The 57,671-nt window shown below is 34.5% G+C and carries 50 protein-coding genes (2 of these 50 cut by a window edge); 13 read left to right on the forward strand and 37 right to left on the reverse strand.

The features are described from left to right. The 3 genes from ACWGOQ_RS13310 to secA all read left to right on the forward strand — a co-directional run. Window positions 1-164 carry the 3' portion of a cob(I)yrinic acid a,c-diamide adenosyltransferase gene (locus tag ACWGOQ_RS13310; protein ID WP_452058641.1) on the forward strand. The gene continues 412 nt to the left of window position 1, outside the view, so the window shows 164 of its 576 coding nt (coding positions 413-576); its start codon lies off the left edge, out of view; it ends in the stop codon at window positions 162-164. A gap of 140 nt (window positions 165-304) precedes the next feature. Beyond that, window positions 305-526, forward strand: a complete 222-nt coding sequence (locus ACWGOQ_RS13315) for a DUF2795 domain-containing protein (RefSeq protein WP_006989959.1) — start codon at window positions 305-307, stop codon at window positions 524-526. A 233-nt stretch (window positions 527-759) separates the two neighbouring features. Beyond that, entirely contained in the window at window positions 760-4,116 is a 3,357-nt protein-coding gene (secA, locus tag ACWGOQ_RS13320; RefSeq protein WP_452058642.1) for a preprotein translocase subunit SecA, read from the forward strand. Window positions 4,117-4,197: 81 nt separating this feature from the next. On the opposite strand, the gene ACWGOQ_RS13325 is transcribed toward secA, so the two are convergent. Next, on the reverse strand, window positions 4,198-4,806 hold the full coding sequence (locus tag ACWGOQ_RS13325; protein ID WP_452058643.1) for a hypothetical protein: 609 nt from the start codon (window positions 4,804-4,806) through the stop codon (window positions 4,198-4,200). Further along, window positions 4,803-5,141: a PadR family transcriptional regulator gene (locus tag ACWGOQ_RS13330; protein WP_452058644.1), complete on the reverse strand. Its 339-nt coding sequence runs from the start codon at window positions 5,139-5,141 to the stop codon at window positions 4,803-4,805. The genes ACWGOQ_RS13325 and ACWGOQ_RS13330 overlap by 4 nt, the downstream gene beginning before the upstream one ends. Window positions 5,142-5,257: 116 nt before the next feature. On the opposite strand from ACWGOQ_RS13330, the gene ACWGOQ_RS13335 reads away from it, so the two are divergent. Continuing rightward, complete coding sequence (locus ACWGOQ_RS13335; protein WP_452058645.1) at window positions 5,258-5,824, forward strand: DUF4377 domain-containing protein; 567 nt, start codon at window positions 5,258-5,260, stop codon at window positions 5,822-5,824. A 73-nt stretch (window positions 5,825-5,897) separates the two neighbouring features. On the opposite strand, the gene ACWGOQ_RS13340 is transcribed toward ACWGOQ_RS13335, so the two are convergent. The 7 genes from ACWGOQ_RS13340 to ACWGOQ_RS13370 all read right to left on the reverse strand — a co-directional run bounded on the left by ACWGOQ_RS13340 (window position 5,898) and on the right by ACWGOQ_RS13370 (window position 9,923). Beyond that, the gene (locus tag ACWGOQ_RS13340) at window positions 5,898-6,539 is read right to left on the reverse strand and encodes a hypothetical protein (protein ID WP_452058646.1); all 642 of its coding nucleotides are present in this window, start codon (window positions 6,537-6,539) and stop codon (window positions 5,898-5,900) included. 313 nt (window positions 6,540-6,852) lie between these two features. Beyond that, on the reverse strand, window positions 6,853-7,542 hold the full coding sequence (locus ACWGOQ_RS13345) for a peptidoglycan DD-metalloendopeptidase family protein (RefSeq protein WP_452058647.1): 690 nt from the start codon (window positions 7,540-7,542) through the stop codon (window positions 6,853-6,855). Further along, window positions 7,539-7,940: a hypothetical protein gene (locus ACWGOQ_RS13350; protein WP_452058648.1), complete on the reverse strand. Its 402-nt coding sequence runs from the start codon at window positions 7,938-7,940 to the stop codon at window positions 7,539-7,541. Before ACWGOQ_RS13350 ends, ACWGOQ_RS13345 begins: the two co-directional genes overlap by 4 nt. Then, complete coding sequence (locus ACWGOQ_RS13355) at window positions 7,937-8,128, reverse strand: hypothetical protein (RefSeq protein ID WP_452058649.1); 192 nt, start codon at window positions 8,126-8,128, stop codon at window positions 7,937-7,939. The genes ACWGOQ_RS13350 and ACWGOQ_RS13355 overlap by 4 nt, the downstream gene beginning before the upstream one ends. Next, complete coding sequence (locus ACWGOQ_RS13360) at window positions 8,125-8,868, reverse strand: flavin-containing monooxygenase (RefSeq protein WP_452058650.1); 744 nt, start codon at window positions 8,866-8,868, stop codon at window positions 8,125-8,127. Before ACWGOQ_RS13360 ends, ACWGOQ_RS13355 begins: the two co-directional genes overlap by 4 nt. A gap of 91 nt (window positions 8,869-8,959) precedes the next feature. Then, complete coding sequence (locus ACWGOQ_RS13365) at window positions 8,960-9,352, reverse strand: hypothetical protein (protein ID WP_452058651.1); 393 nt, start codon at window positions 9,350-9,352, stop codon at window positions 8,960-8,962. Beyond that, window positions 9,336-9,923, reverse strand: coding sequence for an RNA polymerase sigma factor (locus ACWGOQ_RS13370; protein WP_452058652.1), 588 nt, complete (start codon window positions 9,921-9,923; stop codon window positions 9,336-9,338). The genes ACWGOQ_RS13365 and ACWGOQ_RS13370 overlap by 17 nt, the downstream gene beginning before the upstream one ends. Before the next feature lie 148 nt (window positions 9,924-10,071). Here ACWGOQ_RS13370 and ACWGOQ_RS13375 point away from each other — a divergent pair, with 148 nt between their 5' ends. Beyond that, window positions 10,072-10,422, forward strand: a complete 351-nt coding sequence (locus ACWGOQ_RS13375) for a DUF6249 domain-containing protein (RefSeq protein WP_452058653.1) — start codon at window positions 10,072-10,074, stop codon at window positions 10,420-10,422. A gap of 85 nt (window positions 10,423-10,507) precedes the next feature. Here ACWGOQ_RS13375 and ACWGOQ_RS13380 read toward each other — a convergent pair whose 3' ends face one another. From ACWGOQ_RS13380 to ACWGOQ_RS13395, 4 genes are all read right to left on the reverse strand, one after another. Continuing rightward, on the reverse strand, window positions 10,508-11,146 hold the full coding sequence (locus tag ACWGOQ_RS13380; protein ID WP_452058654.1) for a hypothetical protein: 639 nt from the start codon (window positions 11,144-11,146) through the stop codon (window positions 10,508-10,510). A 989-nt stretch (window positions 11,147-12,135) separates the two neighbouring features. Then, on the reverse strand, window positions 12,136-13,515 hold the full coding sequence (locus ACWGOQ_RS13385; protein WP_452058655.1) for a hypothetical protein: 1,380 nt from the start codon (window positions 13,513-13,515) through the stop codon (window positions 12,136-12,138). Continuing rightward, window positions 13,487-14,098 (reverse strand): hypothetical protein, encoded by a 612-nt coding sequence (locus tag ACWGOQ_RS13390; protein WP_452058656.1) that lies wholly within the window; start codon window positions 14,096-14,098, stop codon window positions 13,487-13,489. Before ACWGOQ_RS13390 ends, ACWGOQ_RS13385 begins: the two co-directional genes overlap by 29 nt. Then, window positions 14,082-14,573: an RNA polymerase sigma factor gene (locus tag ACWGOQ_RS13395; RefSeq protein ID WP_452058657.1), complete on the reverse strand. Its 492-nt coding sequence runs from the start codon at window positions 14,571-14,573 to the stop codon at window positions 14,082-14,084. Before ACWGOQ_RS13395 ends, ACWGOQ_RS13390 begins: the two co-directional genes overlap by 17 nt. A 370-nt stretch (window positions 14,574-14,943) precedes the next feature. Here ACWGOQ_RS13395 and ACWGOQ_RS13400 point away from each other — a divergent pair, with 370 nt between their 5' ends. Together ACWGOQ_RS13400 and ACWGOQ_RS13405 are read left to right on the forward strand one after the other, a co-directional pair. Beyond that, window positions 14,944-15,129 (forward strand): hypothetical protein, encoded by a 186-nt coding sequence (locus ACWGOQ_RS13400; RefSeq protein WP_452058658.1) that lies wholly within the window; start codon window positions 14,944-14,946, stop codon window positions 15,127-15,129. A gap of 114 nt (window positions 15,130-15,243) precedes the next feature. Then, window positions 15,244-15,453, forward strand: coding sequence for a hypothetical protein (locus tag ACWGOQ_RS13405; RefSeq protein WP_452058659.1), 210 nt, complete (start codon window positions 15,244-15,246; stop codon window positions 15,451-15,453). 28 nt (window positions 15,454-15,481) lie between these two features. On the opposite strand, the gene ACWGOQ_RS13410 is transcribed toward ACWGOQ_RS13405, so the two are convergent. Further along, window positions 15,482-17,080 (reverse strand): phytoene desaturase family protein, encoded by a 1,599-nt coding sequence (locus ACWGOQ_RS13410; protein WP_452058660.1) that lies wholly within the window; start codon window positions 17,078-17,080, stop codon window positions 15,482-15,484. Between the two features lie 85 nt (window positions 17,081-17,165). Here ACWGOQ_RS13410 and ACWGOQ_RS13415 point away from each other — a divergent pair, with 85 nt between their 5' ends. Beyond that, window positions 17,166-17,726: a DUF2911 domain-containing protein gene (locus ACWGOQ_RS13415; RefSeq protein WP_452058661.1), complete on the forward strand. Its 561-nt coding sequence runs from the start codon at window positions 17,166-17,168 to the stop codon at window positions 17,724-17,726. A gap of 94 nt (window positions 17,727-17,820) precedes the next feature. Continuing rightward, entirely contained in the window at window positions 17,821-18,882 is a 1,062-nt protein-coding gene (meaB, locus tag ACWGOQ_RS13420; RefSeq protein WP_452058662.1) for a methylmalonyl Co-A mutase-associated GTPase MeaB, read from the forward strand. 60 nt (window positions 18,883-18,942) lie between these two features. Here meaB and ACWGOQ_RS13425 read toward each other — a convergent pair whose 3' ends face one another. Beyond that, on the reverse strand, window positions 18,943-19,233 hold the full coding sequence (locus ACWGOQ_RS13425) for a hypothetical protein (RefSeq protein ID WP_452058663.1): 291 nt from the start codon (window positions 19,231-19,233) through the stop codon (window positions 18,943-18,945). A 298-nt stretch (window positions 19,234-19,531) separates the two neighbouring features. Between ACWGOQ_RS13425 and ACWGOQ_RS13430 the strand changes: the two genes are divergently transcribed. Then, window positions 19,532-21,775, forward strand: a complete 2,244-nt coding sequence (locus ACWGOQ_RS13430) for a transglycosylase domain-containing protein (protein ID WP_452058664.1) — start codon at window positions 19,532-19,534, stop codon at window positions 21,773-21,775. Window positions 21,776-21,855: 80 nt separating this feature from the next. Then, window positions 21,856-22,782 carry an expansin EXLX1 family cellulose-binding protein gene (locus tag ACWGOQ_RS13435; protein ID WP_452058665.1) on the forward strand — a complete coding sequence of 309 codons (927 nt, stop codon included), beginning with the start codon at window positions 21,856-21,858 and terminating at the stop codon, window positions 22,780-22,782. A 10-nt stretch (window positions 22,783-22,792) separates the two neighbouring features. Here ACWGOQ_RS13435 and ACWGOQ_RS13440 read toward each other — a convergent pair whose 3' ends face one another. From ACWGOQ_RS13440 to ACWGOQ_RS13530, 19 genes are all read right to left on the reverse strand, one after another. Beyond that, on the reverse strand, window positions 22,793-23,368 hold the full coding sequence (locus tag ACWGOQ_RS13440) for a phosphatase PAP2 family protein (protein ID WP_452058666.1): 576 nt from the start codon (window positions 23,366-23,368) through the stop codon (window positions 22,793-22,795). A 50-nt stretch (window positions 23,369-23,418) separates the two neighbouring features. Next, a complete protein-coding gene (locus ACWGOQ_RS13445) occupies window positions 23,419-23,646 on the reverse strand; it encodes a DUF8828 family protein (RefSeq protein WP_452058667.1) in 228 nt (75 codons plus the stop codon). A gap of 111 nt (window positions 23,647-23,757) precedes the next feature. Next, complete coding sequence (locus ACWGOQ_RS13450) at window positions 23,758-24,831, reverse strand: OmpA family protein (RefSeq protein ID WP_452058668.1); 1,074 nt, start codon at window positions 24,829-24,831, stop codon at window positions 23,758-23,760. A 151-nt stretch (window positions 24,832-24,982) separates the two neighbouring features. After that, window positions 24,983-26,365, reverse strand: a complete 1,383-nt coding sequence (locus tag ACWGOQ_RS13455) for an MATE family efflux transporter (RefSeq protein ID WP_452058742.1) — start codon at window positions 26,363-26,365, stop codon at window positions 24,983-24,985. A 125-nt stretch (window positions 26,366-26,490) separates the two neighbouring features. After that, complete coding sequence (locus ACWGOQ_RS13460; RefSeq protein WP_452058669.1) at window positions 26,491-28,659, reverse strand: glycoside hydrolase family 9 protein; 2,169 nt, start codon at window positions 28,657-28,659, stop codon at window positions 26,491-26,493. A gap of 267 nt (window positions 28,660-28,926) precedes the next feature. After that, window positions 28,927-32,811, reverse strand: a complete 3,885-nt coding sequence (locus tag ACWGOQ_RS13465) for a carbohydrate-binding protein (protein WP_452058670.1) — start codon at window positions 32,809-32,811, stop codon at window positions 28,927-28,929. Between the two features lie 430 nt (window positions 32,812-33,241). Continuing rightward, window positions 33,242-35,623: a cellulase family glycosylhydrolase gene (locus ACWGOQ_RS13470; RefSeq protein ID WP_452058671.1), complete on the reverse strand. Its 2,382-nt coding sequence runs from the start codon at window positions 35,621-35,623 to the stop codon at window positions 33,242-33,244. Between the two features lie 203 nt (window positions 35,624-35,826). Beyond that, window positions 35,827-42,114 carry a glycoside hydrolase family 48 protein gene (locus ACWGOQ_RS13475; protein WP_458202820.1) on the reverse strand — a complete coding sequence of 2,096 codons (6,288 nt, stop codon included), beginning with the start codon at window positions 42,112-42,114 and terminating at the stop codon, window positions 35,827-35,829. 1,142 nt (window positions 42,115-43,256) lie between these two features. Next, a complete protein-coding gene (locus tag ACWGOQ_RS13480; protein WP_452058673.1) occupies window positions 43,257-44,645 on the reverse strand; it encodes a M20/M25/M40 family metallo-hydrolase in 1,389 nt (462 codons plus the stop codon). A 46-nt stretch (window positions 44,646-44,691) separates the two neighbouring features. Continuing rightward, entirely contained in the window at window positions 44,692-45,570 is an 879-nt protein-coding gene (locus ACWGOQ_RS13485; protein ID WP_452058674.1) for a PPK2 family polyphosphate kinase, read from the reverse strand. Between the two features lie 73 nt (window positions 45,571-45,643). Next, a complete protein-coding gene (locus ACWGOQ_RS13490) occupies window positions 45,644-46,168 on the reverse strand; it encodes a hypothetical protein (RefSeq protein WP_452058675.1) in 525 nt (174 codons plus the stop codon). Window positions 46,169-46,180: 12 nt separating this feature from the next. Beyond that, window positions 46,181-46,699 (reverse strand): hypothetical protein, encoded by a 519-nt coding sequence (locus ACWGOQ_RS13495; RefSeq protein WP_452058676.1) that lies wholly within the window; start codon window positions 46,697-46,699, stop codon window positions 46,181-46,183. Between the two features lie 48 nt (window positions 46,700-46,747). Beyond that, entirely contained in the window at window positions 46,748-47,911 is a 1,164-nt protein-coding gene (locus tag ACWGOQ_RS13500) for a sigma-54-dependent transcriptional regulator (RefSeq protein ID WP_452058677.1), read from the reverse strand. Continuing rightward, the gene (locus ACWGOQ_RS13505) at window positions 47,911-48,816 is read right to left on the reverse strand and encodes a DUF6268 family outer membrane beta-barrel protein (protein WP_452058678.1); all 906 of its coding nucleotides are present in this window, start codon (window positions 48,814-48,816) and stop codon (window positions 47,911-47,913) included. The genes ACWGOQ_RS13500 and ACWGOQ_RS13505 overlap by 1 nt, the downstream gene beginning before the upstream one ends. A 29-nt stretch (window positions 48,817-48,845) precedes the next feature. Beyond that, complete coding sequence (locus ACWGOQ_RS13510) at window positions 48,846-49,760, reverse strand: mechanosensitive ion channel family protein (RefSeq protein ID WP_452058679.1); 915 nt, start codon at window positions 49,758-49,760, stop codon at window positions 48,846-48,848. A 1-nt stretch (window position 49,761) separates the two neighbouring features. Further along, a complete protein-coding gene (locus ACWGOQ_RS13515) occupies window positions 49,762-51,063 on the reverse strand; it encodes an ABC transporter permease (protein WP_452058680.1) in 1,302 nt (433 codons plus the stop codon). Beyond that, window positions 51,056-51,985, reverse strand: a complete 930-nt coding sequence (locus tag ACWGOQ_RS13520; protein ID WP_452058681.1) for an ABC transporter ATP-binding protein — start codon at window positions 51,983-51,985, stop codon at window positions 51,056-51,058. The genes ACWGOQ_RS13515 and ACWGOQ_RS13520 overlap by 8 nt, the downstream gene beginning before the upstream one ends. Before the next feature lie 347 nt (window positions 51,986-52,332). Beyond that, on the reverse strand, window positions 52,333-53,448 hold the full coding sequence (gene dnaJ / locus ACWGOQ_RS13525; protein WP_452058682.1) for a molecular chaperone DnaJ: 1,116 nt from the start codon (window positions 53,446-53,448) through the stop codon (window positions 52,333-52,335). Between the two features lie 10 nt (window positions 53,449-53,458). Beyond that, entirely contained in the window at window positions 53,459-54,001 is a 543-nt protein-coding gene (locus ACWGOQ_RS13530; protein WP_452058683.1) for a nucleotide exchange factor GrpE, read from the reverse strand. Window positions 54,002-54,162: 161 nt separating this feature from the next. On the opposite strand from ACWGOQ_RS13530, the gene ACWGOQ_RS13535 reads away from it, so the two are divergent. Beyond that, window positions 54,163-54,834: a YceI family protein gene (locus tag ACWGOQ_RS13535; protein WP_452058684.1), complete on the forward strand. Its 672-nt coding sequence runs from the start codon at window positions 54,163-54,165 to the stop codon at window positions 54,832-54,834. A gap of 80 nt (window positions 54,835-54,914) precedes the next feature. Here ACWGOQ_RS13535 and ACWGOQ_RS13540 read toward each other — a convergent pair whose 3' ends face one another. The 3 genes from ACWGOQ_RS13540 to ACWGOQ_RS13550 form a co-directional block, all read right to left on the reverse strand. Then, complete coding sequence (locus ACWGOQ_RS13540) at window positions 54,915-55,817, reverse strand: TIGR01777 family oxidoreductase (RefSeq protein WP_452058685.1); 903 nt, start codon at window positions 55,815-55,817, stop codon at window positions 54,915-54,917. Between the two features lie 108 nt (window positions 55,818-55,925). Further along, window positions 55,926-56,612 (reverse strand): tRNA (5-methylaminomethyl-2-thiouridine)(34)-methyltransferase MnmC2, encoded by a 687-nt coding sequence (gene mnmC2, locus ACWGOQ_RS13545; RefSeq protein ID WP_452058686.1) that lies wholly within the window; start codon window positions 56,610-56,612, stop codon window positions 55,926-55,928. After that, window positions 56,612-57,112 (reverse strand): DUF4920 domain-containing protein, encoded by a 501-nt coding sequence (locus tag ACWGOQ_RS13550; protein ID WP_452058687.1) that lies wholly within the window; start codon window positions 57,110-57,112, stop codon window positions 56,612-56,614. Before ACWGOQ_RS13550 ends, mnmC2 begins: the two co-directional genes overlap by 1 nt. A 182-nt stretch (window positions 57,113-57,294) precedes the next feature. Between ACWGOQ_RS13550 and ACWGOQ_RS13555 the strand changes: the two genes are divergently transcribed. Then, window positions 57,295-57,671: the 5' portion of a branched-chain amino acid aminotransferase gene (locus ACWGOQ_RS13555; protein ID WP_452058688.1), read on the forward strand. 691 nt of this gene lie beyond the right edge of the window; 377 of the gene's 1,068 nt are visible here — the first part of the coding sequence; its start codon is at window positions 57,295-57,297; its stop codon lies beyond the right edge, outside the window.

Here is a 57,671-nt window from a genome sequence, read left to right on the forward strand (position 1 = left end):
GAGCCGAGCGTTTGGCCACAGCCTTATACGAATTAGAGCCTTTTGAAGAAACTACTTTGCAGTACTTAAACAGACTATCTGACTATCTATTTGTACTGGCACGAAAATTGTCCTACGAATTGCAGGCAGAAGAGATACCTTGGATTCCTCAGAAAAATTCTTAGGCCTTCTGAAAGCCTAAAATACGTTAAGGGTACTACCCGAAAATTCACGTTCTTAAAATTATTGTTTAAATAATTAATTTTTTACTTGACTTTTTAAACTAAAAAATTATTTTTGCAAAAAATATTAAACCAGTAAGCATATGTATTGGACTTTAGAATTAGCATCTTATTTAAGTGATGCACCTTGGCCAGCAACCAAAGATGAGTTAATTGACTATGCAATTCGTACGGGAGCACCGCTAGAGGTTGTGGAAAACCTTCAATCCATTGAGGACGAAGGGGACTCGTATGATTCTATAGAAGAAATATGGCCAGATTATCCTACTGACGAAGATTATCTTTGGAATGAGGATGAATATTAAAAAATATTTAAATAGTATTAAAAGTCTCGCAAGAGGCTTTTTTTTTGCGTAAATTACGCCACTTTTTCAAGCTATTCAACAGCTTATTAAGTATTGTATAATATTGCCAGGAGGCATTGAGATTACAATAGGTTCCTAGAATTGAGGCTTAACCTAATACCACCTTTTTTAGGTTTTATAAGTTAGTTTCATTTTAAAATTAAAATCTCATTAAAAACATATAACCATTAATTATGGGAGTTTTAGATTCTGTATTAAAAGTATTCGTTGGAGATAAATCCAAAAAAGATATAAAAGAAATTCAACCAAGGGTTGACTTGATCAAAAAACAAGAACAAGCTATTACAGCGCTTTCTGATAACGAGCTCCGAGCTAAAACTATAGAATTCAAAAGTTTTATTAATGAAGCTCGTGCCGATATTAATGCCCAAATAGACGAACTTACAAAGGAAGCGGATGCCATAGAAGATATAGACAGAAAAGAAGACATCTATGGAGAGATTGATAAATTAAAGAAGGATGCTTATGAAGCAACAGAAAAGGCTTTAAATGAAATTCTTCCTCAAGCTTTTGCAGTAGTAAAAGAAACTGCTAAAAGATTTGCTGAAAATGATACAATTACGGTAGAAGCTACCAAATATGATCGTGAGCTTTCTGCTAATAGAGAACATATCACTCTTGATGGAGATCAGTCTATATGGTCTACAAGCTGGGATGCTGCAGGAAAAGAAGTGAAATGGGATATGGTTCACTATGATGTGCAGCTGATTGGTGGTATCGCATTACACGAGGGAAAAGTCGCGGAGATGCAAACAGGAGAAGGTAAAACTTTGGTGGCTACTCTTCCGGTATATTTAAATGCACTATCCGGTAATGGTGTGCACCTTGTTACCGTTAATGATTATCTAGCACGTCGGGATAGCGAGTGGATGGCACCTATTTTCCAGTTTCACGGCTTGACGGTAGATTGTATCGATAATCATAGACCTAACTCTGCAGAACGAAGAGCAGCCTACAATGCTGATATTACTTATGGAACTAATAACGAATTTGGTTTTGATTACCTTAGAGACAACATGTCTCACGCTCCAGAAGATTTAGTACAACGCCCGCATAATTATGCTATTATCGATGAGGTAGATTCTGTACTAATTGATGATGCTCGTACACCATTAATCATTTCAGGACCTATTCCAAAAGGAGATATTCATGAGTTTGATGAATTAAAACCGAAAATTGCTGATATCGTATCGGTACAGCAAAAATACTTAACTACGGTCCTTGCTGAAGCAAAAAAACTTATTAAAGAAGGAAATACCAAAGACGGCGGTTTTAAATTACTGCAAGTATACAGAGGTATTCCTAAAAACAAGGCACTCATTAAATTCTTAAGTGAAGAAGGAGTAAAAATGCTTCTTCAGAAGACAGAGAATTTTTATATGCAGGATAATAATCGTGAAATGCATAAGATTGATGCGGATCTTTATTATGTAATAGAAGAAAAAAACAATCAAATTGATCTTACTGATAAGGGTGTAGATTATCTTTCGGGTAAGGATGATCCAGATTTCTTCGTGTTACCGCAAATCGGCATGGAAATAGCCAAAATCGAAGATCTTGGTTTGTCTAAAGAGGAAGAAGCTGAAAAGAAAGAGGATTTATTTAGAGAATATAGTGTAAAAAGCGAGCGTATTCATACACTACGTCAATTATTAAAAGCATATTCATTATTCGAAAAAGACGTAGAATATGTAGTGATGGATAACAAAGTAAAAATTGTTGATGAACAGACCGGACGTATTATGGATGGTCGTCGTTATAGTGATGGTTTACACCAGGCTATTGAGGCAAAAGAAAATGTAAAGATTGAAGATGCTACACAAACCTTTGCTACCGTAACACTACAGAATTACTTCAGAATGTATGGTAAACTATCAGGGATGACCGGTACTGCGGTTACTGAAGCAGGAGAACTTTGGGAAATCTATAAATTAGATGTAGTTGAAATCCCTACAAATCGACCGATTGCCAGAAAAGACATGGAAGATTTGGTTTACAAAACCAAACGAGAAAAATACAACGCTGTTATCGAACAGGTTACCGAACTATCCAGAGCTGGAAGACCAGTACTGATCGGTACAACTTCTGTAGAAATTTCAGAATTACTAGGTAGAATGCTAACTATACGTAAAGTACCTCATAACGTACTGAACGCAAAGTTGCACAAAAAGGAAGCAGATATTGTTGCAGAAGCTGGTAATCCAGGAGTCGTTACGATTGCTACCAACATGGCTGGTCGGGGAACAGACATTAAATTATCAGATGAAGTGAAAGTAGCAGGTGGTTTAGCCATCATAGGTACAGAACGCCATGATTCTCGTCGTGTAGACCGACAGTTACGTGGTCGTGCTGGTCGTCAGGGAGATCCCGGAAGCTCTCAATTCTACGTATCTCTGGAGGACAATCTAATGCGTTTATTTGGATCAGAGCGTATTGCTAAGATGATGGATAGAATGGGTCTTAAAGAAGGGGAAGTAATTCAGCATTCGATGATTTCCAAATCTATCGAGAGAGCTCAGAAAAAAGTAGAAGAAAATAATTTTGGAGTTCGTAAAAGACTATTAGAGTATGATGATGTGATGAATGCACAGCGTGAGGTAGTTTACAAACGTCGTTACCATGCGTTATTTGGAGAACGCCTGCGTGTGGATCTTGCCAACATGATTTATGATACTGCAGAGGTTATTACAGAATCCAATAAGAATGCCCAAGACTTTAAAAATTTTGAGTTTGAATTGATTCGTTATTTCTCTATGAGTAGCCCTATTAGCGCCGAGGAATTCGAAAAAATGGATGCTCAGAAAATTGCCGGAGAAGTTTATAAAGCTGCTTATGAGCATTATCAGGATAAAATGAAGCGTAATGCAGAAGCTGCATACCCTGTTATCAAACAAGTATACGAAGATCCTTCTAGTAAATATGAACGTATTCTTGTTCCTTTTACAGATGGAGTAAAAAGTCTGAATGTTGCCACAAACCTAAAGAAAGCATATGAAAGTGAAGGGAAGCAGCTAATTACTGATTTTGAGAAAAACATAACTTTAGCAATTATTGACGATGCCTGGAAAACGCATTTGCGTAAGATGGATGAATTAAAGCAAAGCGTACAGCTTGCTGTCCATGAACAAAAAGATCCGTTGTTAATCTATAAATTTGAAGCTTTTGAATTGTTTAAAGCAATGATCGAGGAAGTCAATAAAGATGTTATCTCCTTTTTATTTAAGGGAGAGTTGCCAACAGGTAATACTCAGGATATCTCGGAAGCACGCCAAATAAGAAGAAAAGAAAATTTGGAAACTTCAAAAGAAGAAATCCCTAATATGGATGAGCGTGCTGCGCAAAGCCGAGCTGCTGGGCAAACACAGCAGCGGCAACAAGTAACAGAAACTATTGTTCGGGAACAACCAAAAATAGGACGGAATGATAGAGTTACTATCAAGCACGTGATGAGCGGAGAAAATAAAACCGTTAAATATAAACAGGCGATTCCTCTCATCGAAAAAGGTGAATGGGTATTGGTGAATGAATAGATCTTTTAAAACATCCTATATAAAATCAAAAGCCCTAAAGTGATACTTTAGGGCTTTTGATTTTACTTTTGTATGACCACACTAAATGACCGATCGTTTGTACATCGTAAAGAACAGGAAAGGCAAATAACCGATTGCGAAAATTAGAGATCCAGCCAACAATAATACTTCTGCTCCCATCCAATGCAGTACCTTAAACAATCCAGATAAACCTATTATGACGCCAGAGATGCATCCTAAAACAATTTTCAACCGTTCTGAAAGTGTTTTAGCAATTGCAACTTTATACCTGTCAAAAGCAAACATTGGAACAAACACTAATAGCAGTAGCAAAAAACCAGTTATAAAAAGCTTGTTAGCTCCAGGATACCAGAGTATCTTGAAAGTAATCCCTGTAGTTAAAATTAATGCGCCAATAAATCCAATAAAATACATTAGTTTCTTCATTATAATTATTCGTTTTGAGTTTAATAAAAAAAATGTTTTATGATCTAAATCAATCAAACCGTTAGGAGCTAATTCTAATATCGCGTCCTGGAATGATTGATCAAATTTTTTTCCTGATTTTAAATCGCTTTCTACAACACAACATAAATGATCTAAAATATCATCTCGTAAGGCTGGCAGCTTTAGTCCCTGCTTATCTACAAAACTCTTAATCTTTTCTTCTTGTTCAACACTTAATTTCATATGACGTCTAGCTTTGGAAAAATCACATTATTAAGCGTTATCATAAAGTCTTTAAGCTCCTCTAGATAATTCACCTTCTCTTGCTCTCCTTTTGATGTTAATAGGTAATATTTCCTGACTCTTTTACCTATATACATCTCTTCACAAGTCAACAGACCTTCTTTTTTCATTTTTTGCAACGATGGATATAACGAGCCATCTTTTAATAAAATTTTGCCGTCGGAGCGTTCTTTTACTTGTTGAAAAATCTCATAGCCATACATTCGACCTTTTTCGGATAATAAATTAAGAATAATAACAGATAAAGTTCCTTTAAGCAGTTCTTTTGAATACATAGATCAAATATACATAAAAATACAATACATCATAATTCTATGTATTTATTTTTTACATTATTTAGCAAAGCCTTAAGCAACCCTTCAGTTTTTTTTGATCTTATACTAAAAACACCATGAAAAAAGTATTTTTCTTACTCGTTGTATCACTCATTTTAAATTCTTGTAGTGATGATGATAACTCCCGAATTGAGTCGTGGAGAATTAATCACTATCAAAATACAGTGATATTTTTAGATTATACTACAGCAATACAATACCAAATAGCTAATGACACCGGTACTGAAGACTATAGAGCCCTATATGGAGGAATCAACGGTTTTGAATTTGAAAATGGCTTTATACAAGATATTGTAGTTAAACTAAAACCCAACAACTTATCAATAGCAGACATCCCTCCATATGAAATAACATTAATTAAAACATTAGCAAAAATCCAGATTTCACCTAATACAACCTTTAAAATTAGATTAACCAGAAACATCATTCCCGACAGTTTTGAAAATTGGATAACAGTAGATCAGGAAAACAACTATTCTTTAATCAACTCTTCAATATCTATTGATTGTCAAAATCTATGCTCCGAGTTATCGCATAAAATTAATAATCAAGAACAGCTGACAGGTATATTTACTCACGGATCTGAAAATGAATACGTGTTAATGGAAATTATCAACGAATGACCTATAGATAAAAGTAAAGCGAGCTCAAACTGAGCTCGCTTTACTTTCTATTCCCCTTTGATTCAATATAATACTATAAATCAGTTACACTGTTTTGAGACTCTGTATACTTTTCAACGATTACAGAATCACCTCTATTGTTCTCAAGAAGATATACACCAACAGGTAATTGAGCTAAGTCAATAACATTTGTTGTTTTTGACAAAACGTGTACCGTGTCCTTTACTTCAAATAACTTTAGTTTATCTCCTTCTTCAAAATCTAACACCACGACAATACTGCCTTCTCTCTGAATAGCTAATTGATTATCTTTAGGAGTGATATACTCTTCCGCGGGTACTTCTTCCGTATGTACTTCTTCATTATTCTCCAAAACTATGTCATCAGTCTCATCAATAACAAACTCTTTTTCTTGTGCAATAGCAGCATCATCGATTATTAGCTCTTCTTCTAAACGATCAATAACTATAGAAGCTCCTTTATTATTTTCTAATAAGTATGATCCTAAAGGTAATTGACTTAAATCTACACGTGAATAGGACTTGGATAGTATGTGAACACCAGTTTCAAGTTCAAATAATTTTAATTCATCTCCGTCTTCAAAATCAGCTACTTCCACAATAAGACCATCTTGATAAACCGAAAGCTCATCATCGTTATTAGCGAAAATTGAAAGAGATAAAAATAAACTACATACTAGTGCTGTAACTTTCATAATTTTGGGGGCTTTGAAGTTAAAGTATTACGGCTTTACCTTACAAGTATAGAGTAAATTACCTTTGCCACCAATTAATAATCAGACTTTTAGATAAAATCGCCAAATTTTTCGTCGAACTACTAAAAGTACGTCAATAAAACATTTAATTGATTGTAAATCAATGTTTTAAAAAAATAAATAGAAAAAAATCTGATGAAAAAACAGATTTTATCGGTAACGAACATAAAAATTGGTTTTATATATCATATTTCCTCGACAAAAACATAGATCAGGGCATGGAAAATTATTTGATTTAAAAAATAATAGGATACTATATTTTTAATAAAAGATTAGGATTAGGACAATTATGAAGATAGAAACTTAGTTCTTTTTTATTAGACACCCCAGGATAATCCCCTGTACTCCCTTGCATATCTTTTATGATTTGAAAATGCAAATGTGGCGCATAATCCCCATTTACAGAAGCTCTTCCTAATGTTGCCAATACATCTCCCCTAGAGAAATATTGCCCAACCCTCAATTCTTGAATAGATTTTAAACTTAAATGACCATACAAGGTATAAAAAAACACATCCTGAACTAGATGCTGAAGAATTATAGTTGGACCATAGTCGCCAAAGTTGTTGTTATTTTTAAAACTATGAACTGTTCCTTCTAACGGAACTAATACGTCGGTTCCGGCATCACACCACACATCTAATCCCAAGTGGATATTACGTTCGGATTCTGGATTCTGTTTATTAAAATGTGTGCTTCTTCTATAAATGCCGCGAGTTTCATTATAACCTCCATAAGCTACCTTTGCCTTATTGGTAATTATATAATGGTTTATATACGTTTCGAAAGCTTTAGACGAAGATACATCAATAGTTTCCAATCTTTTATTGTCTAATGATAAATCAATAAACGTGTAATCTTCTTTCGAAAACTCAGCATCAACCACCGGAATAAAGTCGTGAGATAAACTTTCTATAAATTTAGAGAATGAGAAATCTATCATTGGGCGTTTTTTGAAATTTTAAAATGTTTTTTAGAAATCCAATTTTTTGGTAATTGCTTTAGCAATGTTTTTCTAAACTTATCAGAATCTACTGCTATCTTGTGTCTTGGTGTATTAATCTGGTTGTAATGGGGATGTGTAATTTCTTTTTCACAAAGTTTTTTAACAGTAGTGGGTATTTTCCAATTACCGGTTAAGTAATTTGCCAATAATTTACTATGTAACTCTGATCCGGGCCAGATACAACCTAAAGGCTGAAACATTCCTACCAAAAATAGATTACGAAACTCTTGGTGAAACATCTTAAAATAAAGAGGTACCGGTCCATTACTATAATCCATAAATGAAGGATCAAAGAAATCATGCTTTAAAATATATCCTGTACAAGCAATAATCACATCAAATTCTTTTTTTGTCCCATCTTTAAATAAACCATCTTACCATCAAGTTTTTCGATATCTACTTTGGGGTATACTTTTCCGTGTCTTACTTTATAAAGAAGCTCATCATTAATGGTAGGATGTGTTTCGCCAAACTTTGTCTTAACCTCTTGTAGTCCATATAATTTATTTTTGCCTAACATCATACGGAGCAGTTTATCATTAAACCAACTACGGACTCTAATAGGAGCCAAGCCGGTCGTGCCCCAATAATATCTGATGGCAAGCCAAAAAAGAATTTTGGGATAATTCTGTAACCTCTTCGCCAACTTATTGCTGTTTTCTTACTCACTCGACTAGTTTCTACAGTAACATCACAAGCAGAATTCCCACCACCGATTACCAACACTTTTTTATCTGCAAAAAGGGCTGCTTTTTTATACATATGAGAATGTATAAACCCTCCTGAAAAATGACCAGGATACTCAGGAATTCTAGGAACAGAATGATGCTCATTACACACAACCAGATCTGTAAATATCTCTTTTACCTCTTTCCTGTTTTGTATGATACTGATATGCCATTCTCTACGATTAATTCGTTTGCAATGCGTTACAACAGATCCAAATTGTATATAAGGGTATAGTTCGAAGTGTTTTGCATATGCCTGAAAATATCTTCTTAGCTCATCATGGAATGGATAATCAGCTACGGTAACATCAAAATCATCAAATGTAAAATCTTCGCATTGAGATAGCGTCTTAGAACTAATAATATGTGTAGTCTCGAACACACTAGAATGGCTACTTTTTTCAGAATAGATCCAGTTACCACTTACTTCCTGATTACGATCGTACACAACAACTTTCAGGTTTTTGTCTTTCAGATTTTTAAGCGCAGTAATACCGCTTGGTCCCGCCCCAATTATACATGTTTTACGTTTCATATTATATATGCTACTACAGCTATGTAAAATAGAGAATGTATTGGAGTTTAAAAAACATTTATTGGAGTTATGCTCATAATATACAGGTAGTTTAGACAGCGTAAATTTTATCTATTCTCCTTTTGATTATGGTTATTTGAACCAAAAATAAAACAGCCAGAAATATAATCCCATACATTGTAGTATCATGGAATTTAAAATCAGAAAATGGATTTTGAAAATGATCCAAGCTCAAAATTGAAAAATTCAATGTATCCAAGATTGACGTTCCTTCGGAGAGAAAAGGTAAAGAAATCAAAACGAAGACAACTGAGATGCTTATGATTACCCAAGCTTTTTTTGAAATTAATGGCTGATACATTGGGAGTTTATCGGCGGATACAGCTGCGATTTCACTCATTATATTTTGCAAAAAATGCAAAGGAGGTTTTTCGATACCTGCTTCTTTTACTAATTTCTCTATGTCCTTATATTTCTCTTCCATTATTAGTATTTATTTCTGGTGAAACGTGAAACTTTAGTATCGAATATAGTTTTTTTCTGCTTCGATACAGCTTTATTTTGATATTATCTTCTGTCAAGCCTATGATCTCTTTGATCTCTTTTACGCTTTTCTCTTCAAAATAATACAAGGTTACAATTGCAGCCTCTTCTTCTGGTAATTTAAGAATACTATCTGATATCACCTGCTTTCTCTCTTTATCCTGTAAATAGCTCAATGCATCATTAATTATACCTGCTTCTCCTTCGCTAATTTCCTCTATAAGTTCCGTGGCTATAAACCGCTTATTTTTTTTGATCCTATCTAAACTTTTGCGATATGCAATAGTATATAACCAAGTAGAAAATTTTGCTTCTCCTCTATAATTTACCAAAGACTTATACGCTTTCACAAAAGTATCCTGAGATACTTCTTCTGCCTCTTCTTTATTCTTTATCATCCTATAGGCCACTGTATATACAATACCTTGGTAACGCTGTACCAGTGTAGAAAAAGCATTTGTATCGCCTTCTAACACTTGTTTGATATAATATTGATCTGATTGATGGTTCATTTACACATAAGACGATACTTCTTTGTGTTCGGTTACATCTTACTACTAAAAAGATACAAAATATTTTTTTTTACATTTTTTGTAACTAAGATTTGATATATGCCGTCATAGTTAAAAACGAACAGTTAAACCTTTAAATCTAAAAATTATGAGTTTTATTGAAGCACTAATACCACTATCTATATTTGGATGTATCTTCGGTATTTTTTATTTATTTTTTACTGCCAGAAACAAGGAGCGAATGGCTCTTATCGAAAAAGGAGCCGATGCTTCTATCTTTTATAGCAGTAAAGCGAAAAGAGTAACTCCTATTTGGAAAGTTTTTATTCTTAACTTTTCCTTGCTATTAATGGGCATTGGTTTAGGCATCTTTATCGCTGGAATACTACACTATACACTAGGAGTTGAGCAAGAAGTAGCATATCCAGGGACTATTTTCTTAATGGCCGGTGTAGGGTTATTCACAGGTTTTACTATGACCAGGAATTTAGATAAGTAAATCCTGTTTATATAAACTACAAAGACCTATCAGAAACGATAGGTCTTTATTCAAATGCTATTTATTTTATAATAATAAGAATATTTTAGTTATAAGCTACTGTATCTTCATACTGCATATCTACATGAAGCTTCTCAATAACAACAGCTTGTCCTCTATCATTTTCCAAAATATACTTTCCTGCCGCCAGTTGTGTAAGATCAACTACTTTTGTTGTTTTTGATAACACGTGAATTTTTCCAATCATTTCAAAAAGCTTGATCTTGTCTCCATATTCAAAATCAACGACTGTAATTAGATCGCCATCTCTAGTAATTTCCAATGGATTAACTTCTGAAGATAAATAATACTCTTCTAATTCTTGCTCTACGGTCATATCACTGATAGACATTGACTCGCTATCACTCTCCACAACATACTCTGCTCCTAACTCTTCTTCGATAAGAATATCATCATCTGTTTTTTCTATTACCACAGACTTACCTTCATTGTTTTCCAATAAATATTTTCCTGTAGGCAATTGACTTAGATCGATCTGCCCTCTTGTTTTAGAAAGTATATGAGCTCCGGTTTCTACCTCGAATAGCTTGATCTCATCTCCATCTTTAAAATCAACAACTACCACAACAAATCCCTCTCTTGCAATTTGCAAGTTATCATCTTCAATCCGGGCATTCACATTCGTGAAAAAAAGTATACCGAAAATAAATGCTAAAGTTCTCATTATCTTTGTTTTTAAATTGTAAACTTTTTACGTGATTACCTTACAATAATATCGTAAAATTATCGTTTCCCGAAAAATGTAGCTTCTTTTTAGATCAAACGTTTTCGATTTTCGACCAATGACACAAAAAAGTCAATTTCTATTTTTTTTACTTTTAATTAACTGATTATAAGTCTTTTAAATATAAAAAACCTGTAGGAACATAGACAAAAAGCACATATAATAGACAAACAAACCAAAAAATTACAATTTGGACAATCATGATCTTTTTAAAGATCATTAAGAATTCGTGAAATATGCGAAGAAAATTAACATTTATCGTTTTGATTGCTTACCTCATATCTACTTTTATTGATTTCTATTTATTTGATCAACAACGTTGGATTGATTAATTTATGAACAATTACTTTTTATCCTTTCTTATCAATTGAAAGGTATTTATCAGCCGGAAGTTGGCTAAGATCAAAGACTCCTTATTTGGTTTTATAAATAATATTCTTACTTGTTTTCAACGCAAATAATTTGATTTTATTCATAATTTGCTGTAGTTATATTATAGTGTTTACATTACGTCTGGCAAGAAGGTTTTCGTCATTCTCATTATTTCCAAATAAACTGTAATATATGTTAAAGAGAAAATTAGTAATAATTTTTTCATAAGCTATTTAAAGGAATATGATTTGTATTTTCATCTATAAATGCAGTACAAAAAAGGAGTGACAAAATGGAGATTTAAACTTTTACGTTTAAGTTTTGTTATTCTGAATAAAACGCGAAAAGTATTATGTAAGAATTTAAAATGTAGGCTAATATTTACATTAAACCCGCAGTATGCATTAGAAAACCTATTACATCTGTGGGCCTCAAAGCTTCATTACGAAGTTCCAATGTATAATCCGGGTTAAAAAGGTTTTTATAGGTAAAATAGGTCCATAAAAAAGTCTTACTATATCATTAGCAAGACTTTTTATAATTAACACATTATAAAGTTACTGTAATATAATATCACTATACTTAGCATTGATTGTGATAACTTTATCGGTATCTCGAGTTTTGTTAAATCCGTTTACAAATACATTTCCAAAATTTCTTCGGGCATTCGCCTCTATAGTTTTCGGTATAGAAATTCTACTCTGTACTCCACTGTAAGCAATATTAAAAGCTGTTTCTGGTAGTTTTAACTTAAAATCACTGTTCTCTACTGCTAAATCCAGGGTTGCAAATGAATCGGATAAATTAGCTATCGTAATTGCTCCAAAACTACCGGATATAGCTCCATTCTCTTCTAATTCCTGAATAAAAATATTACTAGAATCTGAATTGATTCGAAGGTTTTTAGCTTTTTGAATTCTACAGTTTTTCACGTAATTAACGGCCAATCTTCCATTATTCCATTGTTTGATCATTATAGGTGAGTAGGAAGCTCTTATAAATGTACGGTCTCCATCTATTACATCAGCCTCTAGGCTTGTATGAGATAAAGAAGCAATCATATTAATAGTTTTTTCTGCTAATTGAATATCACCATGTCTGATATTCAATTTAAGTAGTGCACTCTTTGGTAGTTTTACTTTAACAATCCTATCTATAGCGCCAGAATTATTTATTCTGGAACTATACCTATAAACGGTTACATTGTTCCCATTAGTTTGTGTAATTTCCAAATCACCAGAAAATTGAGATGCCCACGCTTGCATTCTTCTGGCAAACTCCTCTCCTCCCCAATTGTTGGAATTAATGATATCATTCGACTGTATTTGCGCAGCATTCTTACTTAATTCTTTGGTCCAGTTTTTTACGACACTTTCATAATTATCTCCAAACTTTTCTTTTATCTGATCTCCCCACTGTTGGATATACTTCTCTTCATTTTCCTTAAACTTATTAGCATCAAAATTCATACTAGCTAAGTTTTCAGAAAGTGCACTTGGCATAGGATTATTTTCTATGTTTTCTAAAATTGGTCGTAACATACTAGAAATCATTGGTTGTAATCTTCTAAACTCAGGTAAATCTGAATTCTTAACATTGGAAGCTGTTACATTTCCAGACCAAAAATTTCCTGTGATAGAATTTATAGTGATTTCACGGCTATTACCTAACGCTTCGATCTGCCAATTCTGTAACAAACGTTCTTTATTCTCTTCTGTAATATCATCACCTTCTATATACGCTTCGATCTCTACAGAGTTTTTATTCCAGGTTTCGAATACAACTTGAGTATGACTTGTGTTAAGGTTAACCTTAACGTCATTATTTACAACAAACTTTTCAATTAATTTTGATTGTCTGTTTTGAGCGAATAGCCCAGCACAACATATCAGACTAAGCGTAAGAGCATTAAACTTGTATATCGATGTAGTTTTCATTTTCAATTTGTTCTAATTCTTTTAGTTTGTCTTTTAGTCTGTTTAGAAGAGAAAGTCTAAGGGTTAAATTTTCGATCATTGCCTCAGCACTTTGCACATTAGGCCCTACTTCTATTAATTCTTTATTAAGGTCCTGATATTCCTTATTCAGATCCCCCAATCGTTTCATAAAACTCTCTACCAACTCTCTATTAGAATCATCTACTGTTATTTGGGATAATTGAAATTTTATACCTGTCAATAGATAATTTTCTGCTTCTTCATATTCCGGAAACATTTCTGCAAGAGGAGATGTTTGCTTGGTTAATACAACAGTAGCGTTTTTCGAATCCTGCGTATTTACGTCAACGATTTCAGTCCCTTTTATACTTTTGTTTCCAAACTCATTAAAAGCGAACATCGAAACCGATAAAATTATCACAACACTGGCGGCAATCCTTAACCAACCATAGTTGAATTTTCTAGCTTTTTTAGGAAGTTCTTCTTCCAACCTAGCCATAAAACGCCCCTCGTGACCTTCTGTCAAACGCTCTGCAGGAATTCTGGTATCCTGTTTTAACAACTCTCTAATATCCTGTCCCATCTCTTAAATGTTTTAATTGATCCTGAAGCTGTTTCTTTCCACGATGCACTAAAGTTCTAGATGCCACCGGAGTAATATCCAATATCTCGCTAACCTCTTTGTGATCGTATCCTTCTATCAAAAATAGCATGACAGCGTATTTATATTTTTCAGGTAATCTTTCTATCGCACTCTTCACCTCGTCAACGGTAGTAGAATCTGATACTGACCAGTCATCATGTTCTTCAACTGTAGCCATTACCTGTTCATTTATCGCAACCATATTCATTTTTTTCGCTTTAAGCATATCGATACTCTTATTAATCACTATGCGTTTTAGCCAAGCTCCAAAAGTTACATCTCCGGTAAACTGATGTAATTTCAGAAAGGCTTTAATAAAAGATTCTTGCATCGCTTCTTCTGCCTCAAAAGGGTCCTTAAGGAATCGTAAAGCAACATAATACATACCATCACAGTATTTATTATATAGCTGCATCTGTGCTTTGCGATCGTTTGCCCTACATTTTTCTATTAGCTCGCTCTGTAACAAACCTTTTACAAATTTTATTGGTTAGTAATTACTTCTTTAAAACTTTTCTAATTGTTATTCTCTTCTAAAGACGAGATTTAGCATACGTCTGTTGCAAAATTAAAGATAAAAACATCAAAAACATCAAAAGATCTTGTTTATCAAACGTTTAAACGAAGATAGCTATACACCAAAACAGCATCCTTGTTAAAGAAGACTTCGATAGTACCAAGAATAACCTCTATTTTTCTAATATTAAATTTGAAAAAAAATAAAATATTAGAAAACCGTTGCATCATTTCTATCGTATATAGTAGAACTAAACTTTAAAAAAAGTATGCAAATTTTTACTACCCAAAACTATCATAACAGTAATGTTGCTTATATGGAGAAAAAAATATACAAAATAGACCACGTATTACAGTCTCAATTAATATCTGAATTAATTTCAGAAAAATTAAAGAGAGAACGTAGTATGATCGCTATCTCTATTATGAAAATAAAAAGCTCCATATTCAGATAAATTCATTGTAGGAAGTAGGTAAACGCCAAGTTTATAAAAAATACTTTTCATTTTTTATAAAGTAGTTCCTATAAATTACACATCAAAAAAGTTCAAACTAATAAAATCTTCTTTATGGAACCCTTTTTAATAAAAACTATAAATAAGTTTAATACATATACGATAACACATATACCTATTATCGATGAAGCTTTAGAAACTATTGACCAAATTATCAACTCTAATAAGACTCCTAAATATGTTCGGGAACGATTGCTAAAAGAACGTTTGCTGATGCTAAAGCAGATTGCTAAAATAAAAGGTGAGTTTTGCTTATCTTATTAAAAATTATCCAAACATTACCTAAGACTACTTAGTACTTAGCTGCGATCTCTTTGAACTGTTTGCTCATATTCCATTTTATAATGGTTGTTGCCGTTAAAATGCCACTTCCCATAGCTCCTCCTACTCCTACCAAGGTAATATCCTGGCCAGTGAGATATAATCCTTTTATATGAGTTCTAGGTCGTAGTATCCTGGTTTTATAACGTTCGGGTGCGTGTGTTACTCCATAAATTTCACCTTGATCGTACTTACTAAATTTTCTAGTGGAAACCGGAGTAGAAACTTCAGCATGGATGATGTGTCCTTCTAATTGGGGATACAATTCTGTTAATAAAGACAATCCTTTTTCTTTAAATTGTTCTTTAATTCTATCATATGTTTCTCCCCTATTCAACCAAGGTTTATCTTCATATTCACTAAAATCCTTATACCAGGCCCTTCCTATTAACTGGATTGTCGATTGATCTGGATGCTCTTTTGACCAAAGGCTATCTTTCGCAGATGGAAAAGATATATATGCAAATGAAAGTCGTTTTTTTGATAGATTATTTTTATCATTGAGAATACGATCTGTATCCTTGTCTGCATACCACCATATATTATATTTTGGCAACTTTAGTTCAGCATCACTCCTATTGAGTCCTACATATAAGCAGAGGTGACAAGTGGATGGACTAACTCCCTTAAAATTCATATGCTCTTTCCTGATCGCAGATGAATCGAGTAACCGCAAAAAAGTATTTTTGGCTCCGGTATTACTTATAACTTTTTTACAAGAAAATTCTTTACCATTGATCAATAGCCCTTTGACAGTTCTTCCTTTTGTAACAATTTTCTCTACGTTTGCTTTTATAAACACATCAACACCTAATGATTCTAAGTTATCGATAATTGTTTCGTGAATGCGATTGGCACCTCCTCTTGGATAATATGCACCTTCCATAAAATGATTAATCACAATACAATGAGAAGCAAAACTACTTTCCTTTGGAGACAATCCATAATTTCCACATTGAGCGCATAATACGGCAATAAGTTCTTGATTATCGGTTATATTGCTTAATACCTCATACGTTGTTTTACTGGAAATAGGTTTTTGAATTCTTCTAAATATGGGACCTAGAATCATCCGCAATAACCCAGGAAGGGCTTTTTGTAAAAAATACAGAAAATTCTTTTTGGTTGATTTTTCAAGTAATTCGAGATAATCATCAATAGCTTCTGTATCGTTAGGAAAGTATTTATAAAATTTTTTCCTAAAATTCTCTTTCCCTGAAACAAACTCAAATTTGCGACCATCCACATAGGCAACATCATAGGGATCTCCCATAGAATCCCATTTTAGTTTATTATCTGATAAGTAATTAAAGATTCTTCGTAAACCTGATTTTTCATCCATATTACCTACATAATGAACTCCCACATCCCAAACCAAACCTTTACGCCTTTTAAACGTATGTGTGAATCCGCCTGGAGTATAATGTTGTTCCAAAACCACCACCTTTTTTCCAGCTTTAGCCAAAAAAACAGCTGTACTTAGGCCACCAATTCCAGAGCCAATTATAACATAAGTATCATCAGTAAATACAATATCTGGCGTGAATTTTTTATAGGATTTGTCAACCATAAATCAGTAGTAAGAGCCCAAAAGTAAGCATTTATAAGTACTTTCATCAGCAAATAAGTTATCTTTAATATCAAACTATTCGTATATGTCAAAACTTCTAAAAAAGTTACTTATCATTATTTTCGGAGTAGTAATCATTGGATTTGCCGGAGTATTTATTCTAAAATCAAACACTAAAAAGCACAGTCCTGAACAGACGATTACTCATCATACTAAAAAAGCAAATTTCACTATTTTCTATAATAGACCTTCCAAAAAAGGTAGAAAAATTTTTGGAGGTATAGTTCCGTTTGATCAGGTGTGGAGAACCGGAGCAAATGAAGCTACCACGTTTACAACTGATCAGGATATTCTTGTTGACGGAACGTTATTGAAAAGCGGAACCTATACTTTATGGACGATTCCGGGACAAAATTCGTGGAAGGTTATTTTTAATGACCATCAATATAATTGGGGGGTAGATTTTAGGGATGGAAGTCCATCTCGTGACCCGAAGTATGACATCTTAACGATAGAAGTTCCTGTACAACGATTGCTTAATGTTGTAGAGCAATTTTCAATTTATTTTCAGGAAGCAAATAGTTTTACTATTATGTATATTGCCTGGGATCAAACTGCCATTGCCGTACCAATAACGCTGAAGTAAACCACCTTCTCTTTACATTGTGTAAAATATTAGCAATGTATCCTAAAATGAATTTATAAATTTGTTATAAAGTTACCTTGTAAACAATAATGATATGAAACATCAAGATCAATCGCCAAAAATACCGTCGGGCACTAATCAGCAAGCGATTGATCGTTTTAAAAAACTTCAGCAAAAAGAAATTTCTGCACTTCATATATTTGAAGGAATTGTCTCAAAAAATACTACAGCTCTGAGTCAAGGAATTACTTTGGTAGAAAGTACTCAAAAAAAGCATAGTCAAAAAGCGCAACAACTTGTTGAAAAATGTCTGCCCTACGCTAATAATTCTATCAGAATCGGAATAACGGGCGTTCCGGGCGTTGGAAAAAGCACTTTTATTGAATCTTTTGGTAATCTTCTGATACAACAAGGCAAAAAAGTAGCGGTGCTAGCTGTAGATCCGACCAGTAGTGTTTCTAAAGGTAGTATTTTAGGTGATAAAACAAGAATGGAGTCGCTAGTAAAATCTCCACAAGCTTTTATAAGACCTTCTCCTTCTGGGAATTCTTTGGGTGGTGTTGCACAAAAAACCCGAGAATCCATTATACTTTGTGAAGCTGCGGGTTACAATGTAATTATTATTGAAACCGTAGGTGTTGGTCAAAGCGAAACTGCCGTACACGGAATGGTTGACTTCTTTTTATTATTAAAATTAGCAGGTGCAGGTGATGAATTGCAAGGCATTAAGCGTGGTATTATAGAAATGGCAGATGCTATTGTTATGAATAAAGCGGATGGAGATAATCTTCATCGTGCCCGAGAAGCTAAAAACCAATTTAAAAAGGCATTACATCTTTATCCATCGACAGCAAGTAAGTGGTCTCCGGAAGTACTAATGTGTAGTGCACTTAAAAATGATGGTATCGCAGAAATATGGGAACTAATTTTGCGATATATTAAAGTGGTCACTGAAAATGGTTATTTTGAAGAGAATAGAATTCAACAAAATAAATTCTGGCTTTTGCAGACCATTGAAGAAGAATTGAAAAGTTCTTTTTATAACCATCCCAAAATTAAAGAAGCACTATCAATACAAGTTAAAGCTGCACAAAAACATCAGATCACTCCTTTTGCAGCAGCAAGACATTTGTTGAATTTACTAGAAAATTCATAACTATTATTCTTTCGTCATTGAAAGTGCTAGACAACATTGATTATCCAGATTTAAACCTGATCAATCATCAAAAGCTGATTCATCACTAACCTCTTCTTTTGAGCCAAAGGTTGCGATTTCTGTATCCGAAGAATCATCATCATAATCCTCCATTACTCCAGCAAGACGCTCACTAATTTTAACTAGGTAAATAGTATTATCTGTTCTTACCTCGACCGCTTCAATGGTGTCATGATGATGGTTTTTGAAGGAAATAATATCATTATCTGAGTAGCCATCAGGAAATTTATCTACTAAAAGATTCAAAATATCTTTATTCAGTTTTTTGTAGTCAACAATTACTCTTTTCATAATGTGTAGTTTTAATTGGTTACTTCACTAATAGATAGTAAATAAAAGATTCTATTATATGTTATATTATTTTCTACAATACATGAAGAAGCACTATTTTTTCTGCTGTGCTTCGATTAATCTTATTTTGAGATGATGTTAAATTATTTCACTACTACAATTTAAAATAAAAAAATCAAAATTTTGACAAATAAGCTTCAAAAAAAGTACGTATTTTCATTACTATAAAATTTATAATTAAATGGTAATTATCTATTCAATAATTAATTATTTTCTGCGTTATCACTAACCAAACAATATGACACATAAGCTTTTTCAAAAAACATGGGTTAAATGGACCTTAATTACTATTGGGGGACTTGTTTTGGTTTTTACAATTTTTTACGCAAGTATCTATTTTGGATTGTGGGGAAAAATTCCAAACCAAGAAGAATTAAGTTCATTAAAGCAAGCCGAAGCAACTCAGGTACTGGATAAAGACGGCCAGTTGATCGGTAAATATTTCATTTATGACCGTCAACCCATAATCCATAATGATCTTCCTCAACATTTGATAAATGCATTAGTGGCTACAGAGGATGTTCGGTTTTATGATCACGATGGTGTAGATAATATCAGCTTATTAAGGGTGTTTTTCAAAACGATACTGTTACAGGACAAATCTTCTGGTGGAGGAAGTACCATTACTTTACAGTTAGCAAAAAACATTTTTGGACGAAAAGACTATGGATATTTTAGTGTGATAGTCAACAAGCTTAAAGAATCTATTATTGCCAAACGTATTGAGGAAATATATACCAAAGAAGAAATTCTTACACAATATTTCAACACAGTTCCATTTCCTGATAATACCTATGGAATCGAAAGTGCTTCACAAAAGTTCTTTAATAAGCCTACTAGAGAGCTTACCTTATCAGAAGCGTGTACGTTGGTTGGAAGCTTAAAAGCAAATCACAGTTACAATCCAAGACTTTTTCCTGAGCGAAGTCAATTACGTAGGGATGTGGTTTTACAACAGATGGTAAAATATGAATATATCACATCAGGTGTAGCCAATCGAGTATCCAATCAAAACATAGCGTTAGATTATCAATATTTCAATCATGATCTTGGTTTGGCTCCTTATTTCAGAGAGGAAGTAAAAAAAGAACTTAATAGTATTCTTAAGAAATATAAAAAAGTAGATAGTAGTACGTATAACATCTACAAAGACGGATTAATTATTCATACTACGTTGGATTATAAGATGCAATCACTGGCAGAACAAGTAATGAAGGAGCATCTGCAGGATTTACAAATGGCCTATGAAAAAGAGTACGGTACCAAAGCTCCCTGGAAAACAAATACTAGCATACTTGATAATGCCTTGCAACAATTGCCTACCTATCAAAAATATAAGGAACAAGGTCTTAGCCAAAAACAGATTGCAGATTCTTTTGCTGTTAAAAGAGAGATGGAACTTTTTGGGTGGGAAGGAAATATCACTAAAACAATTTCTGTTCGAGATAGTATACAACATTACCTAAAATTTTTGAATGCCGGGATGATTGCTGTTGACCCTACTAATGGAGCTGTTAGAGCATACTTGGGTGGTATTGATTACAGGTATTTCAAATATGATCATGTTTCTCAAAGCAAAAGACAAGTAGGCTCTACCTTTAAACCTTTTGTATACACAACAGCCATAGAAAAAGGCATAAAGCCCTGTACCTATTTTCCTGTCAAAGAAGTAACTTATACGAATCTAAAGGATTGGACACCAAAAAATTCTTCTGAAGAAAAAGACCCTTTCCTCAATTATAACATGGAAACCGCATTGAGCAATTCGATCAACACCATTGCTGTAAAAGTAATTGGTGAAGTTGGCGTTAAGAACGTTCTGGAACAAGTAAAAAAAATGGGAATCACAGAAAAGTTACCCGAACAACCATCAATAGCTTTAGGAACAGCAGGAATAAAAATCAAAGAACTAGCAGGTGCCTATGCAAGTTATGTAAATCGCTCTAAAACTGTACAACCATTCTACATTTCCAAAATAGAAGATAGAAAGGGAAATATTATTGCTTCGTTTGAACCCAAAATATCAGAAAAACCAGTTTTTAGCGATTATACCAGACAGATAATGCTGGAAATGATGAAGTCTACTATAAACAAAGGAACGGCAAAAAGATTACGATCTGTTTACGGATTAAAAAATGAAATTGCCGGAAAAACTGGCACCACTCAAGATAATAAAGACGGCTGGTTTGTAGGTATTACCCCAAAACTTGTAACAATTTCTTGGGTCGGTAATGATAATTACGCTATCGGATTTAAAAGTACCTCACTGGGTCAAGGTGCAAATTCTGCTCTTCCGATTTTTGCTAAACTTTATCAAAAAATGAATGAGGATCCTAATTTTAATCCTATTACCAAAAGTGATTTTGAAAAAACTCCGGATACTGTTCTTGACGATCTAGACTGTGAGCCCGAAAAAAGGGATAATTTTTTAAAAAGGCTTTTCAGTAAAAAGAAAGAAACGAAAAAGTTTCGTCGTAAGTAAAATCAAATACCCTTTAAAAGATATATTTTTTATCGTTAGCTGACGTATTCATACTCTTCATAAAATTCTATTTAATTACCATGAAATCACTTACTTATTTTTTCTACTTACTATTCGTTATATATACTGTAAAAATGTCTGCTCAGGAATGCAATAATACTGTACATACTGGCGAAGGCACATTTTATGATGGCGTAGCAGGAGGTACTTTTGGTAATTGTTCGTTGCCAGTTGTTGCAGGAGATTATATGCATTGTGCTTTGAACAACTTTGACTACAATGGCAGTAATGCCTGTGGAGCTTGTATTGAAGTAACCGGCGCAAAAGGAAGTGTTGTTCTTACAATAGTAGACCGTTGTCCAGAATGTAATCCTGGTGATGTAGATATGACTATGGAGGCTTTTTCTATGATTGCGGATGTTATTGAAGGCAGAGTATCTATTTCGTGGAAATTTATACCTTGCGAAATAACGCCAACAACTGAAACTATTAAAATCAATTTTAAAGAGGGCTCCAGTGAATTCTGGACAGCGATTCAGTTTAGGGATATTAATTATGCTATATCCAAAATGGAATACCAGTTACCAGATAATACCTGGAAAAATACGAATAGAGAATTATTTAACTTTTTTATTGAAACTTCTGGAATTTCATCTCCAATGACTCTTAGGATAACTTCAATTTTAGGGGAAGCCTTAATTTTTGAGAATATCGTGATCAACCTAAACGAAGATTTTGATACTGGACTCCAGTTCTCGACACCAGAGGAGTGTGATCAAGCGCTTTCTGTACCAGAAATACAAGTCACTAAAACCATATTATATCCGAACCCAACTTCTGATGCTATATACCTTACTAGAAACCCTGGCCAATGGAAACTGGTAGACAATTCCGGAAAAAAACTTAAACAGGGTAATACCAAAAAAATAGCTATGTCCTCCTATGAAAATGGCATCTATTTTCTTTTGTTAGAAGAGAACAGCATCATCAAGGTTATTAAACATTGAATATAATTCTTTAACCTTTTGGTTGTCCATATTTTGTCTGCAGAAATGCGTGCAACTTATATCCTCCAAAACCTAAAATAATACCTGTAACCAGACCGGTTATTACATCTAATGGATAATGAACTCCAAGATAAATCCGACTATAACTAACCACCAATGCCCAAATCACCATACATGGAAATATGTACTTTAGATGTTTTTGTAGTGTCAAACCTGTAAAAAATGCAAGTGCCATGGAACTTGTAGCATGTCCTGAGAAATAACCAAAACGACCACAGTTCACTTCAATCGTTCTTAAAAACTCTGCCACACCTTCTGCCCGGCAAGGTCTGGGACGCATTACCAATACATTCTTAAATAATACCGAAATCTGATCTGATGCGGTAATCAAAAGCGCTACTGTAAATAAGGTGAGTAATGTTCCTTTGGCGCCAAAATATTTAAGAAAAAAATAAAGTAAAGTAATATAAAGCGGAATTTGATAAAATTTCTCAGTCATAAACAACCAAAAACCATCCCAAGTAACACTTCCCAGGTTATTTAAGAAAATCATTACATCTTTATCTAACTGTATGAGCTCTTCCATAAATTATTTATAAATACTACATGTATAATATTCGTGAATATTGTTTATTATTATTTTTCATAACGTTCAATCTCTCGATCGTAAAAATCATTCGCGTCCTGAAATAGGTTCTCAGCTTCGCTTTCTAATTCTTTTTCATCACTTTTGTCAAATTCTTCTAGCCATTCAACTTCATCATTTTGTAGATTTATAATAAACCTCGGAAACTCTGTATGAATAACAAAGATAGCTTCTGGATAATCAGTATTATCTCCTAATAAGAATTTTGGAAAACTCATGTGTTATAAATTATGTGCAACAAAGCTACGAAGTTTAGGATCAAAGTAACAAAAACAACAAGAGGTAAATTCTAAAACTAAAATTTACCTCTTGTATATATTTGATCTTTTCTATTCTATAATGATCTGTACTCTGGCGTTAGATCCTAGTTCTGAATTGTCTATATCTTCTCCTTCTTTAGGTTCTGTATTACTAACTCCCACATACTCAATCAAGGATTCATCAATCCCGTTTTCTACTAAATATTCCTTTACGAAACCAGCTCTGGCAGATGACAGAATATCATTTTCGAATTCAATTTCAGAATCATTCGCATGTCCAACGATTTTAATACTGTTAAACTTGAACACTTTAAGATACTGTAAATAAGAATCCAAAGCTTCTTTAATTTCTTCATAAACTTCACTTTCTCCAATTAGATATTCAATATCTGAAAAGTCTAAAGCCATATTGCAAATATTATCTACATCAATACCCTGTACATTCTGCATTTCTCTTAGCTCCACATCATCAATATAATAATATGCATCACTAAATGTTGAACCCGACCGTAATGATTTTCCATTTGGATTATCTGAAAAGTAACCTAATGAGATATATTTTTCAGTTCCTCTTGCTCTATAGACTCCACACACCTTTGTCCATTGCTTGGTATCACAGATCATCTCAGACGATTCTATATGTAATTTATAAGTAGATGTTTCGGTAATTCTTGGAACTCTTGCTGTAAAATAAGAACCAATAGAAGAAGTACAGGAATTACTTACTCTTCCCTCTCCAAGAGACACATACATATGAAAATAATAATATTTACCTGCCTTTAGCGGACTTACTAATTTAGCTACAATAGATTCTTTGGTATTATTACTTGTTATATATAAACCAACTTTAGATGCTCCTGTTCTAGGTTCTTGCGGACCAAACTGATTTAAAAAACCAGGTGCTTTATGAGCAAAACTAACTTCGCTCACTGCAGGATGGTGTGCGTCTGGTGTGTTGGTCAATGATTTCCAATCAGCAATTACACCAAAATTTCTCATCTCATGCTTTAGTTTTTTAACAGCTGCATTGGTGTTTTCAAAACTAGGGTTTGGAATTAGGTTTTGTGCATAAATATGTTGGCTTACACCAATAACAAGAAGTACAATACTTATAAGGCTTAGGTTAGATTTTGGGCTATTCATCTCTTTTCTTTTCGGGTTTAGATATACTCGAAATATAGTTAAATATTTCTTACTATGAAATATACTTTTGACCAGTAACAAAAACTAGTCCAAAAAATAAACGGAGTAAAACTCTCTATATTGTAACCATCAAAAAAGATTACGATATAGGTTATAAAGTATCCTTTTTAAATACTCGATTCCTACTCAGGTAATTAAATCTAACATACAACAATAATGCTGAGGTTGTTAATCCGGCTAGTAATCCAATCCAGATTCCTGAACTCTTATACGCTGTATATAATCCCAAATAATAACTAATAGGAAAACCTACAATCCAATAAGCAAAAAATGTAATAACCGTTGGAATTTTTACGTCTTGTAATCCTCTTAACGCACCAAGAACTGCCACCTGTATACCATCAGAGATCTGGAACAATGCTGCAATTATCAAAAGTTTAGCTGCAATGCTGATTACTTCTGTATTATCTGCAAAATTATCTACATCGTTTACATCCAGATAAATTTCTGGCAATACATTATTAAAAGTTATAAAGAATAACGCAAATATGGTTTCAATGAGAAGTGTCAGTAAAAAAATTGAAAATGCAATTCTTCTTAATTCCTCAAACTGCTGTAACCCTTTTTGGTTTCCTACTCTAACTGTAGCTGCAACACTTAAGCCAATAGCTACCATAAAGGTCATAGCTGCAAGATTCAATGCAATTTGATTAGCGGCTTGCGGATTTTTGCCTAAAATTCCTGAAATCCAAATAGCTGCTGTAAAAATACCTACTTCAAAAAACATTTGTAATGCCGAAGGAAATCCTAACGTTACAATCTTTTTCAGCATATTTTTTTGAAGAATAAAGAATTTTATATTGGTTACAAATGCTTTTGACTTTTCTTTATGCCTGAGAAATACCCATAAAAAAATCACCATCACCAATCTGGATATCAATGTACCGACTGCTGCACCTACAATGTCCATTTGAGGAAAACCAAACTTACCAAAGATCAATAGATAGTTTAAAACTACGTTTACGATATTGGCAATCAATGTAGCATACATAGGATATCTCGTCATAGATAATCCGTCTGAAAATTGTTTAAAAGCCTGAAAAATAATTAAAGGAACTAACGACACCGCCACTAAATCTAAATATGGGATCGCCAATTCTACAACCTCAGCTGGTTGTTTCATAAGATGCATCAGGGGTTTTACTGATAATACACCAATGAATAAGATTATTCCCAAGGCTGTACACAAAAACAATCCGTGTTTAAACGCTGATTTACCCTTACCAAAATTATCCTCTCCATCTGCCTCTGCAACTAGAGGAGTAATTGCGGTAGAAAAACCTATTCCTAATGACATCGCAACAAACATAAAACTGTTTCCAAGAGATACCGCGGCCAATTCTGCAGTACCTAATTGCCCAACCATAATGTTATCAATCAACCCAACGAAAGTATGTCCTAACATTCCCAACATCACTGGTGCTGCTAGCTTCAAATTATAAGTAAACTCTTTGGTATACTGTTGTAACATTATTGGCTTTTATAACTGCCAAAGATAAGGAGATTAGTTATAGAATTACTTCCTGTTTAAAAACAACTTTATTCAAAAAAAGGTGCTCACTGATAAGCACCTTTTCCATCAATGTAAAAACTATAATATTAATCCTTTAAAAATTTAGTAGTTGCTTGAACTCCGTTTTTAGTTGTTACGCTAATAAAGTATAACCCAGATGATAAATCCCAAGTTGATATTGAGACACTATCCGTAACCACATCAGATACTTCTGTAGATTTTATTATGTTTCCGGTTATCCCTGAAATTACAATAGTCGAATTCTGAATCTTTATAAGATCTCCTGAAATATATAGTACATTTTTAGTAGGGTTAGGAAATAATTGTAATCCAAGCTTATTAAAATCTGTAATAGATAATGACGTGGATGGCTCCGTCCCCCAAACTAGTACTCCATCTTCATAAATAGGAACTTTCTCTGACTCAATGAGCGAACTGCTTAGGTCTTCATACGAATAATCATTAGTTGGATCCCAAGAGCTATCAGAGGCATTATTAGGCACAGAAACTCTTACTTGAATTTCTTTTCTATGTTCTCCTTGCCCTCCTGGAAAAGGCATATTGTCTTGATCAATAGCCACTTCTACAAAATATACGTTATCATCTGCATTCCAAACCTGTAATCCTCCTGTAGCTTCTCCGTTTCCTCTACTTGTAATTTCATAATCAGCAGGAGTATATCCCGCATTAATCCCTTCAGTGATATCAATAAAATAACGTGCTGTTAAACTTCCAGGAATCCTAGCAGGCCAAGCAGATCTGTTATTCAACCAAATTGCTAATTCTGTAAACCTCCCTGATTCACTATTAATTTTTGTTTCGTTTAAGAATTCAACTCCTGATGATTCTTCTGGGGGAAAATTTAGTAGTTCTGTCCCGCCAAAATCCATAACCATTTTAGCTAATACACCTTGATAACAGGCGTTGTAATCACAAGCAACCTCATTAGCTTGAAAATCTGAACGGTTTTCAACAAATACATCGTCTGGACTGCCTGGTCCTCCCATCAACGCTCCCCATAAAGTATGCCTAGATTCTACTGGTATATCCTCGCTTCTGGTCCAACTAGCGTGTTGACCTCTATGATGTGGTTTAGTAGGAGGGTTTACACCAAAACCAGTTACCAAACTTCTATTATTTGGATTATCTCCTAAGGCATATTTTACTTGACTTACGGCAAAATCATAATAATCCTGATTATTCGGAGTACTTATGTTATTTACAAAGATTAAAGCTGTTAATGCGGCATTCATAGAGTGGCGAAGTGATCCCCACTGTGTAAGGTGCGCTTGGCCTCCTGGAGAATATGTGATACCGCTATCGTTATCAATCCAAAACTGTAAATGTCTTTCGGTATTCTCAATATATTGCTGCTTGCCAGTAACCTCTGCCAACAATACCATATTTCCGTATCTTTTATCATCCCATACGAAACTCCATAAATAATCTGGTTCTCCGTAGGCTGCTTCTGCCTTTTGAAGGTACGTATCATCCCCTGTAGCTTTATATAACCATAGGGCCCCCCAAGTTAACTCATCTTCATATCCTCCAGATGAATAAGTCCCTACTGCTGGTATTTCTCCTTCCTCGGTATACTTTCCTTTGTAGGTTTCACCAAACTCATACAAGTCTTTTGCGTGTTGTAATAAAGTTGCACTATACGATGGATCATTATCTTTAAATATCATACTGGCTGAGGCTAAAGCGGCAGCAGTTTCGCAAACAACTTCTGTTCCTGGATGATCTACATCTAATTTAAAAGACTCTCTTTGTCCGTATTGTGGGTGCACATCTATCATCTCGGCAGGCATCCAAAAATTATGATCCTGTCCCTTTTTAGAAACTTGTGCATAAAATTCAAACTTAGAAGGATGACATTTGATAAAATAATCAGTTACCCACTTAATATTTCTTTTAAAATGTTCTGTCTGATTAACAGCATCATACCCATCTTTATACTCCAAAAAACCCCAATTCAGTGCAGTCACAGAAAATGCCATAGGAAAACCAAACTTAATGTGATCCCCTGCATCAAACCATCCACCTGTTAAATCCAGCCCTACATCCTGACCGTCATTTACACCAGCATCACTTCGCCAGCTAATTCTATTCCAATCTGGAAGAACTCCTGATTGTTGTGCTTCATAAAACAATATTGACTTTTGTAATGCTTCTCCATAATTGTATTGTGCGACAACCTGTATTCCTTGCAATCCTAAAAAGATTAGTAACAAGTTTAGTACGTTTTTTTTCATATTTAAATGATTTGTGTATTATTAATTTATGTGAGGTTCAAAGTTTTAACAACTCTCTTTTTTGATTATATATTGCTACTTTTTCCAATTGTTAAGAGCGTGATAAGATCTTTTTATATCTTCTGAAAGAAAATCTTACAAAATGTTTTTTGTGTTGTTATAAAATTAAGAAGAGAAACTATCCTTTTTTTGAAGGACAGTTTCTCTATACTGAGTTTGTGTAAATAATACTAGTGGTTAACTAATATTTGCTATTATCGTTTTTCCTTACCGTTTTATTATTTTCTTAGAAACAACTAACTTATTGGTTTTACCTACCTGTAAAATGTTTACGATATAAATCCCTGATGATACATCACTCATATCAATGGTGTTTTGTCCATCTTCCAGAGTCACTTGTTTAACCAGAACTCCTATAGAATTGTACATTTTAACAGTTTTACCAGCCGTTTCTCCTGAAACCTGCAATACATCTACTACGGGATTTGGATAAAAAACAATAGTATCATCTTTACTATAATCCCTATTAGTTGTATAGGTGATGATTAGTGTAGGTTCAGCTACTGTTCCATTTTCTTTGGATGCAAATGCAAAATCATTACCAGAGATCGCATCAATAATCAACGAAAGTCGATTACCAAAAATCTGAGCTGTTTTTAGCGGTATCGTTTTGGTACTTCTAACGGGGAAATTATCATTAAGGCTCCCTAATTGCGCTCCTTTACCCGGTTTATTTGCATTAGACAAATTATTCTCTGTCCAGTTATTACTAGTACCTTTATTTATACTTATATTTCCATTTCCAGCATCTGAAAAAACTGTAAATGTAAGATCTGCATTGGTAATTGTTCCATTAATGGATGAAAGGTCAAACATCAAATACCCTGTTCTATTATTCAATTCTACCCGAACCATATCAGAATTATATCGTGATGATCCTTGTAAAAATGCATCGTGAATTGGAGACAGCGTAATAGTTTGCTCTACTGGCTGAATCTTTGTAGCTACAACTCTATCTATATTATATAAATAACCTGATCCGCCCTGAAACGATAATCGCAATGGCTTCTGTCCTGAGGTGAGAGAAACTGTGGTAGAATATTTTTTATAATTATGCCATTCTCCAGTAACAGGAAGATCTATGGAACCAACTACAGCTCCAGATTCTACAATTTCTACGGTTCCTCCCACTCCTTTGCTGGAAGCATAAAAATCAAAAGTATACTCGCTGGTTTCATCCACATTTACTGCATAATCTACAAAATCTCCATTACGGATAAATCCTAAATTTCTATCAGATGTAGTTCCCGGTGTATCTTCTATGCGAACACTTCCTGATTTTATCTCAAAATTTTCTGCTTCAAAAGATCCTGGAATATCAATAACATCTATTGGAGGAACTGAGTCATCTTCTACGGTGATATCTACAGATTGTGATGAAGTCACTGCTCCTTCATTATCTGTGGATTTAGCAACTATAGTATAGCTCCCTGGGTTTTCTAAGATAGTTGAAGTCTCGTATGGTATAATTCGCTCGGTTGCTGCTAAATTATTATTGATAAAAAATTCTACCTTTTCAATAGTTCCATCACTATCTGATGATTCAGCGATAAGAGGAATTGATTCTCCTATTTCGAAACTAGCTCCGTTTACAGGAGATATAATAGATACCTCAGGAGGCGTATTTTGTTCACAATCTACTAAGACTTCAGCGGGACCATCGCCTGTAGGTTTCGTATAACTTTTAGATAATACAAATTTATCAATTTCAAAACCATCTTCTCTCATTGAAAATGAAATTGTGTGTACACCTGCAGAAGGAATATCTAGATATATTTGCTGTGCTTCTCCACAATGATTCGCATTTGTACGCTGTTTACTTTCCCAGGTCCATTGATTCTTTCCCTGACACCATTGCATTCTGTTTCCGGATGCCGGCCAAGTACCGTTGAGTCCTACGTGTATTCCATTATCTTCAGAACCTGTAGAATAAGCTCTTACCCATACAAAGTATTTTCCTGGAGTTGTAAATTTTACTTTATAATTTATAATTGCTACCTGACCTGCAGTATTAGAAAAACTTACTCCGTTTACTAAAGGATCATCGTGTGTAACTCTGGTATCAGGTAAAATTTCTAGGTAACCACCGTTACTTGCTCCAGAAGAATGATCTGGATCCGGATCTGGATTTGGTGTTGAACCACTTCCATCCAAAACATACCATTGCCTATCATCGGTCTTCGATTGACTTTCAAAATGTTCAGCTTCGACGGCAACTACGCCATTTTGTTCTAAAGCTACGCATTGATCAGGACCTCCGCCACCTCCATCTTTTTTCTTAACTAGCGCTACCCAATCGTTATTGTCTGGTGCTACAAGGTTTCCACTTATTGTGGTTGCATTGCTTAAACCACTACCGCCCCGTGGATTGTACCATTGAACTTCGTACTCTTCATTTCCAGATGGCAAACTGATACCTGTAGAACCTCCATTAGGTCTGTAAATCGCATATATTTCTCCCGCTTTTCCGAAAACATAATCATTATTATCTGAGGTAACTCCATCAGAAGAAACCATATCTACCAGGTCATCTTGTAAATAATTATTGAAAAATTGTAATGCTCTGGCTGCGTCAGAATATTTTTTATCTCTAGATCTATGATCCTGCGCAGATAAATCAGTTTCTCCTGTACTATATCCATAATAATATTCTACACCTGCACCGCCTGCTAACAAGGTCGCCCACAGAACTTCATGACGCACTAATTTATTATCATTTGGGTCTTTGTCTACCCCTATTTGGGCATTTCCTGGCTCATCCAATGCAACAATCCATTTTTTTCCGGATTGGCGAGACTTATCTACCCATTTTTTAACATCTCTATGAGAATTCAGTAAATTATTTGTCTGTATGGATGCTCCCGTAAGATCAGAATTATCTCCTAATAGTGGATTATACCTTTGATCCTGTTGATTAGGGTATGTATGGATCACTATGTTATGATCATAAGGATCTTGTTGTTTAATAAAAGTAGCTGTACTTTTTACAACATCATCAGGAATTGTAGTTTCTTCTGTAAGATTCCAGTTAAGAGCTAAATGATGCCCAAAACGCGCTATTAATTCTCGATAATACAATTTTCTCTGACGGCCAAAATTGTTTCCATCCATGATATTATCGTTCTCTGTCTCCATAGTTTTGAAATGCATGTACATTCCTTTCTTATCTGCATATTCAAATATTTTTTCCCATTGTGCAAGTTTGGATACGTCGAACCTGTCTTTATGAACACCTTGATTCCATTGTTGTCCATCATTGTAACCGTTATATGTAGATACAGGTACTTTTAACAGGTGCGGAAATACATTTTCATCATCACCGTGCAGGCTTAATGTCAAAAAGGAAAATGCATTTACTCCTTTATCTGATAAATAGCTTACAGCTCCTAGCAACTCAGTTCCTTTTCCTCCATCCCAAGTATAGTCGCCGGCATCGCTTACTGCATAGTCTTGTTGATGGGGATTCCAGTTTTTTCTTCTGTTTCCTCTATTTGGTGTATTATCAAAATCATTGTAGGCCAATGTGTTTTCAGGAGCATCTGCACCAGCTTTAACAAACCAGTCCCCGTTAGGGTTATTAGGATTGGTTCCTATGTGTTTGAGATAGTGCTCCCCAACATATTTTATTCTTCCTTTTTCTTTTGCCCTGTGATCACGACCAGATTTATCTGATTCAGCAATATTGAAAGACCCCGTATCTCCATTCATAAATCCCGCGTTTGATCCACCGCCATTTATAGCAACATTGGATCCTGACTTAAAGGATACGGACCAATTCCAGGTTCCCGTTCGATCTGGAGCAAAATGTACCCTCCATTTATTTCCTGAATTACAACTATTATTTTCAGCATTTCCGCAAGCGGCAAAATAACCAGGTACTTTATAACTACTGTTGCTCCCTTGATGTGTGAAAATTACTTCTAATAAATAATCCGAAAACGGATTTGGGTTTGCGGTCTCTGAGGTGTTTGGACCGTTAAAAGTTAAAGTGACTTTATGCCATCTTTTTAATTCCCCTTCTGGAGTTTGTGCTTGTAGCATCAATCCAAGAAATAAGAATGCGATTAAAATTCTGGGTTTGGTTAATTTCATAATTGTATGTGTTTGGTTTTAAGGTATTCTGTATTCAATAACATTATAGGTAAAAGAACGTATCTTATTTCCTTTAATTCTTTGAAAAATATATGTTAACTCATTAATTAACGAGCTTTAAAACTTGTTAATAATCCAAGAAACTCCTGAAATTTAAGGATTCATTATACTGACTGTTTAAACTAAACTATTAAATGACTTTTACCAAATAGAATTCGTTTAAATGTATTTAGAATTCGATTCAATAGTTATTCATTTATGATGGTATATTTTTTAACAGTCTCCAGCCAGCAGAAACTTTGTGTTACTTAGCAATGTATTTATTAACTTTTTTGAAACCTATTAACAATTTTATTTGGAACAAATATAAAAGGGAGTTTAAGCTTTTACGCATAACTCCCTTTGTATCCTTATTAATTATTCTAGTGATTTATTTTTTAATTATTCTTTTTGTTTTGATCGTATTACTCTGATTAAATTTCACAAAGTATAAGCCTGGTTTGAGACCTAAAACACTAAGTGTTACTTTTTTTGTTTTTGATGCAATAGCAATTGTCTTTACAATTCTTCCTGTTACATCGATCAAACTGACTCTAGTACCTATGAGATCATCTTTAGTTATTAAGGTTAATTGATCTTTCACTGGATTTGGATATGCTTTTATTCTTATTATGTCATTCTCAACAATTGGATCTTTTAACTGTTCCTGACAATTAGGAGCGGTATTACTATTACTACAATAAATTGTAAAAGCTCCGCTTTTAGATACCAATGCAAAATTATCCCCATCAATTGTTGCATAATAAGCACCATCTAAGTTAGAAAAACCTGTACCTGTAATAGTAATGCTAGGTTGCGCAGTATTGAAATTTTGAATAGTAACATTAGTTTTTAAATCATTCCACCAACTCGGAATTCCATTATTGGTATTCATAGAGAATTGCCAAAGACCATTATTTTGTAAATCCCAATTGATAGTGAAATTAGTAACATTACTTAAGTCTGGCCCACCAGATCCAAGAATATATATATTGCTGTAAGAAGCATTAGGAATAGTTGGTAAAGGGTTATTTAATGGCGCTCCAAAACTACAATCACCACCAGTGTTTGGTTCTGTAATAACGATAGTAGTAATTGCTGTATCAGAAATTCCATCTGCATTAGATACTGTTAATACAACATCATAACTACCTGCCTCTACAAACTCGTGATTTATAGTTACTCCAGAACCAGCAGTTCCATCTCCAAAATCCCAGCCATAAACCAACGCGCTTCCGTCAGAAGACATAGATCCTGTAGCATCAAAATTAATAGTAGCCGGAGCTATTCCTGAGTTATTGTCTGCAACTAAATTAGCAGTGACTGTTGAAACCGTATCGTCTATAACGGTTATGGTTTTATTAGTAGTATCACTTAATGCTCCATCATTAACAGTAAGACTAACCTGATAAGTACCTGGTTGCGCAAACAAATGAGATATCCCTATTCCAGTGGCAGTAGATCCATCGCCAAAATTCCAAGAATAAGATAAATTGTCTCCATCAGGATCTGTGGATTCAGATGCATCAAATTGCACTGTTAAAGGTGCATTACCTGAGTCTATATCCGAAGTAAATCTAGCTGTAGGAGGAAGATTTCCTGTTCCTCCTACAACATTAGGAATAAATGGTGCCAAATGGGGAGTTAACACATCTAATTTCCATTGATTAACATTTGTCCAATCATCTTGTAAAATTCCTCCGGTATCTCCAGAATTTGGATTCATACTCCAAAATGTCCAAGAATAAATATCACCCATAAAATCTGTAAACTCGGTAAACCAGGTATAGGAAATACCTTCAAAAGCATCTTGATCTTTAATCCCAAATTCTCCTAAAAATAGTGGAGAAGTACCCTCTTCATATAAATAATGAAAATTATCAGTCCATAAACCAGGCATATTTTGAGGGAAATTGCTAGCAGTAAACCAGTCTTGTTGTGCTACTTCGGGACCGTATTCGTGCGCAGAATACATCAATTTATTCGGAGCAGATAACTGAACAGGATATTTCTTTGCTCCCATTAATTGTCCTCCCCACCAATAGGAGTTTCCTTCAAACTCTCCAACTCCTTCTACAATAATTAAAACATTGGGATTTACTTCCAAAACAGCATTACCGCAACGTTCTGCGGCTTTGTTCCAATCTGTAGCCGGATTGCTATCACCCCAAGTAGATCCATGTGGTTCGTTATTTAAATCCATTGCAACAACCGCCGAAAAATCTTTATACCGATCTGCCATAAACACCCAATCATCAATCCAACGTTCTTCAGAATATTCTGGAGTATACCAAACCGCTTCGTTTAAAAAACCATCAGCGGCTCTAGAATGATTATCTAATACAATCTTCATATCATTTTCTTGACACCATTTTACAAAAATGTCAAGTAATTCTATTGGCTTGTTTACTGTTGCCTCTTCTTCATTCATAGGAGAAATGCCAGTATAGGGATCTGTTCCATATGAATTAACATTTATAGTTGCTCCGGAATTTAGCATTTCATTACACCAAGGAACCCTAATTGTATTAAAGCCCAGGTCTTTGATTTGTTGCAAAACACTTTTCATATCTCTGCTCCAAATCCCATGTGGCTGATACAAGGATGTTTCAAAACCAAACCAGTTAACTCCGGTTAATCGTACTTCTTTTCCGGTAGTGTCATATAATTTATTTCCTGATACCGTCAGAAAATTCTGTTGCTGTGCTATAATTTCTGTAATACCGCCGAGGAACAGTAACAGAATCATCATATAATTTATAAATCGTTTCATGTATATATTTTTTTCAACAACTAACGTAGTTATTGTAATTGGTAATAGTTTGCTGCGAAGTGTGATAACTAAAAAGTATATGAAACACCTTTGATGTTATCAAACTTTTGTTCATTTATGCTTTTCAGAAGATTTGTATATCTCAGACTTAAAAAAGGATAAAAAAGTAAGAGAGAGGCTATATAACCTCTCTCTTTTTAAAACTAATTTTTGATAATTTTATTTCTGAATTTATCTCCAGTAGTTATATCATAAATTTCTAAAATATACATCCCAGAAGGTAATGCATTAACAGAAAGTCTAGTAGACTTTTGTTCATTTTTCATAGATTCTGTTCTGATCACATTACCAGCAATATCTATCACTCTAATTCTAACATTTGTCATATCAAAATTAGTAGAAAGAGTAATATAATCCGAAGCAGGATTTGGTGTTGCACTTACGGTAAGCTCTTTTTCTGGAGCTTTAACTCCTGGTTCTTGATCTCCAAAAAAGAATCCAAATTCCGCATTTGCTAGTGCTACTTCTATCTGAGCCCAACTTCTATGATAACGTTGTGTATATTCCTCTCCAGCATTGTATGCTGCTTCTAATCTATCAAAATCTGGATCATTTTTATAATCTGATCTTATATCTAGGAATGTTACTCCAGGTTTAATCTGATCTCCATTAGGCATTGTTCCACTAAATCCATTAGGAATGTATACTTCTTCTTCAAAGATTCTAGCAAAATCTCCTCTGTCTTCTGGAGAGGAAACTCCTTTATCATCTCTATACGTATTCCACATTCTATCTAATACTTCTTTAGCTAAATCACGAGATTCTGTATCTAAAGTAGCATGCTTTTGAGTTGCAGCAGCATAATAAATAAGTGCCTTTGCCATCGAAGCTGCCACACCTAAATCTTTACCATAATCTGTAACTACAACACTAAGGTTATCATTACTTCCAGGACTATCTGGATTCCAAGTATCTGGCTCACCAGTCCATTCCAAGGTAGCAGGTATTTCGAAATCATCCGTTCCGATAAGTTTCACTTCACTTTTAACCCATGTTGCCCATTTATCCATTAAAGATTTTGCCATTGGATCATTTGTGATATAGTAATATTCTGCCACTCTTTCCATAGACCAGGCTTGCCACCCAAACCAGGTTCCGCTTCCTGGATCGTGATAAACAGGATTTGTATCAAATGCCATATCATAGAATGTAGATTTACCAGCGGGATATGGACTATAATCTCCATTCCAACTATTAGTAGCTCCACCAGCAATAGCACCTTCTTTAGACTGTAGCCAAGTATAAAATTCCATTTGTCTTTTTAAACTTTCAGTCCAATCTCTTTCTCCATTTTGAGATTTTGGTTTCAATTCATCCACTTTTGTTAGTGCATAAGCAGCCATTGGATTCTGGTAGCCAAAGTGACAATGACTAGAACTTATTCTAAAGGCCCATTGCGAAGCAGGATCTGCCGAACCACCCCAAGACATGTACCACGACATTAAGTAATGTGCACTGTCATATCCAGATCCCGCTCCACTGGTCGCACTTTGTACTCCCATGGGTTTAAAATACTTATCAAACATTGATAGCCTAAGGAAATCTCCCATTTTAGATGCTTTATCTAAATCTAAACTTCCTAAACTTGCACCTTGTTCTTTTGCATATACCTGAGCCCAGTACATTGCTTGAACTGCTCTTGCATCTGCATCCGGAGCACTTGTATATCTCCATTGCTGTGCATAATTTTGATCTTCAATAAATAGTGGAAGATATCCATTAGTTCCTCCCCAGTCGAAACTCTCCCAAGATGGGTGAGGTACAGTTTCATAAACTGATTCCTGTTCTCCTCTTTGGAAAGTATTTATATATGAGGGTGTACTTACCCCATCACCTCTGTTTCCATATCCATAAAAATTATCATTATCTAATAACCAATGCATCTGATAAATATCAGCACCATATGTTGCAGTTAAATCTGGTGAAACTGGATCTGATCCAACCGGAGCACTAAAATTAAGTGGTGCCGGATAATCACTTGGTAGTGGAAATTCACTTGCGAACGCTGCTGGAGATGAAGCATTATAAGCTCCATTACTAGGCTGATCCGCTGTAGTAGGAATTATAAATTCTTCAATTTTATTCCAAACATTATTTAACGGAGCCCAATCTTGTGTAATTCTACCGTTCATAACTTCTAGCCACAACCAGTATGAGTATAATTCACTAGTAGACTCATGACCGTAATCAGGAGCTTCTACAATTAACGTTTCCACTGAGTGATGTGGAGAACCATCTGCACTAAAATATCCATTTGCCGGATCATAGAACTCATTTCTCATTTCGATAAAACGATCGATATATGCATTTTCTCCAGTAGGAGGGTTAATGATAATATCGCCATCAGTCACCGTAATTGTTATTACTGCCTGATCAGTACCTCCGTTACCATCGTCCACAATTAATGTTACCGAATAATCTCCTATAGAAGTAAATGTATTTTCTACAGTCACTCCATTAGCAGTATTGCCATCTCCAAAATCCCAAGCGTAACTTAATGCATCTCCATCTGCATCGGTAGAAGCAACTGCGTCAAATGTTACTAAAAGTGGAGCTTCTCCAGAAATAGGCGTTGCAGAAATATCTGCCACAGGATCTGTATTTCCTCCTCCAGTATCACCACAATCGGGTGGTGTAGCAGTTAAACTGAAATAAAGTGTGAATCCACTATTTTTAGAAACCATTACAAAATTACCTCCATCTACATTCACCCAATACTCACCATCTAAACCACTGACCTGAGTCCCTGTTAAAATAGCTTCTGGTTGAGGAGAATTAAAATTATGAGTTAGATTTCCACTAAGATCTACATACCAATCAGGAGTACCATTATTTGTATTTAATGCGAATTGATACAATCCGTTATTTTCTAGATTCCAATTAATAGAAAACTCTCTGATATTACTAGGATCTGGCCCGCCATCTCCTAATACAAATACGTTAGTATATCTATTATCAATAGATGGTAATGCTGATGCAATTGGTGTATCAAAAGTACAATCACCACCTATAGTAACTGGATTTCGGATCACAGCTATAGAATTAGAGAAATCAAAATCTCCCACTAAATCCGAAACATTATTATTTGCCTCTAAACCTTGTAAACCGTCTTCATAACTCAAATGCCAGATTAAACAAGTTCCTGTTCCAGCTCCATCAAAATCAACATCTCCGATATTTCCTGGTAATCCCAAAATAATATTCTGATCGTCTGTTACTACCCATTGAGAATTAGCACCTGTGTTCCCTGTTAAAGTAATTCCAGAAACATTATCAGCAACACCATCTCCTACTGTAAATACAAATGGGCCACCAGTAATACTACCTCCATCCGTGGTAGTTGGATTTGATATTCCTCCATCACAATCCGGTGCAGTTGCAGAAGTGCTAAAATAAACAGTAAATCCACCAGTCTTAGAAACTAAAACAAAATTACCCTCATCTATTGTTACATAATATGAGCCATCAAGCCCGACAAAACCAGAACCTGTAATTGTAATCTCTGGCTGAGAAGAATTGAAGTTTTGAGTAACGTTTGGTAAAAAATCATTCCACCAATTAGGAGTACCATTATTGGTATTCATAGAAAATTGATATAATCCATTATTTTCTAAACTCCAGTTAATATTAAACTTGGCAACATTATCCAAATTTGGTCCTCCATCTCCTAAAACAAAAATATTCTGAAACTCCTCATTAATAGAAGGCAATCCATTAGGTATTGGAGTATCAAACCTACAGCTTACACTATCATCAGTAATAGTAATAGTTTTTGTCGCTGTATCTGTGTCTCCCGAAGCATTTGTAACTGTTAGTGTTACAATCACTTCTCCAATATCTGTATATGTAGCGGAAGTGGCTACTGTAGAAGCAGTTTGACCATTCCCTAGATCCCAACTGTATGTAAGACTCCCTCCTGTTGGATCTGCGGATCCAGAGGCATCAAAAGTAACATCTAAAGGTGCAACTCCTGAATCTGTACTTACAGTAAAAGCAGCTACTGGACTTCCATCTGTAACTGTAACTGTTATGGTCTTTGTATCTTCTTTACTACCATCACTTACCGTAAGTTGGGCATCATACTCTCCTATATCAGCGTATTCGTGTGCAATTGTTACTCCAGATCCTGACTCTCCATCACCGAAATCCCAAATATATGTAAGAGAATCACCATTTTCATCAGAAGAAGCTGATGCATCAAAATCCACTGTTACTGGAGCTATCCCAGTGACTGGTGTTGCAGAAAAATCTGCTATTGGTGCTATATTTCCATCAAGTACAGTAATTGTTCTGGTAAATTCTGAAGAAGTATTTTGTCCATCGCTAACGGTGAGAGATACTAAATAAGATCCGATTTCCGTATATGTAATTAATGGATCTACTACAGAAGATGTCTGACCATTACCAAAATCCCAATTATAACTCAATGAATCTCCATTAGGGTCAGACGAAGCTGAAGCATCAAACGAAACCTCTAATGGAGCCGTTCCTGATTCTGGAGTAGCTGTAAAAGATGCCGTTGGTACTTCACCACCGTTAGGTTCTCGTCCTCCTACTAATATTCCATCTGCATAAATCGGCACATTATCTGAAATTTGTAATCCACTAGTCAATCCTTCATAAGAAAAATCATTTGACGCATCCCAAGCAGTTTCAGGAGCACTCGTAGGTAAAGAAACTCTTAATTGAATTTCACTTCTATACTCACCTTGTCCTCCAGGAAAAGGCATATTGCCTTGATCAACCTCTATTTCAGCATAATAAATATTACTAGAAGCGTCCCACTCCTGTAAACTGTTAATAGTTGTATTTCCTGCTCCACGAGCAGTAAGTTCATAATCACTTGCACTAAATCCAGCAGCAACACCTTCTGAAATATCAATAAAGTAACGAGCCTTTAATGTATTTGGCACCCTTGCTGGCCATCCAGAACGGTTATTTAACCATATTGCTACCTCCGTAAATTTTGACTGATCATTATTTAGTTTAACCTCATTAGCAAACTCCAATCCAGGAGTTTCTGCCTGTGGAAAATTAGGTAAAGGGGATCCTCCGAATTCCATTACCATCCTTGCTAACACTCCTTGATAACAGGCATTGTAGTCTGTAGCTACTTCGTTTGCCTGAAAGTCATCCCTGTCTTCTTCAAATGCATCATCAGGTTTAGAAGGTCCTCCCATGAGAGCTCCCCACATGGTATGTCTTGACTCTACCGGATTCGCACTGCTCCTTGTCCAACTAGAATGTTGTCCTCTATGATGTGGCTTTGTTGGAGGATTTATACCAAAACCAGTTACCAAACTTCTATTATTTGGATTATCGCCCAAAGCATAATTTACTTGATTTATCGCAAAGTTTCGATATTGAGAACTCTTTGGAGTATCTACATTATCACTGTAAATAAGCGCTGTTAAAGAAGCATTCATTGCGTGACGTAGAGATCCCCATTGCGTTAAATGTGCCTGACCACCTGGTGAATAGTTCACCCCACCATTTCCCTCTTGCCACCAGTCCAGATGACGTTCTGCATCAGTCTTATAAGTATCTTTTCCTGTCATAATAGATAACAAAACCATATTTCCGTAAGATTTGTCTTCCCAAACAAGACTCCACAAAAAATCAGGTTGCGTATATTCTGCTTCAGCTTTGTCTAGATATTTTTGGTCTCCGGTAGCTTTGTACAACCAAAGTGCTCCCCAAGTTAATTCGTCCTGAAAATTACCTGATGTGTACGTTCCTACTGCTGGGATATTACCTTCTGAAGTGTAAAGGCCTCTATGATTATCACCAAACTCATATAATTCTATAGCATGTTGTAATAAAGTAGCACTATACCCGGGATCACTATCTTTAAAAATAATACTGGCAGAGGCCAATGCCGCTGCTGTTTCGCAGGCAACATCGGTACCTGGATTACTGGTTGTTAATGCATAAGACTTACGTTGTCCATACATTGGGTGTACATCAACCATCTCGGCTGGCATCCAAAAATTATGATCTTGTGATTTACTATCTGCTACCTGTGCATAAAAAACATTAGGAGACGGATGACATTTAATAAAGTAATCAGTAACCCATTTAACATTTCTCTTGAAATGTTCTGTCTGATTTGCCGCGTCATAACCCTCTTTGTATTCTAGAAACCCCCAATTTAAGGCAGTTACTGAAAAAGCCATTGGAAAGCCAAATTTAACGTGGTCTCCTGCATCGTTCCAACCTCCTGTAAGATCAAGTCCTACATCGGCTCCATCGTTGACTCCTGAATCTGACCGCCAACTTATTCTGTTCCAATCTGGTAATATCCCCGATTGTTGCGTTTCATAGAATAGTAATGATTTTTGTAAAGCTTCTCCATAATTGAACTGTGCTGAAGAGTTTGCACAGAATAAGCACCATAACATCATCATGCTTATTTTAATTAAATTTCTCATTGTTAGTTTAGTTTTAAGAATTGTGTATTATTTAATCGCCTTTGAATTTAACTTATACAGCTGCTAGGTTAGTATCTAAGATTAAATTAGGATGAAAATAGCTCTACAGACACTTATAGATAAGCTTTAATTATTAAACGGGGTTCTTTAGATAGAATTCGGTTTGAATTTCTTAGAATTCGTTTCTAAATTGGTTAACCAATTTTTTGTATTGTATCAACTACGCTGTTTACAATATTGATTAAAGAAGAATTGGAACTTAAGGAATATCCGAAATTAGTATGTTGGGTTTTTCTTTGTTCCAAAAATCCAAAGCTAATTTTGTACATTGAAGTTTATAGGATATTGCTGTTTTTATGTTTGTGTGATCCTTCATAATTTATTATAATTTTGAGTTCGTGCTTATTTCATTTAAACCACACCATACATATATTAAAAATGCCTGATATGACGATAGTTACGTTTTCATTTTTTCGTTCATCGATTCATCACTAAGTTAATCTCGGTCAGGAAATCATTACATTACTATTGAAATATCTCAATGAACAATGATTTAAAGTTATAACAACTATGAGGTAAAAAAATAATGCAGAATACCTTTACTACCTCTTAACAATACACAGTTTTAGCTCTAATCCTTTGAAAATTATCATCAAAGTACCCGCTCTCTGTGGGTTAACAGACATTAGAAATTATAATTTTTTAGCAAATACAAGAAGGGTAATAGTGAAATGTTAAGAAGGTACTAAGAAAAAAAAGCGAAAAGCTAAAAAGAAAATACACCTATTTATAAGAAAAATAAACTTGAGCAATGGTAAAACCATAAAGAATTTTAACAAAAAATCATTTTTGAATTATTATTATTACGAAAATATTGTTAAATATGTTAAAAAATTAAACAAGAAACAACTTACAAGATTTCTTAAATTTTGGAAAAAAACGGATAAAGAATTTAAGTCCTTATTAATTACAACATCAAAAACAGCTTAAAAAGATACTTTTTATAATTCAATAAATTTGACACAGAAAAAAAGAGAATGTGCATCTATTTTGTAAAACTTGACTTTTTTGACAGACCTCCTTTTACCCACTTTATATTATTCTGACTATTTACGTAAAGGAATCCCTCATTAATATCATTTTTATTGCACACCGTATTTATCAAAAAGATAGACTAAACTTGCCATTGTAGCTGCACCAAGTTCTAACTCACGTTTGTTAATTGCATCAAACGTATCATTCTTAGCATGATGATAATCAAAATAACGTTGAGAATCAGGGCGAAGACCTGCTAAAACGATTCCATCTTTTTTTAGAGGACCAATATCAGCTCCGCTACCCCCTAAAGAAAAGTAATGAACTAAATAAGGTTCAAAAAGAGGCTTCCACTGTTGGATTTGGGTGAAATTTTCATCACTGCAATCAAAAGAGAAACCTCTGGGTGTAAAACCACCGGCATCACTTTCTAGCGCAAAAACGTGATTTTCTGATTTATTTTTGGCAATCTCTGCGTATTTTTTTCCTCCTCGTAATCCGTTTTCTTCGTTCATAAAGAGAACCACACGAATAGATCTTTTTGGTTTGTATCCAGTTTCTTTAAACAACCTAAGTACTTCCATCGATTGTACCACTCCTGCTCCATCATCATGTGAACCGTCTCCCAGATCCCATGAATCCAAATGACCACCCACTATCATATATTCTTCGGGGAATTCGCTTCCTGTAATTTCTCCGATCACATTGAAAGATTCTACATCTTTCCATGTTCTGCAATTCATATTTATTAAAAACTTAATAGTTGGATCTAATGCAAGCATAGAGTGTAATAATTCTGCACCATTTGTACTAATAGCGGCCGCAGGGATTTTTTCTAAATCTGTTAAATCACCATAGCTCATGGTCCCTGTATGCGGAAAATCATCTAATCGTAAATTCATAGAACGTACAATTACACCAACTGCCCCGAATTTAGCAGCCTCGGCTGCACCAGAATATCTTTGATCCACACACCCACCATATGCTTCAAATGTATTAATAAGATCCGCCTGCATAGGGCGATTATAGAATACGATTTTACCTTCTATTTTACTTGTCCCCAATGCACGAAGGTCTTCGAATCCGTTTACTTCTATTATTTCTGCTTTAACCCCACCTATTGGTGTGGGCACAGATCCACCAAGGGCGCAGATAGGAACATTAGTTGTCTGACCAGGCTCTGTTTCTATATAGGCAAACTCCGTGACCCCTCTGGTCCATTTTGGTACCATTACAGATTGTAACCAAACTTTGTCTAGACCTAAATTCTTTAATTCATGTTCTGTCCATTCTACTGCTTTCTGAGCATTTAAAGAACCCGATAGCCTGGGGCCAATCTGATTCGATAAGTGATCTAACCAAGCGTAGCTTTTCCCTTTTAGTAGTGTAGTATTGAAAAAGTTTTTAATTGCGGTAGCGTCTTTTTCATTAGTATCCTTTTGACCAAAGGAAACAACAGAAAAAGTCATAAGTGTAATTAAGATTATTTTTTTCACAGAAATATGGTTATATACTATAATTAGTTTATCAATTATGATATGATTATTCGCTTTTTAGTTGCTGTTTGTATAATGCTATATTAGATTTTGTTTCTTCATCTAGTTCGGGTTCTTTTATATCTTCGTATTTCTTCAAAGTATCATATAATGTTTTTGCTACGATATATCGTGCTACAGGTTTATTGTCTGCCGGAATAACATACCATGGTGCATGCGGTAACGATGTTTTATTGATTGCGTCTTGATAACAGAATTGATAAGTATCCCATAATTTTCTTTCTTTAAGATCTCCGGCGGAAAATTTCCAGTTTTTTTCTTTCTTTTCTAATCTGCGAAGCAATCTGTTTTTTTGCTCGTCTTTTGATAAATGGAGATAGAACTTATAAATTAATGTACCATTTTCTGCAATATGCTTTTCAAAATTTCTTATTTGTTCGAAGCGCTTTTCCCAAAACATATCGTCTATATCTTCTACAGAATTAATATTCGGTAGCTTTTCGCTTATAATATATTGTGGATGCACTCTGGTAACCAAAACATTTTCATAGTGTGTTCTGTTAAAGACTGAAAATTTACCTCGTTGTGGCAATGCAATGTAATGTCTCCATAAATAATCGTGTCCCAGTTCTAACTCTGTAGGTACTTTAAAACTATGTACTACGATACCTCTTGTATTAAAATCTTTAAATACCTCACGAATCAAACTATCTTTTCCAGCGGTATCCATTCCTTGTAAACAAATAAGTACAGCATATTTATCGTGAGCATAAATTGTATCCTGAAATTCTCCCAGCTTTTCTCTAACCTCTTCCAGTTCGTTTTCAATCTTCTTTTTACTTGCATCAAGATCGTAAGTTGTAGGGATTTCGGTTAATTTTATTGGGCCCGAAACTCGAAAATCTTCGTGATTTATTTTATTCATAACATCATTTATATTATCTCTGGTAAGATACTAAAGTTTTAGTAGGAGCTAAAGCTAAAAATGTTAAGGAAGTTTAAATACCCAACGAATAGGTAAGACCAAAAGCAAATGTATCATAGCGTTTTCCAAAACTCTTAAGGCTCAGTTCTATAAAAATATGGATAGGTGTATTTATATGATATAGCCCCCTAAATTTCAGTCCGGCTCCATGATTGAAACTTCCTGTAGAGAAAAAGAGATTAGAAGTATCTTCTGCCCTACTCAAAACTTCATAATCATTTCCAACGTAGCCAATTCCTGCGGTTACGCTTAAACGCTGCCAATTTAGTAATCGTACATTATAAGAGATACCTAGATCATTATAGACTTCGGTATTTTCGAATTCTTTAATAAAAAAACGATTATACTCAACTATATATGTAGATATCTTAGTTGAAGTTGTGTACTGAAATCTTATATCAAAGCCTACTTCTTCTTGCAGGCCAACACTAATAACAGCTCCCAGTCCAAAATCAACACTACCTCTTTCATAATGCACTTGAGAGGTTATTACAAATGAGGTTAATAAGGCGGTAACAAATAGTGTGTTTTTTTCCATATCATAACCTATCTACCTCGCATTAAAATCATAACTAAATCCAATAAGGAATGTATGATATTGACTACCTAGACTCTTTATATTAACTTCTGTAAAAATATGAACAGGAATAGAAATTTGATGTAAAGCTCTTATTTTGATCTGAGCTCCGTGATTAAAATCTCCACTTTTAAATGCTATCAAGGCATCGTCTTCTATTTCTTCAAAGATACTAGAATCGTTACCTATATAACCAAATCCAGCTGTTATAGTTGTAGGATACCAATTAAACAATATCAAGTTCACTCCAAGTGCAAGTTCATTATAACCTTCAACTTCTTCATCTGGCCCGATAGAAAACAGCCTGTTATACTCTCCCATATAAGTTGTGTAGCAATTAGGGGCATATTCTATCCTTGCCCCTAATCCAACTTCATTAACAGTACTAAAACTTTTAATAGCTACGAGCCCATAATTTATGGCACTGGGTTCATATTGCGCTTTTAAAACAAATGACACGGACAATAGTATGATACATAGTATTCTCTTCATATTGGGGCAAGTATACCATTACGGTAGGTTGCAAGATAAGACTTCTCCTTACTTAGATGCAAAAAGTTTAACATCCTCTTCGCTTACTTCTTTACTTCCTAAAATAATAAGACGTTCTACCACATTACGTAATTCTCTTATATTACCTGTCCAATCGTACTGTTGTAATTGTTTAATTGCTTTATCCGAAAAAGACTTTATAGTTGAGCCCTGTTCGCCTGCTATTTTTTTAGTAAAGTAATCTACTAATAAAGGAATATCCTCTCTACGCTCATTTAATGCTGGTACTTTTATCAGAATAACTGCAAGCCTATGATATAAATCCTCTCTAAATTTATTGTCTGTAATTTCCTTTTTTAAATCCTTGTTGGTTGCCGCAACAACGCGAACATCAACCTTAATATCTTTATCACTTCCAACACGTTGAATTTTATTTTCCTGAAGTGCTCTCAGCACCTTCGCCTGCGCAGACAGACTCATATCTCCAATTTCATCAAGAAATATGGTTCCTCCATTAGCTGCCTCAAATTTACCTGCACGGTCCTTATTGGCTGACGTAAATGCTCCTTTCACGTGGCCAAACAATTCACTTTCGATTAATTCTCCGGGAATTGCAGCACAATTGACCTCAATCATCGGGCCTTTAGAACGCTCACTTTTTTGATGGATCCAGTGCGCAACCAATTCTTTTCCAGTTCCATTTGGTCCCGTAATTAAAACTCTAGCATCTGTAGCTGCAACTTTTTCAATAATATTTTTGATATCTGAAATTGCATCCGACTCGCCAATCATCTCATAATTTTTGGAGACCTTCTTTTTTAACATTTTGTTTTCTACTACCAGTTCTTTTCTATCCAAAGCATTACGAACCGTATTTAATAGCCGATTGAGATCTGGTGGTTTCGAAATATAATCAAATGCTCCCAATCGCATGGTGTTCACTGCAGTATCTAAATCTCCATGTCCAGAAATCATAACCATTGGAATCTCTGGTTTGATTTTTTTTGTAGCTTCCAGCACTTCCACACCATCCATCTTAGGCATTTTGATGTCACATAATACCAGATCATAATCCCCATTCTTGATCTTTTCAATTCCAACCAATCCATCTTCTGCTTCAAAAACTTCATATTTATCACTTTCTTCAGACAATATTTTAACCAGTACTCTTCTGATCGCTGCTTCGTCTTCAATAACTAATATTCTTGCCATTATAATTTTAATTTAATTCCACCTCGCAAATAGAATGTGTTTCTATCATTAAGAATGAGAACATTTTCTTGATTCCTATCTCGTAAACGGATTTCATTACTTAGTGTATATCCTGTATATGTATAGAACAATAAGTGTTCCGTAAAATAATATTCATAACCTAAGGCACTATTAATAAGTAACATTGATGCATTTTCAGCCACTTTAGTGTCGCCATTTTCATCTACAAACATTCTATTATTCTGAATATTTCCGTAAAAACGATCTAACCCAATAAACGCTTGTAATGTATTCGTCTCATTAAAAAAATATTTAATACTCGTTTTTGGTGTTCCAAGTGCATAGGACCAACTAGGATGAAATCTTTTTGAATAATTAATTATTGGCAAAGGAAAATTGATGCTTGCCGGAGCTGCATATCGCAACCCTAAAATTAACCTAGCTGTATTTGGTGATGTCTTCTCTCCATAACTTTTTATAAAATACACGGATCCTGCATATCTGAAATCATCACCATCTACTCCAGAGGCTTCCAAGTTGGATGAAAGTCTTGTGCCCATTTTTGCTCCAAATCTCCAATTATTCTTCATTTTATAGGTATATCCTAATTCGAATCCAATGGTATGAAACTCTTCTAACCCAGTATTATCCACAATGATGGAGTCGTCATTAAGCTGCAAGTTATTCAATCTATACTGAAAAGATAGCACCAAATAAGTCCCTCGATCATTAATTTTAATTGGATAGTTTCCGGATACTCTGAACCTACTATAAACATTGTCACTTTTTGACTGAGGTATGTATGCATATTCTAACCGTGCCAAATCCGTACCTTGGGATTTTAATGTGTTTACAACACAAAAGATTATGCTATAAACCATCAGTAAGGTCTTATTATTGTTCATTTTATTATTCAGGGGCTTACTGCTTTATTTTATTCTTTTGGCGTTACCATTGTTACTACACGTTGTGGGAATGGGATTGTTACCTCGTGTTCTCTAAATAAACGATCAATTTCAAACCTTACTTCACTTTTAGGAATTTGTGCCTGAAAACTATCATTTATTGTAAAAACTAATTTAAAATTAAGTGAACTATCCCCAAAACCAGTAAACAATACTAATGGAGGTGGTTCTTTCAATACATTTTTATTGGCTAATGAAGCCTGTATCAATAAATCTTTAACCAACACCGTATCACTGCCGTAAGCCACTCCAACCTCTACAGATTCTCTGGTTACCGATCCATTCTGTGTCCAATTGTATAAAGTAGATGTCAAATATTTATGATTTGGAATAATTAAAACCTTGTTATCTATAGTAACTGCTCTGGTTGTTCTTAGTTTTATCTCTTCAACCCTACCTACCTTACCATCAAGTTCTATAATATCACCAACGTGTACCGTTTGATCAATAAAAATGAACACTCCAGATATGATGTCCTGTATTAATGTCTGTAATGCAAGCCCTACACCAACCAACAACGCCGCTGATGCTGCAAAAACTGCAGTAATATTAAACCCAATATTATCTAAAGTTATAAAGATAATGATGATGTAAATAAAATACTTGACGAAAGAAAATACAGACTCGAACTTGATCTTATCCTGATGTGCTAACTTTCTAGTAACAATTTTCCTGAAGAATTTTAGAAAAAATGAGGCTACCACTATAGATAACAGTACCAAAATCACCACTCGAACGGTCAATATAACGGGGTCTTTGGCTCCAAAATGAAATATTTCATATTCTAAAAAATGTTTGATAGTACCCCAAACATCTTGTTCTATTACGTCCTTTACCTGCTCGGTGATTTCTCCTACTTGCTCTTTAATATCTTCCTGAATCATCTTAATATTTTAACCATTTAAACAATTCCTTATAACTTGGTTTTTTACCATACATCAAAATACCAATTCTGTAAATTTTACCAGCAAGCCATACCATAAAAATAATACTTCCGATAAGTATCAATATCGAAATCAAAATCTCCCACCAAGGAACTCCAAAAGGTATCCGCATCAACATAACAATAGGAGAAGTAAGTGGAATCATAGAAAATACTGTCGAAACGGTTCCGTGTGGATTTTCTATCACCGCAAAGAAACCAACATAAATGCCTAACATCAATGGCAAAATAATAGGCAACATAAATTGTTGCGAATCCGTTTCACTATCGACTGCGGCACCGATAGCAGCATAGATCGAACTGTATAAAAAGTAACCTCCTATAAAGTAAACAAAGAATGATAGTACCAATGTTGCCAATGGAAGTTTTAATACATCTTGTATCAAAAGTTGAATTTCTTGTTGATTATTTTCTTGCAAGGCTACAGAAGGATCTATCCCAGCAGGTTGTGCCTCAATCCCAAATATAGAAGTAGCCACCAATAATAAAACTCCTCCTAGCACCACCCAAACGAGAAACTGAAGAATTCCGGCAAAAGAAGTGCCCAGAATTTTACCCATCATCAACTGCATTGGTTTTACAGAGGAGATAATAATTTCTATAATCCGATTGGTTTTTTCTTCTATAACCGAACGCATCACCATATTACCATAAATGATAATAAACATCATTAATAAATATCCTGCAAGACCACCAAACGCCATTTTGATATAATTAGACATTTTGGAAGTTTTCTCTCCAGAGAAATTTTCAATTTGAATGTTTATCCTTGCCTTTGAGTTTTCTATTGCCTCTAAATTGAGCCCTTCGGCTTTATAGTTTTGTTTTGTTAATTTATTCGCTATAATCCGCTCAATCTTATTTAATACTGAAAATTTGGGAGATTCTTCTGCATAGAACTGAATAGACTCTGACAGTTCTGTATTAGAAGATTTATTTGGAATATAAAGCAGTCCATATAGTTTTTTGGATATGACAGAATCTTTTGCTGCCTCCAAACCAATTTTACTATAATTTATATAGCTTACTTCATCAGTATCTTTCAGATCTGTTATAAACAATTCGGTTTCATCAACAATAGCAACTTTCTTAACCTCATCATTATTAAGTGTTGTTAACCAAGTTATCAATGCTATCATTCCGACCACAATTAAAGGGCTTAGAAATGTCATTACCACAAAAGTTCTATTACGTACACGAGAAATAAATTCTCTCTTGATGATTAACTGTAAATTGCTACTCATTTTCAGTAATGGTTTTAATGAATATTTCGTTTACACTTGGTATTACTTCGTTAAATCGAACAACCTGAGCTCTTTCGGACAAGTATCTTAACAATTCATTTGGTGATGTTTCCTGGGCTAAGGTGATTTTTAATTTAAGTTGTTCTTCTATGGTTTTAAAACTAGCTGGATATGTAGTAAACTTGTCCTTTAAAATTTCTTCCAGTTTCAAATTGTCTTCCGATAACAATCCAACTTCAAATGTATTTGATTTATAGTTTCTTTTGATATCAGAAACTTTTCCTTCTAATATTTTATTTGATTTGTGTATCAATGCCATATGATCACATAATTCTTCTACACTTTCCATCCTGTGTGTAGAAAAAATTACTGTAGCGCCTTCCTCTCTTAATTGAAGGATTTCATCTTTAATTACATTCGCATTGATTGGGTCAAAACCGCTAAAAGGTTCGTCAAAAATTAATAACTTAGGTTTGTGAAGTACGGTTACAATGAATTGTACCTTCTGCGCCATTCCTTTAGAAAGTTCCTGTATTTTTTTATCCCACCAATGTGATATGTCAAATTTATCAAACCAATATTTTAGCCTTTCTTTAGCTTCTTTTTTACTTAACCCTTTAAGTTGAGCAAGGTATAAAGCCTGTTCACCAACTTTCATGGATTTATACAATCCTCTTTCCTCCGGAAGATAGCCGATATCTTTTATATGATGAGGCTGTAGTGGTTCTCCATCCAAAAAGACACTCCCCTTATCCGGAAGCGTAATTTGATTAATAATCCTGATCAATGTCGTTTTACCTGCTCCGTTCGGACCTAATAACCCAAAAATACTTCCTTTAGGCACTTGAATGGAAACATAGTTTAGGGCAATAAAGTCTCCAAACTTTTTCGTTGCTTTTTGTACCTCCAAAAGATTGGTCATATATAATAGTGTGATTTATTCTGAAATTAAAAAAACTATGCTAAGTACGTCAAAAAATTATTGAAATAAAATAAACAGCCACATATTACTGTACCTTATGATGTAAGCCGCTTTATTTTTATAATTAAAGTATGCTTAAATGCACTACAACTTCTCACTCTAACACTGGGTTTTATAAAAAACAAAACCCACCCTAAATACAAGTATTAAGGATGGGAAAAAAATTGCTATGAAAAAGAAAAATTATCACTAAATGCGCTAGTGATGTTTCAAATATACGAATTTTTATTAAACAAAAATCAGCATTTAAGAATGATTACACCTACATTGTTTATCATTCTCCTTTTTTATGAAAACATATCTTTTACTTTTTCAAAAAATGATTTGTCTTTACTATCGGGGCTAGGTTTGAAATGATCATCCTGCGCCATTCTTTCAAAAAATTCTCTTTGTTCTTTATTAAGTGTTTTTGGAGTCCAAACATTTACATGTACAAGAAGGTCTCCATTTCCGTAGCCATTAATACTCGGAATTCCTTTTCCCCTAAGCCTTAATATTTTACCACTTTGTACTCCTTCTTCAATCTTAATACGGACTTTTCCAGATACTGTATCAATCTCTCTTGATGCTCCAAGAGCAGCTTCAGAAAAACTAATATATAGGTCATAGTGCAAGTTATCTCCTTCACGCTGTAATTGTGAATGATCTAATTCTTCAATCGCTACCAGAAGATCTCCTGCAATCCCGTCTCCTGGAGCTTCATTCCCTTTACCAGAAACTTTTAGTTGCATACCATCCTCTACTCCTGCTGGTATTTTTATGCTCACTGTTTCTTCTGAAACTTTTAGACCTTGCCCATCAGCATCAGATGGCCTGTGGTCGATGCTTTGTCCTGCACCACCACAAGTAGAACACGTAGTAGAAGTCTGCATTCTACCCAAAATTGTATTGGTAATTCGTGTCATCTGGCCACTACCATTACAGGTTGCACATGTTTTATAAGTAGTCCCGGGAGCCTGAACTTTACGTTTGACTTTAATTTTTTTCTCTACTCCGTGAGCAATTTCTTCTAGCGTAAGCTTAACTCGTATACGCAAATTACTTCCTTTTACCCGGCGTTGTCTTCCTCCGCCGCCTCCAAAGCCGCCGAAACCACCAAAACCTCCGCCGCCAAAAATATCACCAAACTGACTAAATATGTCATCCATATTCATTCCGCCACCACCAAAACCGCCGCCACCTTCAAATGCCTGGTGACCAAATTGATCATAGCGCGCTTTTTTATCAGGATCACTTAGTACTTCGTATGCCTCTGCTGCTTTCTTAAATTTTTCCTCCGCAGTGGTATCCCCTGGGTTTTTATCCGGATGATATTCTATCGCTTTTTTACGATATGCTTTTTTAATTTCAGCTATGGTAGCATTCTTAGTAATACCTAAAATATCATAAAAATCTTCTTTCATCTAATTTGTCTTATTGTCCGGTTACCACCTTAGGAAAACGAATCACTTTATCTCCTAATTTATACCCCTTTTCTATAACGTCTACAATTTTACCCTTTAATTCATCACTTGGTGCAGGAATCTGCGTTATCGCCTCATGATCATCAGCATTAAACGTGTCTCCTACTACGACTTCTACTTCAGATAACCCTTTGTTTTTTAAGGTTTCCTTTAGTTTATTATGAATAAGCTCTATACCTTTCAGTACATCCTTATCAGCAGATTTTTCGATCTCTTTAAGAGCACGATCAAAATCATCCAATACAGGCAACATAGACTGTATCACATCTTGGCTAGCTGTCTTAAACAATTCTACCCGTTCTCTAGAAGTACGCTTTTTATAATTTTCAAATTCTGCAAAGAGTCTTAAGAATTTATCTTTTTCTTTTTCTAAGTCTTCCTTTAATTGAGTTTCAACATCCACCTCTTCTACTTCTGTTTCCTCAACAGTTGTATCAAGTGCCTCTTCCACTTGATCTTTTACATCATCAGTGTTTTTATTTTTCTTACTCATGTAAACAGTACTTTTTATAAGTTTTCTTTTTGAAGATGCAAAAGTACTGCCATTTTTGGATAAATGTCATAATGTCATTGTAATATTTTAGTATATATTTAAGAATATTCCTTTTCTAAAAAAATAATTTTGATTTTCTAAAACTATAAACTAACATTATTATGAAAATCAAATTAATAAACCTGTTCGCTGTTGCTGCCATAATAGCAGCTGCAACCTCTTGCAAGGGTGAGAAAAAAAATGAAACAGAAGCTACTGCTGCAGAAGAAACTGTAGAAGCACCCGCAGAAGCAATCACATACACTGTAGATACAGCAGCTAGTACTATTGAATGGACGGGTAAAAAACCTACAGGAGAACATACAGGAACTATTAGCATAGCAAAAGGAAAGGTAAAAACGCAGGAAGGAAAAATCCAAAGTGGTTCTTTTGTAATCGATATGACATCGATTAATGTAACAGATCTGGAAGGTGATGACAAAGCAGGTCTTGAAGGGCATCTTAAGGGAGAAGGCGAAGGAAAAGAAGATCATTTCTTTAATGTGGCTAAATTTCCAAATGCTTCTTTTGAAGTAACTGGTATTTCTGAAAAAGAAGGAAATGCAATGGTAGAAGGAAACCTTACTATCAAAGGAATTAAGAAAAATATTTCATTCCCCGTTTCAACATCTGTAGAAGGAGACACAATGACTCTAACAAGTGAAGTTTTTACAATCAATCGTACTGAATGGGGAGTAAATTATGGATCTAAGTCTGTTTTCGAAAATTTAGGAGACAAGTTTATCAATGATGATATTGAGTTGAAAGTAAGTTTAAAAGCCAATAAGGCTTAGTTCTAAAAATAAAATAAAAAAAAAGGCTAATACTGTTGGAAAGTATTAGCCTTTTTCTTTTTTTCTTTGGTTCTGTGTATTCAAACCAGATCCTCAACCGCTGGCACAATATGGTCGTATTTAAACTTGAAGCCTGCTGCTAAAATTTTATCGGCGCAAACTCGCTGACTACTATATAATAAAGTATGCATTTCACCAAGAATTAGCTTCATCAAGAATCTTGGAACATTAGGTAGTATAATTTTTTTATCCGTTTTGTCTGCTACTACGCTCGTTAATTTTTCATTAGAAACAGGATTAGGCGCTACTGCGTTATAAGTACCTGTTAATTCTTCTTCTACCACATACATAAACAATTGTGCAAGATCATCTAGATGAATCCAGCTTTGCCATTGTTTTCCATTTCCAAAAGCCGCACCCAATCCCTTTTTAATTGGCTTTACTATTTTTGGAAACGCACCTCCTTTGTTAGAAAGAACAAGTCCGATTCTAAGAAAACTCACCTCAATATTGATCGTCTGGAATTCTCGAACTGCAGCCTCCCATTTGGTAACAACTTCTCCCAAAAATCCAGCATCCCGTTCCACAGAATCCTCTTTATAATAATTCTGAAAAGAGTCCGGATAAATTCCTATAGCACTAGCTGAAACGATATGCCTTACAGAATGTTTTATTTTTTTTAGTGATGCTAACATGATAGAAGCTGTTTCTACCCGACTGTCTATAATCTCTTGTTTATACGTTTTAGTCCAACGTTTGGCTACAGTGGCGCCGACGAGGTTAATGATTACTTCTACATCCTCAAAACAATCCAAATCTATTTCGCCAGAAGAAGGATTCCAATAGTATCCTTTATAATTCTTTTCTGATGTTAGCTTATTTTTACTTGTTGTAAGGTAATGTACATCAATATCTGATTGATGACATAATCCTACAATTTCCTGACCAATAAGTCCGGTTGCTCCAGTAATTAAGACTTTCATTAGTGCGTTATTTCGTGCAAAATAACAACGCCCTTTTACATAACCTATCTCTTTATTATAGGTTTAACAAATCTAAATTCTATTGGTTCACGAATACAACCAAAAGATTCAACGCTTTATGGCCCTCAGCATTTCTCGTTTACCCGGCGGACCAGGAAGTCTTTCTACAGTAAAACCTACTTCTTGCATAGCACGTCTTACACTGCCTTTTGCAGCATAGGTTACCAAAACTCCATACTCCATAAGTGCATCGTACATTTTCTCGAAAATTTCAACATTCCATAGTTCTGGTTGTACTCTGGCACCAAAAGCATCAAAATAAATTAAATCAAAGCAATTTTGATCTTTAATATCAGCAAAAAACTGTTTCCGCTTAGTTAGTGAAAAATTAGAAGATAAGGCATTCTGATTTTCCCAAGATGATTCGTGCAATGCGTCAAAAATATCTTGATGATGATGAGCAGATAATTGCTCAACATAATTCATTAGTTTGGTCTCATTAGTTGAAACTGGATATGCTTCTACCCCCACATATCTAATCTTTCTCTGAATTTCTGTAGCTTCAAGATAGGTTATGAATGCATTTAAACCGGTTCCAAAACCAATTTCCAAAATATTTAATTCAGAAGTTTTTTTGGAAGCTAAAATATAATCAAAACCATTTTTAATAAACACATGTTTTGCTTCATTAATAGCACCGTGTTTGGAATGATAATGTTCATCTAATTCTGGAAAATGTATCGTAGTAGAACCATCAGAAGTTGTAATGATCTCCCGTTTTAGCTTCTTCTCCATTATTGTTTTACTAAGACTCCATTTGCCATAAAAGAATAGGTTTTCTTAGGAGTTGTAATAGCTGCTATTTCTTCTTCTGATTTTCCGGCATCCAAGGCCAAATGACGTAATTCTTCCACAGAAGTTTCTGAGACATATGCCCGCCCTTGCACAATAATAGTGTCACTTTCTATATCCTTAGGCACAAAAAAACCATAATCTTTAAACTTTACCATTGTTTCCTGCTCACCATCCAACGCAACTTTCATCCAACAACCTTTGGCTTTACATACATCATTTACAGTACTCGAAAATGCAACATCTATTGTATCACCTTCCACAAGATTTTTATATTTTTCGGCAATTGCATCTTTATACAAAATTGCTTCAGATGAAATTTTCCCTCCATAATTACTATATTCACTTAGTGCTATATCCTGAACTGAAAAGGATTCTTTTTCTACAGAATTACAAGCTACTAAAAACGATAAACCTGCAAAAAAAAGTGTGATTTTTTTCATAATACATTATTATTAATAGTGTTTGGCAAAATTAAACATTTTTAAAATTCTTAATTTGCCAGAAAAAGGTATTTTTGTTTAATATTTCAACATATGCCAATATCGTGACATTGTCACGATTTACAAAAAAATGCTGTTGTTGATTTTTAAAAAACTTTCACAACCTAATAAATAACGAACGGATGAAAAATGCAGTTCCGCAAGAGATGGAAATTACCAAAGTAAGTGAGTCTAAAATAGGACAAGTAGATTTTGAAAATTTAGCTTTTGGCAAAGTTTTTACAGACCATATGTTTGTTTGTGATTTTATTGATGGCGAGTGGCAAACACCTAAAATCTTACCTTATGGGCCACTGACACTCGATCCATCTGCAAGGGTATTTCATTATGGTCAGGCTGTGTTCGAAGGAATGAAAGCGTATAAAGATGATGCCGGTGATACATTTCTATTCAGACCTGATGAAAACTTTAGCAGAATTAATAAATCTGCTGAACGTTTAGCCATGCCTGAGTTTCCAGAGGAATATTTTTTTGATGGATTGAACACCTTATTGAGATT

The sequence above is a fragment of the Aquimarina ulvae genome (assembly GCF_053613295.3).

Bases quoted from the DNA above. Each gene is read 5' to 3' on its own strand.
- ACWGOQ_RS13315 (WP_006989959.1), top strand. From the start codon at position 305: ATGTATTGGACTTTAGAATTAGCATCTTATTTAAGTGATGCACCTTGG.
- secA (WP_452058642.1), top strand. From the start codon at position 760: ATGGGAGTTTTAGATTCTGTATTAAAAGTATTCGTTGGAGATAAATCC.
- ACWGOQ_RS13325 (WP_452058643.1), bottom strand. From the start codon at position 4,806: ATGAAATTAAGTGTTGAACAAGAAGAAAAGATTAAGAGTTTTGTAGAT.
- ACWGOQ_RS13330 (WP_452058644.1), bottom strand. From the start codon at position 5,141: ATGTATTCAAAAGAACTGCTTAAAGGAACTTTATCTGTTATTATTCTT.
- ACWGOQ_RS13335 (WP_452058645.1), top strand. From the start codon at position 5,258: ATGAAAAAAGTATTTTTCTTACTCGTTGTATCACTCATTTTAAATTCT.
- ACWGOQ_RS13340 (WP_452058646.1), bottom strand. From the start codon at position 6,539: ATGAAAGTTACAGCACTAGTATGTAGTTTATTTTTATCTCTTTCAATT.
- ACWGOQ_RS13345 (WP_452058647.1), bottom strand. From the start codon at position 7,542: ATGATAGATTTCTCATTCTCTAAATTTATAGAAAGTTTATCTCACGAC.
- ACWGOQ_RS13355 (WP_452058649.1), bottom strand. From the start codon at position 8,128: ATGATGTTAGGCAAAAATAAATTATATGGACTACAAGAGGTTAAGACA.
- ACWGOQ_RS13360 (WP_452058650.1), bottom strand. From the start codon at position 8,868: ATGAAACGTAAAACATGTATAATTGGGGCGGGACCAAGCGGTATTACT.
- ACWGOQ_RS13365 (WP_452058651.1), bottom strand. From the start codon at position 9,352: ATGGAAGAGAAATATAAGGACATAGAGAAATTAGTAAAAGAAGCAGGT.
- ACWGOQ_RS13370 (WP_452058652.1), bottom strand. From the start codon at position 9,923: ATGAACCATCAATCAGATCAATATTATATCAAACAAGTGTTAGAAGGC.
- ACWGOQ_RS13375 (WP_452058653.1), top strand. From the start codon at position 10,072: ATGAGTTTTATTGAAGCACTAATACCACTATCTATATTTGGATGTATC.
- ACWGOQ_RS13380 (WP_452058654.1), bottom strand. From the start codon at position 11,146: ATGAGAACTTTAGCATTTATTTTCGGTATACTTTTTTTCACGAATGTG.
- ACWGOQ_RS13385 (WP_452058655.1), bottom strand. From the start codon at position 13,515: ATGAAAACTACATCGATATACAAGTTTAATGCTCTTACGCTTAGTCTG.
- ACWGOQ_RS13390 (WP_452058656.1), bottom strand. From the start codon at position 14,098: ATGGGACAGGATATTAGAGAGTTGTTAAAACAGGATACCAGAATTCCT.
- ACWGOQ_RS13395 (WP_452058657.1), bottom strand. From the start codon at position 14,573: ATGCAGCTATATAATAAATACTGTGATGGTATGTATTATGTTGCTTTA.
- ACWGOQ_RS13400 (WP_452058658.1), top strand. From the start codon at position 14,944: ATGCAAATTTTTACTACCCAAAACTATCATAACAGTAATGTTGCTTAT.
- ACWGOQ_RS13405 (WP_452058659.1), top strand. From the start codon at position 15,244: ATGGAACCCTTTTTAATAAAAACTATAAATAAGTTTAATACATATACG.
- ACWGOQ_RS13410 (WP_452058660.1), bottom strand. From the start codon at position 17,080: ATGGTTGACAAATCCTATAAAAAATTCACGCCAGATATTGTATTTACT.
- ACWGOQ_RS13415 (WP_452058661.1), top strand. From the start codon at position 17,166: ATGTCAAAACTTCTAAAAAAGTTACTTATCATTATTTTCGGAGTAGTA.
- meaB (WP_452058662.1), top strand. From the start codon at position 17,821: ATGAAACATCAAGATCAATCGCCAAAAATACCGTCGGGCACTAATCAG.
- ACWGOQ_RS13425 (WP_452058663.1), bottom strand. From the start codon at position 19,233: ATGAAAAGAGTAATTGTTGACTACAAAAAACTGAATAAAGATATTTTG.
- ACWGOQ_RS13430 (WP_452058664.1), top strand. From the start codon at position 19,532: ATGACACATAAGCTTTTTCAAAAAACATGGGTTAAATGGACCTTAATT.
- ACWGOQ_RS13435 (WP_452058665.1), top strand. From the start codon at position 21,856: ATGAAATCACTTACTTATTTTTTCTACTTACTATTCGTTATATATACT.
- ACWGOQ_RS13440 (WP_452058666.1), bottom strand. From the start codon at position 23,368: ATGGAAGAGCTCATACAGTTAGATAAAGATGTAATGATTTTCTTAAAT.
- ACWGOQ_RS13445 (WP_452058667.1), bottom strand. From the start codon at position 23,646: ATGAGTTTTCCAAAATTCTTATTAGGAGATAATACTGATTATCCAGAA.
- ACWGOQ_RS13450 (WP_452058668.1), bottom strand. From the start codon at position 24,831: ATGAATAGCCCAAAATCTAACCTAAGCCTTATAAGTATTGTACTTCTT.
- ACWGOQ_RS13460 (WP_452058669.1), bottom strand. From the start codon at position 28,659: ATGAAAAAAAACGTACTAAACTTGTTACTAATCTTTTTAGGATTGCAA.
- ACWGOQ_RS13465 (WP_452058670.1), bottom strand. From the start codon at position 32,811: ATGAAATTAACCAAACCCAGAATTTTAATCGCATTCTTATTTCTTGGA.
- ACWGOQ_RS13470 (WP_452058671.1), bottom strand. From the start codon at position 35,623: ATGAAACGATTTATAAATTATATGATGATTCTGTTACTGTTCCTCGGC.
- ACWGOQ_RS13475 (WP_458202820.1), bottom strand. From the start codon at position 42,114: ATGAGAAATTTAATTAAAATAAGCATGATGATGTTATGGTGCTTATTC.
- ACWGOQ_RS13485 (WP_452058674.1), bottom strand. From the start codon at position 45,570: ATGAATAAAATAAATCACGAAGATTTTCGAGTTTCGGGCCCAATAAAA.
- ACWGOQ_RS13490 (WP_452058675.1), bottom strand. From the start codon at position 46,168: ATGGAAAAAAACACACTATTTGTTACCGCCTTATTAACCTCATTTGTA.
- ACWGOQ_RS13495 (WP_452058676.1), bottom strand. From the start codon at position 46,699: ATGAAGAGAATACTATGTATCATACTATTGTCCGTGTCATTTGTTTTA.
- ACWGOQ_RS13500 (WP_452058677.1), bottom strand. From the start codon at position 47,911: ATGGCAAGAATATTAGTTATTGAAGACGAAGCAGCGATCAGAAGAGTA.
- ACWGOQ_RS13505 (WP_452058678.1), bottom strand. From the start codon at position 48,816: ATGAACAATAATAAGACCTTACTGATGGTTTATAGCATAATCTTTTGT.
- ACWGOQ_RS13510 (WP_452058679.1), bottom strand. From the start codon at position 49,760: ATGATTCAGGAAGATATTAAAGAGCAAGTAGGAGAAATCACCGAGCAG.
- ACWGOQ_RS13515 (WP_452058680.1), bottom strand. From the start codon at position 51,063: ATGAGTAGCAATTTACAGTTAATCATCAAGAGAGAATTTATTTCTCGT.
- ACWGOQ_RS13520 (WP_452058681.1), bottom strand. From the start codon at position 51,985: ATGACCAATCTTTTGGAGGTACAAAAAGCAACGAAAAAGTTTGGAGAC.
- dnaJ (WP_452058682.1), bottom strand. From the start codon at position 53,448: ATGAAAGAAGATTTTTATGATATTTTAGGTATTACTAAGAATGCTACC.
- ACWGOQ_RS13530 (WP_452058683.1), bottom strand. From the start codon at position 54,001: ATGAGTAAGAAAAATAAAAACACTGATGATGTAAAAGATCAAGTGGAA.
- ACWGOQ_RS13535 (WP_452058684.1), top strand. From the start codon at position 54,163: ATGAAAATCAAATTAATAAACCTGTTCGCTGTTGCTGCCATAATAGCA.
- ACWGOQ_RS13540 (WP_452058685.1), bottom strand. From the start codon at position 55,817: ATGAAAGTCTTAATTACTGGAGCAACCGGACTTATTGGTCAGGAAATT.
- mnmC2 (WP_452058686.1), bottom strand. From the start codon at position 56,612: ATGGAGAAGAAGCTAAAACGGGAGATCATTACAACTTCTGATGGTTCT.
- ACWGOQ_RS13550 (WP_452058687.1), bottom strand. From the start codon at position 57,112: ATGAAAAAAATCACACTTTTTTTTGCAGGTTTATCGTTTTTAGTAGCT.